The 55,740-nt window shown below is 67.2% G+C and carries 57 protein-coding genes and 1 pseudogene (2 of these 58 only partly in view); 35 read left to right on the forward strand and 23 right to left on the reverse strand.

Going from position 1 to position 55,740, the window contains the following annotated elements:
• The 3 genes from secA to AC5Y42_RS15855 form a co-directional block, all read left to right on the forward strand.
• Nucleotides 1-216, forward strand: partial view of a preprotein translocase subunit SecA gene (gene secA / locus AC5Y42_RS15845; RefSeq protein ID WP_499899452.1) — the end only. It extends 2,613 nt beyond the left edge of the window; only the last 216 of its 2,829 coding nucleotides appear in the window; the start codon falls outside the window, past its left edge; its stop codon occupies nt 214-216.
• A gap of 103 nt (nt 217-319) precedes the next feature.
• Nucleotides 320-802 (forward strand): cation:proton antiporter regulatory subunit, encoded by a 483-nt coding sequence (locus AC5Y42_RS15850; protein ID WP_499899453.1) that lies wholly within the window; start codon nt 320-322, stop codon nt 800-802.
• Between the two features lie 4 nt (nt 803-806).
• Complete coding sequence (locus AC5Y42_RS15855) at nt 807-1,964, forward strand: cation:proton antiporter (protein WP_499899455.1); 1,158 nt, start codon at nt 807-809, stop codon at nt 1,962-1,964.
• On the opposite strand, the gene AC5Y42_RS15860 is transcribed toward AC5Y42_RS15855, so the two are convergent.
• Entirely contained in the window at nt 1,961-2,473 is a 513-nt protein-coding gene (locus tag AC5Y42_RS15860; protein WP_499899457.1) for an Rv3235 family protein, read from the reverse strand. The genes AC5Y42_RS15855 and AC5Y42_RS15860 overlap by 4 nt on opposite strands.
• 197 nt (nt 2,474-2,670) lie before the next feature.
• Between AC5Y42_RS15860 and AC5Y42_RS15865 the strand changes: the two genes are divergently transcribed.
• From AC5Y42_RS15865 to AC5Y42_RS15880, 4 genes are all read left to right on the forward strand, one after another.
• On the forward strand, nt 2,671-4,077 hold the full coding sequence (locus AC5Y42_RS15865) for a WS/DGAT/MGAT family O-acyltransferase (RefSeq protein ID WP_499899458.1): 1,407 nt from the start codon (nt 2,671-2,673) through the stop codon (nt 4,075-4,077).
• Nucleotides 4,078-4,099: 22 nt separating this feature from the next.
• The gene (locus AC5Y42_RS15870; RefSeq protein WP_499899642.1) at nt 4,100-4,597 is read left to right on the forward strand and encodes a DUF6912 family protein; all 498 of its coding nucleotides are present in this window, start codon (nt 4,100-4,102) and stop codon (nt 4,595-4,597) included.
• 101 nt (nt 4,598-4,698) lie between these two features.
• Entirely contained in the window at nt 4,699-5,835 is a 1,137-nt protein-coding gene (locus AC5Y42_RS15875) for a ferredoxin reductase (RefSeq protein ID WP_499899460.1), read from the forward strand.
• An 81-nt stretch (nt 5,836-5,916) separates the two neighbouring features.
• Nucleotides 5,917-7,182 carry a fatty acid desaturase family protein gene (locus AC5Y42_RS15880; protein ID WP_499899462.1) on the forward strand — a complete coding sequence of 422 codons (1,266 nt, stop codon included), beginning with the start codon at nt 5,917-5,919 and terminating at the stop codon, nt 7,180-7,182.
• Here the strand turns inward: AC5Y42_RS15880 and rsgA are convergent.
• Together rsgA and aroA are read right to left on the reverse strand one after the other, a co-directional pair.
• Entirely contained in the window at nt 7,179-8,159 is a 981-nt protein-coding gene (gene rsgA, locus AC5Y42_RS15885; RefSeq protein WP_499899463.1) for a ribosome small subunit-dependent GTPase A, read from the reverse strand. The genes AC5Y42_RS15880 and rsgA overlap by 4 nt on opposite strands.
• Complete coding sequence (gene aroA, locus AC5Y42_RS15890; protein ID WP_499899465.1) at nt 8,156-9,439, reverse strand: 3-phosphoshikimate 1-carboxyvinyltransferase; 1,284 nt, start codon at nt 9,437-9,439, stop codon at nt 8,156-8,158. Before aroA ends, rsgA begins: the two co-directional genes overlap by 4 nt.
• 45 nt (nt 9,440-9,484) lie before the next feature.
• On the opposite strand from aroA, the gene AC5Y42_RS15895 reads away from it, so the two are divergent.
• From AC5Y42_RS15895 to AC5Y42_RS15920, 6 genes are all read left to right on the forward strand, one after another.
• Nucleotides 9,485-10,243, forward strand: a complete 759-nt coding sequence (locus tag AC5Y42_RS15895) for an SOS response-associated peptidase (protein WP_499899467.1) — start codon at nt 9,485-9,487, stop codon at nt 10,241-10,243.
• 71 nt (nt 10,244-10,314) lie between these two features.
• Complete coding sequence (locus AC5Y42_RS15900) at nt 10,315-11,859, forward strand: aldehyde dehydrogenase family protein (protein ID WP_499899469.1); 1,545 nt, start codon at nt 10,315-10,317, stop codon at nt 11,857-11,859.
• The gene (locus AC5Y42_RS15905) at nt 11,856-13,019 is read left to right on the forward strand and encodes an NDMA-dependent alcohol dehydrogenase (protein ID WP_499899471.1); all 1,164 of its coding nucleotides are present in this window, start codon (nt 11,856-11,858) and stop codon (nt 13,017-13,019) included. Before AC5Y42_RS15900 ends, AC5Y42_RS15905 begins: the two co-directional genes overlap by 4 nt.
• A 68-nt stretch (nt 13,020-13,087) precedes the next feature.
• On the forward strand, nt 13,088-13,681 hold the full coding sequence (locus AC5Y42_RS15910) for a TetR/AcrR family transcriptional regulator (RefSeq protein WP_499899473.1): 594 nt from the start codon (nt 13,088-13,090) through the stop codon (nt 13,679-13,681).
• A gap of 20 nt (nt 13,682-13,701) precedes the next feature.
• Nucleotides 13,702-14,511 (forward strand): enoyl-CoA hydratase/isomerase family protein, encoded by an 810-nt coding sequence (locus AC5Y42_RS15915; RefSeq protein WP_499899644.1) that lies wholly within the window; start codon nt 13,702-13,704, stop codon nt 14,509-14,511.
• An 80-nt stretch (nt 14,512-14,591) separates the two neighbouring features.
• Nucleotides 14,592-15,263 (forward strand): class I SAM-dependent methyltransferase, encoded by a 672-nt coding sequence (locus AC5Y42_RS15920; protein ID WP_499899475.1) that lies wholly within the window; start codon nt 14,592-14,594, stop codon nt 15,261-15,263.
• Here the strand turns inward: AC5Y42_RS15920 and AC5Y42_RS15925 are convergent.
• Both AC5Y42_RS15925 and AC5Y42_RS15930 read right to left on the reverse strand, forming a co-directional pair.
• Nucleotides 15,254-15,742: a YbaK/EbsC family protein gene (locus AC5Y42_RS15925; RefSeq protein WP_499899477.1), complete on the reverse strand. Its 489-nt coding sequence runs from the start codon at nt 15,740-15,742 to the stop codon at nt 15,254-15,256. The genes AC5Y42_RS15920 and AC5Y42_RS15925 overlap by 10 nt on opposite strands.
• 3 nt (nt 15,743-15,745) lie before the next feature.
• Complete coding sequence (locus AC5Y42_RS15930; RefSeq protein ID WP_499899479.1) at nt 15,746-16,594, reverse strand: SDR family oxidoreductase; 849 nt, start codon at nt 16,592-16,594, stop codon at nt 15,746-15,748.
• A 274-nt stretch (nt 16,595-16,868) separates the two neighbouring features.
• Between AC5Y42_RS15930 and AC5Y42_RS15935 the strand changes: the two genes are divergently transcribed.
• On the forward strand, nt 16,869-17,519 hold the full coding sequence (locus tag AC5Y42_RS15935; RefSeq protein ID WP_499886240.1) for a sigma-70 family RNA polymerase sigma factor: 651 nt from the start codon (nt 16,869-16,871) through the stop codon (nt 17,517-17,519).
• The gene (gene rsrA / locus AC5Y42_RS15940) at nt 17,516-17,824 is read left to right on the forward strand and encodes a mycothiol system anti-sigma-R factor (protein ID WP_499899481.1); all 309 of its coding nucleotides are present in this window, start codon (nt 17,516-17,518) and stop codon (nt 17,822-17,824) included. The genes AC5Y42_RS15935 and rsrA overlap by 4 nt, the downstream gene beginning before the upstream one ends.
• A gap of 37 nt (nt 17,825-17,861) precedes the next feature.
• Here rsrA and AC5Y42_RS15945 read toward each other — a convergent pair whose 3' ends face one another.
• Both AC5Y42_RS15945 and AC5Y42_RS15950 read right to left on the reverse strand, forming a co-directional pair.
• Nucleotides 17,862-17,936 carry a 50S ribosomal protein bL37 gene (locus AC5Y42_RS15945; RefSeq protein WP_003416889.1) on the reverse strand — a complete coding sequence of 25 codons (75 nt, stop codon included), beginning with the start codon at nt 17,934-17,936 and terminating at the stop codon, nt 17,862-17,864.
• Nucleotides 17,937-18,005: 69 nt separating this feature from the next.
• Nucleotides 18,006-18,812: a hypothetical protein gene (locus AC5Y42_RS15950; RefSeq protein ID WP_499899483.1), complete on the reverse strand. Its 807-nt coding sequence runs from the start codon at nt 18,810-18,812 to the stop codon at nt 18,006-18,008.
• Nucleotides 18,813-19,032: 220 nt separating this feature from the next.
• On the opposite strand from AC5Y42_RS15950, the gene AC5Y42_RS15955 reads away from it, so the two are divergent.
• Together AC5Y42_RS15955 and AC5Y42_RS15960 are read left to right on the forward strand one after the other, a co-directional pair.
• On the forward strand, nt 19,033-19,248 hold the full coding sequence (locus AC5Y42_RS15955; RefSeq protein ID WP_065016657.1) for a biotin/lipoyl-binding carrier protein: 216 nt from the start codon (nt 19,033-19,035) through the stop codon (nt 19,246-19,248).
• Nucleotides 19,249-19,285: 37 nt separating this feature from the next.
• Nucleotides 19,286-20,812 carry a sensor histidine kinase gene (locus tag AC5Y42_RS15960; protein WP_499899485.1) on the forward strand — a complete coding sequence of 509 codons (1,527 nt, stop codon included), beginning with the start codon at nt 19,286-19,288 and terminating at the stop codon, nt 20,810-20,812.
• Nucleotides 20,813-21,001: 189 nt separating this feature from the next.
• Here the strand turns inward: AC5Y42_RS15960 and whiB1 are convergent, their stop codons facing one another.
• Nucleotides 21,002-21,256, reverse strand: coding sequence for a transcriptional regulator WhiB1 (gene whiB1, locus AC5Y42_RS15965; protein WP_023371700.1), 255 nt, complete (start codon nt 21,254-21,256; stop codon nt 21,002-21,004).
• 256 nt (nt 21,257-21,512) lie between these two features.
• A complete protein-coding gene (locus tag AC5Y42_RS15970; protein WP_499899487.1) occupies nt 21,513-22,478 on the reverse strand; it encodes a diacylglycerol/lipid kinase family protein in 966 nt (321 codons plus the stop codon).
• A gap of 85 nt (nt 22,479-22,563) precedes the next feature.
• Here AC5Y42_RS15970 and AC5Y42_RS15975 point away from each other — a divergent pair.
• Nucleotides 22,564-22,993: pseudogene (locus AC5Y42_RS15975) on the forward strand (hypothetical protein).
• Here the strand turns inward: AC5Y42_RS15975 and AC5Y42_RS15980 are convergent.
• From AC5Y42_RS15980 to AC5Y42_RS15990, 3 genes are read right to left on the reverse strand one after another with little or no spacing between them, the layout of a single operon-like run.
• Nucleotides 22,945-23,427 carry a GNAT family N-acetyltransferase gene (locus AC5Y42_RS15980; protein ID WP_499899489.1) on the reverse strand — a complete coding sequence of 161 codons (483 nt, stop codon included), beginning with the start codon at nt 23,425-23,427 and terminating at the stop codon, nt 22,945-22,947. The pseudogene AC5Y42_RS15975 and the gene AC5Y42_RS15980 overlap by 49 nt on opposite strands.
• Nucleotides 23,424-24,521: an isochorismate synthase gene (locus AC5Y42_RS15985; RefSeq protein ID WP_499899491.1), complete on the reverse strand. Its 1,098-nt coding sequence runs from the start codon at nt 24,519-24,521 to the stop codon at nt 23,424-23,426. Before AC5Y42_RS15985 ends, AC5Y42_RS15980 begins: the two co-directional genes overlap by 4 nt.
• The gene (locus tag AC5Y42_RS15990) at nt 24,518-25,117 is read right to left on the reverse strand and encodes an acid phosphatase (protein WP_499899492.1); all 600 of its coding nucleotides are present in this window, start codon (nt 25,115-25,117) and stop codon (nt 24,518-24,520) included. Before AC5Y42_RS15990 ends, AC5Y42_RS15985 begins: the two co-directional genes overlap by 4 nt.
• Nucleotides 25,118-25,242: 125 nt before the next feature.
• On the opposite strand from AC5Y42_RS15990, the gene AC5Y42_RS15995 reads away from it, so the two are divergent.
• A complete protein-coding gene (locus AC5Y42_RS15995; RefSeq protein ID WP_499899494.1) occupies nt 25,243-26,037 on the forward strand; it encodes a ParA family protein in 795 nt (264 codons plus the stop codon).
• A gap of 2 nt (nt 26,038-26,039) precedes the next feature.
• Here the strand turns inward: AC5Y42_RS15995 and AC5Y42_RS16000 are convergent, their stop codons facing one another.
• Both AC5Y42_RS16000 and AC5Y42_RS16005 read right to left on the reverse strand, forming a co-directional pair.
• Complete coding sequence (locus AC5Y42_RS16000; protein ID WP_499899496.1) at nt 26,040-27,257, reverse strand: Rv3212 family protein; 1,218 nt, start codon at nt 27,255-27,257, stop codon at nt 26,040-26,042.
• Nucleotides 27,258-27,277: 20 nt separating this feature from the next.
• Nucleotides 27,278-28,771 carry a DEAD/DEAH box helicase gene (locus AC5Y42_RS16005; RefSeq protein ID WP_499899646.1) on the reverse strand — a complete coding sequence of 498 codons (1,494 nt, stop codon included), beginning with the start codon at nt 28,769-28,771 and terminating at the stop codon, nt 27,278-27,280.
• A 316-nt stretch (nt 28,772-29,087) separates the two neighbouring features.
• On the opposite strand from AC5Y42_RS16005, the gene AC5Y42_RS16010 reads away from it, so the two are divergent.
• Nucleotides 29,088-29,783, forward strand: a complete 696-nt coding sequence (locus tag AC5Y42_RS16010; RefSeq protein WP_499899498.1) for a ferritin-like fold-containing protein — start codon at nt 29,088-29,090, stop codon at nt 29,781-29,783.
• Between the two features lie 27 nt (nt 29,784-29,810).
• On the opposite strand, the gene AC5Y42_RS16015 is transcribed toward AC5Y42_RS16010, so the two are convergent.
• Nucleotides 29,811-30,461 carry an MmpS family transport accessory protein gene (locus tag AC5Y42_RS16015; RefSeq protein ID WP_499899500.1) on the reverse strand — a complete coding sequence of 217 codons (651 nt, stop codon included), beginning with the start codon at nt 30,459-30,461 and terminating at the stop codon, nt 29,811-29,813.
• 191 nt (nt 30,462-30,652) lie between these two features.
• Between AC5Y42_RS16015 and AC5Y42_RS16020 the strand changes: the two genes are divergently transcribed.
• On the forward strand, nt 30,653-30,901 hold the full coding sequence (locus AC5Y42_RS16020) for a DUF3107 domain-containing protein (RefSeq protein WP_499899502.1): 249 nt from the start codon (nt 30,653-30,655) through the stop codon (nt 30,899-30,901).
• Here AC5Y42_RS16020 and fasR read toward each other — a convergent pair.
• Nucleotides 30,888-31,544 (reverse strand): HTH-type transcriptional activator FasR, encoded by a 657-nt coding sequence (gene fasR, locus AC5Y42_RS16025; RefSeq protein ID WP_499899504.1) that lies wholly within the window; start codon nt 31,542-31,544, stop codon nt 30,888-30,890. The two genes, AC5Y42_RS16020 and fasR, sit on opposite strands and share 14 nt — an antisense overlap.
• A 180-nt stretch (nt 31,545-31,724) precedes the next feature.
• Between fasR and AC5Y42_RS16030 the strand changes: the two genes are divergently transcribed.
• From AC5Y42_RS16030 to AC5Y42_RS16040, 3 genes are all read left to right on the forward strand, one after another.
• Nucleotides 31,725-32,777 (forward strand): DUF3152 domain-containing protein, encoded by a 1,053-nt coding sequence (locus AC5Y42_RS16030; RefSeq protein ID WP_499884740.1) that lies wholly within the window; start codon nt 31,725-31,727, stop codon nt 32,775-32,777.
• Between the two features lie 101 nt (nt 32,778-32,878).
• A complete protein-coding gene (moeZ, locus tag AC5Y42_RS16035) occupies nt 32,879-34,057 on the forward strand; it encodes an adenylyltransferase/sulfurtransferase MoeZ (protein WP_499899506.1) in 1,179 nt (392 codons plus the stop codon).
• Between the two features lie 36 nt (nt 34,058-34,093).
• On the forward strand, nt 34,094-34,948 hold the full coding sequence (locus tag AC5Y42_RS16040) for a TIGR02569 family protein (protein ID WP_499899508.1): 855 nt from the start codon (nt 34,094-34,096) through the stop codon (nt 34,946-34,948).
• A 45-nt stretch (nt 34,949-34,993) separates the two neighbouring features.
• Here AC5Y42_RS16040 and AC5Y42_RS16045 read toward each other — a convergent pair whose 3' ends face one another.
• Entirely contained in the window at nt 34,994-35,305 is a 312-nt protein-coding gene (locus tag AC5Y42_RS16045; RefSeq protein WP_499899509.1) for an MGMT family protein, read from the reverse strand.
• Nucleotides 35,306-35,307: 2 nt separating this feature from the next.
• Nucleotides 35,308-36,081, reverse strand: a complete 774-nt coding sequence (locus tag AC5Y42_RS16050; RefSeq protein WP_499899510.1) for an alpha/beta fold hydrolase — start codon at nt 36,079-36,081, stop codon at nt 35,308-35,310.
• A 128-nt stretch (nt 36,082-36,209) separates the two neighbouring features.
• On the opposite strand from AC5Y42_RS16050, the gene AC5Y42_RS16055 reads away from it, so the two are divergent.
• The 4 genes from AC5Y42_RS16055 (at nt 36,210) to AC5Y42_RS16070 (ending at nt 44,508) form a co-directional block, all read left to right on the forward strand.
• A complete protein-coding gene (locus AC5Y42_RS16055; protein WP_499899512.1) occupies nt 36,210-37,316 on the forward strand; it encodes a hypothetical protein in 1,107 nt (368 codons plus the stop codon).
• Nucleotides 37,317-37,357: 41 nt separating this feature from the next.
• Nucleotides 37,358-38,050, forward strand: a complete 693-nt coding sequence (locus tag AC5Y42_RS16060; protein WP_499899514.1) for a hypothetical protein — start codon at nt 37,358-37,360, stop codon at nt 38,048-38,050.
• Between the two features lie 87 nt (nt 38,051-38,137).
• Entirely contained in the window at nt 38,138-41,275 is a 3,138-nt protein-coding gene (locus tag AC5Y42_RS16065) for an ATP-dependent helicase (RefSeq protein WP_499899517.1), read from the forward strand.
• Nucleotides 41,272-44,508, forward strand: a complete 3,237-nt coding sequence (locus AC5Y42_RS16070; RefSeq protein ID WP_499899519.1) for an ATP-dependent helicase — start codon at nt 41,272-41,274, stop codon at nt 44,506-44,508. Before AC5Y42_RS16065 ends, AC5Y42_RS16070 begins: the two co-directional genes overlap by 4 nt.
• Here AC5Y42_RS16070 and AC5Y42_RS16075 read toward each other — a convergent pair.
• The gene (locus AC5Y42_RS16075) at nt 44,505-44,888 is read right to left on the reverse strand and encodes a DoxX family protein (protein WP_499899521.1); all 384 of its coding nucleotides are present in this window, start codon (nt 44,886-44,888) and stop codon (nt 44,505-44,507) included. The two genes, AC5Y42_RS16070 and AC5Y42_RS16075, sit on opposite strands and share 4 nt — an antisense overlap.
• 39 nt (nt 44,889-44,927) lie before the next feature.
• Here AC5Y42_RS16075 and AC5Y42_RS16080 point away from each other — a divergent pair, with 39 nt between their 5' ends.
• On the forward strand, nt 44,928-45,998 hold the full coding sequence (locus AC5Y42_RS16080; RefSeq protein ID WP_499899523.1) for a potassium channel family protein: 1,071 nt from the start codon (nt 44,928-44,930) through the stop codon (nt 45,996-45,998).
• Nucleotides 45,976-46,932: an NAD(+) diphosphatase gene (nudC, locus tag AC5Y42_RS16085; protein WP_499899524.1), complete on the forward strand. Its 957-nt coding sequence runs from the start codon at nt 45,976-45,978 to the stop codon at nt 46,930-46,932. The genes AC5Y42_RS16080 and nudC overlap by 23 nt, the downstream gene beginning before the upstream one ends.
• 60 nt (nt 46,933-46,992) lie before the next feature.
• Here nudC and mrx1 read toward each other — a convergent pair whose 3' ends face one another.
• Nucleotides 46,993-47,247, reverse strand: coding sequence for a mycoredoxin Mrx1 (gene mrx1, locus AC5Y42_RS16090; protein ID WP_499899526.1), 255 nt, complete (start codon nt 47,245-47,247; stop codon nt 46,993-46,995).
• Between the two features lie 88 nt (nt 47,248-47,335).
• On the opposite strand from mrx1, the gene AC5Y42_RS16095 reads away from it, so the two are divergent.
• From AC5Y42_RS16095 to AC5Y42_RS16105, 3 genes are all read left to right on the forward strand, one after another.
• On the forward strand, nt 47,336-49,465 hold the full coding sequence (locus AC5Y42_RS16095) for an ATP-dependent DNA helicase UvrD2 (protein ID WP_499899529.1): 2,130 nt from the start codon (nt 47,336-47,338) through the stop codon (nt 49,463-49,465).
• A 154-nt stretch (nt 49,466-49,619) separates the two neighbouring features.
• On the forward strand, nt 49,620-49,745 hold the full coding sequence (locus tag AC5Y42_RS16100) for a hypothetical protein (RefSeq protein ID WP_499899530.1): 126 nt from the start codon (nt 49,620-49,622) through the stop codon (nt 49,743-49,745).
• A 127-nt stretch (nt 49,746-49,872) separates the two neighbouring features.
• The gene (locus tag AC5Y42_RS16105; RefSeq protein ID WP_499899532.1) at nt 49,873-50,145 is read left to right on the forward strand and encodes a WhiB family transcriptional regulator; all 273 of its coding nucleotides are present in this window, start codon (nt 49,873-49,875) and stop codon (nt 50,143-50,145) included.
• A gap of 73 nt (nt 50,146-50,218) precedes the next feature.
• On the opposite strand, the gene AC5Y42_RS16110 is transcribed toward AC5Y42_RS16105, so the two are convergent.
• The 3 genes from AC5Y42_RS16110 to AC5Y42_RS16120 are packed head-to-tail and all read right to left on the reverse strand — an operon-like array spanning nt 50,219 to nt 53,874.
• Nucleotides 50,219-51,562, reverse strand: coding sequence for a macrolide-binding ATPase MABP-1 (locus tag AC5Y42_RS16110; RefSeq protein ID WP_499899534.1), 1,344 nt, complete (start codon nt 51,560-51,562; stop codon nt 50,219-50,221).
• Nucleotides 51,563-51,605: 43 nt separating this feature from the next.
• Nucleotides 51,606-52,460, reverse strand: a complete 855-nt coding sequence (locus AC5Y42_RS16115; protein ID WP_499899536.1) for a cyclodehydratase — start codon at nt 52,458-52,460, stop codon at nt 51,606-51,608.
• Nucleotides 52,461-52,497: 37 nt separating this feature from the next.
• Entirely contained in the window at nt 52,498-53,874 is a 1,377-nt protein-coding gene (locus tag AC5Y42_RS16120) for a zinc-dependent metalloprotease (RefSeq protein ID WP_499899538.1), read from the reverse strand.
• Between the two features lie 113 nt (nt 53,875-53,987).
• Here AC5Y42_RS16120 and AC5Y42_RS16125 point away from each other — a divergent pair, with 113 nt between their 5' ends.
• Nucleotides 53,988-55,010, forward strand: a complete 1,023-nt coding sequence (locus tag AC5Y42_RS16125; protein ID WP_499899540.1) for a YlbL family protein — start codon at nt 53,988-53,990, stop codon at nt 55,008-55,010.
• A gap of 90 nt (nt 55,011-55,100) precedes the next feature.
• Nucleotides 55,101-55,740: the start of a UPF0182 family protein gene (locus tag AC5Y42_RS16130; RefSeq protein WP_499899542.1), read on the forward strand. It continues 2,348 nt past the right edge of the window; only the first 640 of its 2,988 coding nucleotides appear in the window; its start codon is at nt 55,101-55,103; the stop codon falls past the right edge of the window.

A 55,740-nucleotide genomic window follows, 5' to 3' on the forward strand; every position in this document is an offset into this window, starting at 1 on the left:
TCCGCAGCACCGAGTGCGTTGCGCGCCAAGGGAATTGAGAACGAGTCACCGGCATTGACCTATTCCGGCCCGGCCGAGGACGGCTCGGCGCAGGTACAGGGCAACGGCGGTGGAGCGCAGAAGAGTGTCGCCGGCGGCACGCGGCGGGAGCGGCGAGAAGCCGCGCGCCGCCAGGCGCGCGGCGCCAAATCGTCGAAATCGAGTAAGCGGCGATAGCGCCTGCGATACCGATGATTTGAGGCATTCGCCTCATGCGCCGTGGCTACCCATCCGCGGAAATGCTCGCTATCGCCATGACTTTCCGTTAAGTATTGACGGTATGGACGTCAAGGAGGTGCTGCTCCCCGGCATCGGTCTGCGATACGAGTTCACCAGCCACGGCGGCGACCGGATCGGCGTCATCGCGCGCCGAGGCGGCGACTTCGAGATCGTGTTGTATGCCGGTGACGACCCCGACCAGGCGACGCCGGTCCTCCGCCTCAACGACGACGAGGCCGACGCGGTGGCGCAGATCCTGGGCGCACCACGCATCGCCGAACGGTTCACCGAGCTGACCCGCGAAGTACCCGGAATCGATACCAGTCAGGTTCAAATCCGGCCGGGCAGTCCGTTTGTGGACCACCCACTCGGCGAGACGCGCGCCCGCACCCGCACCGGCGCCTCGATCGTGGCGATCGTGCGCAACGAAGAGGTACTCGCCTCGCCGGGCCCGGCCGAAATGCTGCACGCACAAGACGTTCTCATCGTCATCGGAACCGAAGACGGCATCGCCGGCGTCGAACAGATCGTCGATAAGGGCTGAGTCGGTGCAAGTCTCGGTGGCGCTGCTGTTCGAAGTCGGCGCCATCCTGACCGTGCTCGCGCTGTTCGGTGCCGTTGCGCGCCGGTTCGCGTTGTCACCGATTCCGGTGTATCTGCTTGCCGGTCTGGCGCTGGGTAATGGTGGCATCAATCCGGTCCCCGCAGCCGGTGAGTTCATCACCACCGGCGCGCCGATCGGTGTCGTGCTGCTGCTGCTCACCCTGGGCGTGGAATTCTCCGCCACCGAGTTCGCCAGCAGCTTGCGCCACCATCTGCCGTCGGCAGCGGTCGACATCCTGCTGAACGCTACGCCCGGTGCGCTGGTCGGGTGGCTGCTCGGGCTGGACGGCGTGGGCATCCTGGCGTTGGCCGGCGTCACCTATATCTCGTCGTCGGGCGTCATCGCTCGCCTGCTCGAGGACCTTCACCGCGTCGCCAACCGGGAGACGCCGGCCGTGCTGGCGGTACTGGTGCTCGAAGACTTCGCGATGGCCGCCTACCTGCCGCTGTTCGCGGTGCTGGCATCGCGCGGCAGTTGGCTGCATGCGATCGGCGGGATGGCCGCCGCAGTGGCCGCGCTGTGCATAGCGCTGGCCGCGTCGTATCGATGGGGCCACCACGTCGCCCGTCTGGTGGGGCACTCCGATTCAGAACAGCTGATGCTGCGGGTGCTCGGCATCACCTTGATCGTGGCCGCACTGGCCGAATTCGTGCACGCGTCGGCGGCGGTCGGTGCGTTTCTGGTGGGCCTGACGCTGACCGGTGAGACCGCCGACCGGGCCCGCAAGGTGCTCGGTCCGCTGCGCGACTTGTTCGCCGCGATCTTTTTTCTGGCCATCGGTTTGTCGGTCGATCCCGAACGTCTGCTTCCGATGCTGCCGGTGGCGCTGGCACTGGCCGGCGTCACCGCCGTGACAAAGGTGGGCACCGGGGTATTCGCCGCCCGGCGCGAGGGCGTGGCATGGCGTGGTCAGTTGCGTGCCGGCACCGCGCTCATTGCCAGGGGCGAGTTTTCGCTGATCATCATCGGGCTGGCCGGCTCGTCGATCAGCGGCATGGCTGCGTTGGCGACGTCGTACGTGTTCGTGATGGCGATCATCGGTCCGGTAGTGACGCGATTCGCCGGCGGCCCGGCGCCGGCCGCCGCGCGTACCGCGGTCTAGCCAATATGCAGGGCGACCACCTGCCAGCCGACATCCGTCACCGGCTCGACGCGGCAGGCGATGGCGTGCACACGGCAGCCGCGGCTGTAGGTCGCAAACACCTCGGCGGCGGTCAGCCGGTCGTGCGGTCCGACGGCCTGTAGTCGCAATCGGCGCAACACCGCGGCGTCCTGGCGGCTGGCCGTGACCTGATTGGCCGCGAGCACCGAGTCGGCGAGACCGCCGGCCAGCAGACCGTGCAGTTGCGCCACCGGACGGCGGCGATCGATTACTTCCAGCACTCGGCGCAGTGCCGCGTCGGCGAAGACCGCTGCCTGCCGCATTCGCGGCGACATGCTCGTCGCCGGCTGCCGACCGGAAAACCGTTGGGGCGCGTGCGTATTAGCGCGGCGCAACGCGGTGGCCGAGGGCGGTCGGCATTGCCGGGTGTCGCGGGGTGGTGGTTCATAGTCCGCGACGGGCCGGACAGCCGACACGGCGCGCTCGGGGACAGGGCTGACGATCGACATGGCACTCTCCAGTGTTTCTCGCGGCGGTCTCGAATGGATGGGCCTGCTGGAGAGTGGCAGATGGGTGTGATCATCATCGCACAACCGCTGCCTCCGCGTACCCACGCTGCGCCACCCCTCTCGCGACGGTTACCGTGAGCGGCAGTAGCGGTAGACGTGGTTGGCGAATTGCCAACGGCGGAAAAGGGAGAAGCGACGTGACGCGGTTGTCCACAACGGACGCGTCCTTCTATCGGATGGTGACCAGCGCCACGCCGATGTCCATCGGCTCGCTGTCGATCCTGCGCCGGCCACGAGCCGGGCTGAGCTACGAGACGCTACTGGCCACCATCGAACAGCGGCTACCGCAAGTCCCGCGATATCGGCAGAAGGTCCGGGAAGTCAGCATGAGCCTGGCCCGGCCGGTGTGGATCGACGACCGCGATTTTGACATCACCTACCACGTCCGGCGCTCGGCGCTGCCGTCGCCGGGCAGCGACGAACAGCTGCACGAGCTGATCGCCAGACTGGCGGCCCGATCGCTGGACAAGTCCCGGCCGTTGTGGGAGATGTACCTCGTCGAGGGGCTGGCCAATAACCGCATCGCGCTCTACACCAAGTCGCATCAAGCACTGATCAACGGGATCAGTGAGCTGGAGATCGGCCACGTCATCGCCGACCGGGCGCGGCGGTCGCCGAAGTTTCCCGAAGACATCTGGGTGCCGGCCCGCGAACCCGGCACTACCCGGCTGCTGTTGGGCGCAATCGGTGACTGGGCCACCCGCCCCGGGGCGCAGATGCAGGCTGTGAGCTCCGGAATCACCAGGCTGGCAACGAATTCTGGGCAGCTGGTCGACGCCGGGCGGCGGTTGTTCGATGTGGCCCGCACGTTGGCGCGGGGGAATGCCCCCAGCAGCCCACTCAACAGCACGGTGTCCCGCAACCGCCGGTTCACTGTCGCACGGGGGCGCTTGGAGGACTACCGCATCGTGCGCGCGCGCTACAACTGCGACGTCAACGATGTGGTGCTGGCGGTGGTTGCCGGCGCACTGCGCAACTGGCTGCTGTCGCGGGGCGAGGCGGTGGCCTCGACGACGACGGTGCGGGCAATGGCGCCGCTGCCGGTCTATGTCGACGAAGCATTCGACTCGGCCAGTCGTGGTGAGGCGATCAGACAGGTGGCACCGTTCTTGGTCGACCTGCCGGTGGGCGAGGGCAATGCCGTGGTACGGCTGTCCCAGATCGCGCACGCCACCGAGTCGAACCCTACCGCCGCCAGCCTGGTTGACGCCCGCACCATCGTGACGATGTCGGGGTTCGCGCCGCCCACCCTGCACGGGATGGGCATCCGGGTCGCCAACAGCTTGTCGCCGCGTCTGTTCAACTTGTTGATCACCAATGCGCCTGGGGCGCAGTCGCAGATGTACATCGCCGGCGCGAAGTTGTTGGAGACCTACGCAGTGCCCCCGTTGTTGAGGAAGCAGGTGCTGGCCATTTCGGTGACGTCGTACAACGGCATGCTGTATTTCGGGATCAACGCCGACCGCGACGCGATGAGCGATGTCGAGGTGTTGCCGGGGCTGCTCAGCGAAGCGCTCGACGAGCTTCTGGAAGCCGCGCAATAGTCCGCATCATGATTACAGTCGCCTGATGCGGGTCTATATCCCGGCGACTCTGGCCATGCTGCAGCAACTGGTTGCCGATGAATCGCTGGCGCCGGTCAACGGCACTGCGTTCGCGGTGACGCCCACTCTGCGCGAGGCCTACGCCGAGGGCGACGAGGACGAACTCGGTGAGGTCGCGCTGCGTGATGCCGCACTGGCCTCGCTACGGCTGCTGTCCACGGCGAATGCGGACTTGCCGCCGCGGCGCGCCGTGCTGATCGCCGACGTCGACGATGTCACGTTGCGGCCTGACCTCGACGATGCCGTCGTCCGGCTGGGCACCGCGGTGACGATCGACCGTGTCGTGGCGGCCTATGTCGACAACGCCGCGGCAGAAGCGGACGTGACCGCGGCGATCGCGGCCGTCGACTGGGCCGACCTGGGCGATGAGGATGCCGAGTTGGTTGTCGGTGACGCGCAGGACCATGACCTTGCCTGGTACGCCACCCAGGAGCTGCCGTTTTTGCTCGAACTGCTCTGAGGTGCGCGCGATCTCGAGTGGATACGAATTCGGAGGTTACGGTACCGTAGGTTGTATCGGGCGGGTTGCATCCGCTGACCGTCTGGTAAGCAGGAGTCCCCATGGCTAAGAAGGTTTCGAGGCCCACCGCTGACGTCGTCGAGACCCCGCGTCCGACCGTCGCCCGCACCTACCGGCACCCGGCTCGGCATGCGCTGCGCAAGCTGGCGGCCCGGATCACCACACCGCTGCTGCCCGACGACTACCTGCAGCTGGCCAATCCACTGTGGTCGGCCCGTGAACTGCGGGGCCGCATCCTGGAGGTTCGCCGCGAAACCGAGGACTCCGCGACGCTGGTCATCAAGCCCGGCTGGGGTTTCAGCTTTGACTACCAGCCCGGCCAGTACATCGGGATCGGGCTGTTGGTCGACGGACGCTGGCGGTGGCGGTCGTATTCGCTGACATCGAGCCCGGTCGCCGCCGCGCGCACGGTGACGATCACCGTGAAGGCGATGCCGGAAGGCTTTTTATCGAGTCACCTGGTGGCCGGGGTGGCGCCCGGGACGATCGTGCGACTCGCTACGCCGCAAGGCAACTTCGTGCTGCCTGATCCGGCGCCCCCGGCCATCCTGTTTATCACCGCGGGATCGGGCATCACCCCGGTGATGTCGATGCTGCGCACGCTGGTGCGCCACAACCAGATCACCGACGTGATCCACTTGCATTCCGCGCCGACAGAGGCCGACGTGATGTTCGGCGCGGAGTTGGACCAGCTGTCGCGTGACCACAGCGGATACCAGCTGCGAGTGCGCACCACGCGCCGTCAGGGCCGACTGGACCTGAGTCGGCTCGACACCGAGGTGCCCGATTGGCGGGAGCGGCAGACCTGGGCATGCGGGCCCGAAGCGCTGCTGAATGACGCCGAACGCGCCTGGACGGCCGCCGGTGCGGCCGAGCAATTGCACCTGGAACGGTTCGCGGTGTCGCGCGCTGCGCCCGCCGGGGCCGGCGGGACGGTCACGTTCGCGCGCAGCGGCAAACGCGCCGTAGCCGACGCCGCGACGTCGTTGATGGACGCCGGTGAGCAGGCCGGAGTGCAAATGCCGTTCGGCTGCCGGATGGGCATTTGCCAATCGTGTGTGGTTCCGCTGGCTGGCGGCCACGTCCGTGACCTGCGGACCGGCGTGGAACACGAGCCCGGAACCCGGATTCAGACGTGCATTTCGGCTGCATCCGGCGACTGCGTGCTGGATATTTAGTGGGCTACTGGCTGGTAACCTACGCAAACGTAGCTTACGATGGCGTAGGTAAGCGACTAAGGACTGCAGGAAGGCAACACGGTGGCCGTCACTGACGTCGACGTATTCGCACACCTCACAGACACTGACATCGAAAACCTGGCGGTGGAGTTGGATGCCATCCGCCAGGACATCGAAGACTCCCGCGGCGAGCGGGACGCCCGCTACATCCGCCGCAGCATCGCCGCCCAGCGCGCGCTGGAAGTCGCCGGCAGGGTGCTGCTGGCGGCAAGCTCACGGCGCTCGGCCTGGTGGGCCGGCACCCTGACCCTGGGCGTGGCCAAGATCGTCGAGAACATGGAGCTGGGCCACAACATCATGCACGGCCAGTGGGACTGGATGAACGACCCCGAGATCCACTCTTCGACCTGGGAGTGGGACATGAGCGGCGCGTCCAAGCACTGGCGCTACACCCACAACTTCGTGCATCACAAGTACACGAACATCCTCGGGATGGACGACGACGTCGGGTACGGCTTGCTCCGGGTCACCCGAGACGACCGCTGGAAGCGCTTCAACATCTTCAACCTGCTCTACAACGCCATGCTTGCGCTCCTCTTTGAATGGGGCGTCGGCTTGCAGCACGTGGAGATCGGCAGGATCGTCAAGAAGCGGATGGATCACGACGAGGCCCGACAGAAGACCGACGAGTTTTTGGCCAAGGCCGGCCGCCAGGTGTTCAAGGACTACGTCGCGTTCCCGGCGCTGACAGCGCTGTCGCCGGCCGCGACGTTCATGTCCACGCTGAAGGCAAACGTCGTGGCCAACGTGATCCGCAATGTGTGGGCCAACGCGGTGATCTTCTGCGGTCACTTCCCTGACGGCGCCGAGAAATTCACCAAAACCGACATGATCGGCGAGACGAAGGGCCAATGGTATCTGCGGCAGATGCTGGGCAGCGCCAACTTCAACGCCGGGCCGGCAATGCGGTTCATGAGCGGCAACCTGTGCCACCAGATCGAACACCACCTCTACCCCGATCTGCCCAGCAACCGGCTCGCGGAAATCTCCGTGCGGGTGCGCGAAGTGTGCGACAAGTACGACCTGCCGTACACCACGGGTCCCTTCCTGGTGCAGTACGGCAAGACCTGGCGGACCATCGCCAAGTTGTCGCTGCCGGACCGCTACCTGACCGACACTGCCGACGATGCCCCGGAGACCCGCAGCGAGCGGATGTTCGCGGGACTGGAGTTGGGTGCCGACCCGGCGACAGGCCGGCGACGCGGCCTGAAGACCGCAATCGCGGCGGCACGGCAACGGCGACGGGACAAGCGAGCCCAAGCCCGCGACGACGACCTGGCGGCCTAACTTTCGCGCAGCACGACCAGTAGCCGTCGGGCGGCGGCGACGCGGCGCGCCGCGGGGTCGGTCAAGTTGTCCAGCGCGCATTCGGGGTCTGCGGGTGGACCCAGATGCCCGCACCCGCGCGGGCAGTCCTCGATCGCCTCGGCCAGATCAGAGAACGCCATCATCACGTCGTCGGGCTCGATGTGGGCCAGCCCGAAGGAGCGGATCCCCGGTGTATCGATCACCCAGCCGCTGCTATTGAGCGGCAGCGCCACCGACTGCGTCGACGTATGCCGGCCCCGCCCGATTTCGGTGACCGCGCCGACAGCTCGACCAGCTTCTGGCACAAGCCGATTCACCAGAGTCGACTTGCCCACCCCGGAGTGACCCAACAGCACGGTGACCGTGCCGACCAGCATCGGAGCGACAACGTCCAGCGGGTCGTCGCGGCCTGCGGTGATCACCGCGAGGTCGAGGTCGACGAACTGCTCGGCGAACGGAGCCGCGGGCGCGAGATCCGTCTTGGTCAGACACAGCACCGGGGTCAGGCCGCCGGCAAAGGCAGCGATCAAGGCCCGGTCCACCAGCCCGCTGCGCGGCGGCGGGTCGGCCAGTGCCACCACGATCAACAGCTGATCAGCGTTGGCGACAACCACCCGTTCGGTGGCGTCGGTGTCATCGGCGGTGCGCCGCAACACCGTTCGCCGCGCCCCCCGCCGCACGATGCGGGCCAGGGTGTCCGGTCGGCCTGACAGGTCGCCGACCACATCGACGTCGTCGCCGACGACGATCGGAGTGCGGCCCAGTTCTCGGGCCCGCATGGCGGTGACACGACGGGCAGGGTCGCCGCCGAGCACACAGCCCCAGCGGCCGCGGTCAACGCTGACCACCATCGCTGCCCGGGCGTCAGCATGCTCAGGGCGGGTCTTGGTCCGGGGACGCGAACCCCGGCCGGAGCGGACTTTGACGTCGGATTCGTCGTAGTCGCCGGGCCTCAACCGCGCGGCCCCTGCAGCATTCGCATCCACAGCTGTGGAAATTCCGGCAGCGTTTTGGCGGTGGTGGCGATGTCGTCCACCTCCACACCGGCCACCCGTAGACCCACAATCGCACCGGCCATCGCCATGCGGTGGTCGGCATAGGAACGCCAGGTTCCCGGTCCCAGTGGCGTCGCGGTGATCCGCAGGCCATCGGCAGTTTCCCGGCAGTCACCGCCCAGCCGGTTGATCTCGGTGCTCAGCGCGGCGAGCCGATCGGTTTCGTGGCCGCGCAGATGCGCGACCCCGCTCAACTGCGACACCGATCCCGGGGCGGCCAGCGCCGCCACCACCGCCACCGCGGGTGTGAGCTCACCGACGTCGCGCAAATCGACGTCCAACCCGCCGTATGTCGCCGGACCCCGCACTTCGAGGTGCGAATCAGAAAGGCCGACAACGGCGTTCACACGTCGCAGGATATCCAGAATGGTGCTGGCAGGCTGGATGCTGGTGGACGGCCAGTCGGTGATGCGAACGGTACCGCCGCTGACAACCGCGGCCGCCAGGAACGGGACGGCGTTGGACAGGTCCGGTTCGATGTCCCAGTGCCGGGCGGCCACCGGGCCGGGGCGCACCAGCCAGCGGTTGGGTGACGAATCGTCGACGTCGACGCCGGCCTGGCGCAGCATCGCCACGGTCATCGCGATGTGCGGGGCCGACGGTAGCGCCGCGCCGGTGTGCTGCACGGTCAATCCCTCGGTGAACGACGCCGCGGACAGCAACAACCCGGACACGAACTGCGACGACGCCGAGGCGTCGATGCCCACGGTGCCGCCGGTGATCGACCCGGTGCCCCGTACCCGAAACGGCAGTGCGGCACCGTCGATGTCGACGCCCAGGCCGCGCAGGGCGTCCAGCAGCGGTGCGATCGGCCGGTCACGGGCCTGTTCGTCACCGTCGAAGATGACCGTCGCGACCCCCAACGCGGCCAGCGGCGGAACGAAACGCAGCACGGTGCCGGCCAGCCCGCACTCCACCCGGGCGTCCGGGCTGGGGGCGATCTGACCGCTGACCTTCAACTCGGACTCGGCGCCCTCGACCTGCAGGCCCAGCGCCCGCAGTGCGCCGACCATCAGGTCGGTATCGCGGCTGCGCAGCGCGCCGCGGATCGTGGAGACGCCGCCGCTCGCGGCTGCCAGGGCCGAGAGCACCAGGGCCCGGTTGGTTTGTGATTTCGAGCCGGGGACGGTCACCGTCGCCGTGACAGGCGACGGCATGGTGGGTGCTGACCAGGTGCTCACGCGTCCATCATTGCGTGTCTGCGCCTACCCGGCACCATGGAAGGTATGTGCGGACGATTCGCGGTCACCACCGACCCGGCAGTGCTGGCCGAGAAGATCCAGGCGATCGATGAAAGTAGGGCGGCCCGGTCCTCAGACGCGCCGAACTACAACGTCGCGCCCACCACCACCATTGCGACGGTGGTCCGTCGACACGACGAGCCCGACGACGAGCCCACTCGGCGCGTGCGGCTGATGCGCTGGGGATTGGTGCCCCCGTGGGTCAAGGCGGGCGCCGACGGCGCACCGGAGTCGAAAGGCCCACAGCTGATCAACGCCCGCGCCGACAAGGCCACCACCTCGCCGGCGTTCCGCTCGAGCGCCAAGTCCAAGCGCTGCTTGATTCCGATGGACGGCTACTACGAATGGCGCGCCAACCCCGGCGCCGGCAAGAAGGCCCACAAGACGCCGTTCTACATGTACCGGGAGGATGGCGAGCCGCTTTTCATGGCCGGCCTGTGGTCGGTATGGAAGAAGCCCGACAAGGACGCCACCCCGCTGCTCAGTTGCACGATCATCACTACCGACGCGGTCGGCGAGCTCGCCGAGATCCACGATCGAATGCCGCTGGTGGTGGGTGAACGTGATTGGGATCGTTGGCTGGATCCCGACGCTCCGCCGGATCTCGAGCTGCTGGCGGGTCCGCCCGATGTGCGTGGCATCCGGATGCGAGAGATTTCGACGCTGGTCAACAACGTGCGCAACAACGGCCCCGAGCTGCTGGAGCCGGCCGAGCAGCAGCCAGAACAGGTGACCCTGCTCTAACGTTGATCCGGCGTAACTGGGGTAGCCGGCTACTCTAGGTAGCTCGCTTGAGCTGGCGAGATGATCGCGCCATGACCGCGATTCAGCCCAAAACCGACACCGCCACCATCGACGTACGCAACCCCGCTGACGGTCGCGTTGTCGGCACGGTACCGATCGAGACATCTGACGCCGTCGCCGCGAAAGCGCGTGAGCTGCGGCTTTTCCAACCGGAATGGGCGGCGCTAGGGCCGCGCGGCCGCAAGCGGTGGCTGCTCAAGTACCAGGACTGGGTGCTCGACAACGCTGAGCACATCATCGACGTGGTGCAGTCCGAAACCGGCAAGACCCGGGCGGACGCCAGCGGCGAGCCCACCAACACCGCATCCCTGCTGGACTATTGGGCCGGTCACGCGGAGCAATTCCTCACCGACGAGCATCCGCGGTCTTTCAACCCGCTGGCGATGACCAAGAAGCTCACGACCACGTACCGGCCCTATCCGGTGGTGGGCGTCATCACGCCGTGGAACTTTCCGTTCCTGATGCCCGGGTTGGACCTGGTGCCCGCATTGGCCGCCGGCGCGGCGGTGCTGCTCAAGCCGTCTGAAGTGACGCCGCTGTCTGCGGTGGAATTCGTCCGCGGCTGGAGCGAGATCGGTGCGCCGCCGGTGCTCGCGCTGGCAACCGGCTATGGCGCCACCGGCGTCGCGGTCATCGCCAACGCCGATTTCGTGCAATTCACCGGATCCACCGCCACCGGCAGGAAGGTGGCCGTGGCCTGCGGGGAGCGGCTGGTGCCCTACAGCCTCGAACTCGGCGGCAAGGACCCGGCGCTGGTACTGGCCGATGCCGACCTGGACCGGGCCGCCAATGGAATCGCCTGGGGCGGCATGTTCAACTCTGGCCAAGTGTGCGTGTCGGTGGAGCGGGTGTACGTCGAGGCACCGGTCTACGACGTGTTCGTGGCCAAGCTCACCGACAACGTCCGACGCCTGCGCCAGGGCCAGGACGACCGCACGTTCGCCTTCGACGTCGGAGCGCTGGCAACCAGCGCCCAGCGCGACATCGTGCAACGCCACGTCGACGGTGCGGTCGCCGCCGGTGCCCGAGTGATAACGGGCGGTAAGCCGACCGGAACGGGAACCTTCTTTGAGCCAACAGTTCTCGTTGATGTCGACCACTCCATGGCGTGCATGACCGAGGAGACATTCGGACCCACCCTGCCGGTGGTCAAAGTCGCAGACGAAGCCGAGGCGATCCGGCTGGCTAACGACTCGGTATACGGGCTGTCGGCCACGGTGTGGACCGGCGACAAGGAACGCGGCGACCGGGTCGCCCGTCAGCTCGACGTCGGCGCGGTCAACATCAACGACGTTCTCTCCAACGCATTCGCCTGTGACGTCCCGATGGGCGGCTGGAAACAGTCCGGGATCGGCGCCCGTTGGGGAGGGGCGGCCGGAGTGCTCAAATACTGTCGGCCCCAAGCCATCACGTCGCCACGGATTCCCACCCAATCCAAGGAACTGCTCTGGTATCCGACCTCGCCACGTCGGGTCAAATTTGCACTGAAGCTGTTGCGCGCGTCCGCCGCTCGAGGGGTGCGGCGGATCGGTATCGCGCCGAGGGCCGCCCGGTGAAGTGCCGGGCGGCGGTGCTGCGCGGCATCGGCAAGGACTGGGAGATCTGTGACATCACGCTGGATCCGCCGCGCGCCGGCGAGGTGCTGGTGAAGATGTCGGCGGCCGGGCTGTGTCATTCCGACGACCACTTCGCCACCGGCGACCTGGTTCCGGGACCGGAGATCGCGGAGATGATGCGCGCCAACGGGATCGAAGTTCCAGAGACTTTCCCGCTGCTGGGTGGTCACGAGGGGGCCGGAGTGGTGGCTGAGGTCGGTCCGGAGGTGCACTCGGTGCGCGCCGGTGACCGGGTGGCGATGTCATTCATTCCCGCCTGCGGCAGCTGCCGGTTCTGTGTGTCGGGCATGACGTACCTGTGTGATCTCGGTGCCGGCGCATACGCCAGGGAAATGACGACCGACGGCACGGTGCGCCGCCACGTCGACGATGAGGACCTGTTGGCACTGATGCAACTCGGCACCTTCGCTGAGTATGTGGTGGCCTCGGAGCATTCGGTGATCCGAATCGGCGAAGCGATCCCGATGCACGCCGCTGCCCTGGTGTCGTGTGGTGTCACTACCGGATGGGGGTCGGCCACGGTAACGGCCGGCACGGAGCCGGGCGACACCGTGGTCGTGATCGGGGTCGGCGGCGTCGGAATGAATGCCCTGCAAGGTGCCCGCGCGGCTGGCGCGAAATACGTGCTCGGTGTGGATCCTGTTGCATTCAAACGCGATTCTGCGTCATCATTCGGCGCCACGCATACCGCGGAATCCGTTGAGGCAGCGTTGCCGATGGTGCGGGACCTCACGCAAGGCGTGATGGCCGACCGGGTGATCATCACCGCGGGCGTGGTCCACACCGATCTGCTTGCTCCGGCGATGATGTTGACCCGCAAGGGTGGAACGTGCGTGCTGACCGGGATAACGCCATACAGCGAAATGCTGGTGCCACTCATGCTCACCGACATGATCGTGTCGCATAAGCGACTGCAGGGAGCGTTGTTCGGCGGGATGAACCCGCGGGCGAGCATCCCCATGCTGCTGTCGATGTATCAGAACGGCAAGCTCAAACTCGACGAACTGGTGACGCGGCGCTACCGGCTCGAGGACATCAACGACGCCGTCGCCGACATGCGGGAGGGCCGAAACATTCGCGGCGTCGTCGAATTCGGCTAGCACCGACGCCCCACTCCTCCGGCGGGCCTGGCTACCGAGATTTACTCGGTTCCTATAGAGTTTATCTCGTGACTCCGAGCGGACGGCCCGATGCGCGGACGCGGCTGCTCGAAGTAGCCCGGCGGCGGTTCGCGGTCGACGGGGCGTTGGCAGCGACGCTGGACGAGGTCCGCCGTGAGGCCAAAGTGAGCGTCGGGGCGCTGTATCACCACTTTCCGGACAAGTCGGCGCTGGCAGCGGCCGTTTACGCCCAAGTGATGGGGGAGTACCAGGCCGGGTTCGTGACGATGTTGAGGGAGCAGGCCACCGCCGAGGGCGGGATCCGCGGTGGCGTCGAGCATCACCTGCGGTGGGTGGCCGCCAACAGCACCGAGGCGGCGCTGCTGCTCGGTGATCGGCTCGACAGTCCGACGTTGCGTGAGTCCAACTACGAGTTTTTCACCGCCATCCGGGACTGGTGGCGGCCGCACCACAGCTACGGCGTGCTGCAGCCGATTCGCCCGGGAATCACCGCTGCGCTGTGGTTCGGCCCGGCACAAGAGTTCAGCCGGCACTGGATCGCCGACGGCGAAACGAGAATGCCACGGGCAGCCGTCCGGGCATTTGCCGATGCCGCGTGGACGGCATTGCGCGCCAACGATAGTGAGGAGGACGACCGTTGAACGAATCCTTGTACAAGCGCATGGTCGCCGATGGCGACGACCGGCAGGCGCCGCAGCGGGTTCGCGTCGAGCATCGCGGCGATCGCGCGGTGGTGACTCTCGATGAACCCGACCGACTCAACGTGCTTTCCGCGCCGCTGGTACGACAACTGCGGCGGGCACTGGAGGGTCTCGCCGCCGACACCGATATCCGTGCGGTCGTCGTGACTGGCGAGGACCCCGGCTTCAGCGCCGGCGGCGACCTGAAGATGATGCGCGCGGCCACCGAGCAGCTGAGCCAGCCCGAAGGAGTCGCCGATGTCTGGCGGTGGATCCGTCGTGAATTCGGCGGCATCGCAAGGCTAATCGCCGGATCGGACACCATCTTTGTGGCCGCGCTCAACGGCCCCGCCGCCGGAGTAGGGCTGGCCTGGGCCCTGACCTGTGACCTCACCATCGCCAGCGAACGCGCGGTGATCGTCCCCGCGTTCGGCCATCTCGGCCTGATTCCCGAGGTCGGCACCAGCTGGGCGCTGACCCGGCGTCTTGGCTACCAGGGCGCGCTGGCGTATTACCTGCGGGGCGAGCACATCGACGCCCACGCCGCCCAACGACTCGGCCTGGTGCACGAGGTCGTCGACCATGACCAGCTTCTCGCCGTGGCAGACGACTGGTGCTCGCGCGTCGCCTCGATGCCCGCCCACGCCATCGCCATGACGAAGCCGCTGCTGCGCAGCGCCGCCGATGCCAACTGGAACGACGCGCTCACGCTGGAGGAATTCGCCGAACCCATCTGCTTCACCACCGCCGCATTCGCCGACAGCGTTCACGCCATGCTGGGCAGACATTGACTCGATACGACCGGGCCGGACGGACGTATTCGGTTACCAGACAACCGGACCCACGGATCGCCGGGGTTGTAGAACATGCTTTGCAGGGCATCGCGACGATTGCGAACATCGGCGCCGGAACCGGCTCCTATGAACCGTCGACCACCGTCGTCGCGGTCGAACCCAGTCGCGTCATGATCGCGCAACGCCCGGTCGATGCCGCGCCGGTGATCCAGGCGGTTGCAGAACGCTTGCCTCTTCGCACCGATGCCGTCGATGCCGCGCTTGCGGTCCTGACCGTCCACCACTGGGCCGATCTGGAGGCCGGGATCGCCGAGATGGCGCGCATCGCGCGCCGCCGTGTTGTCATTCTCACCTGGGACGACGCCGTCTTTCGTGAGTTCTGGCTCTTGCGCGAATACCTGCCCGCTGCAGCGGAGACGGATGCGCGTCTGGCCGTGCCGATCACCAAAGTGGTGTCATTGCTTGGCAATGCGTCGGTCCAGCCGGTCCCGATTCCGTATGACTGCGTTGACGGATTCGGCGGGGCCTATTGGCGTCGCCCACACGCCTACCTGGAGGCAGAAGCCCGAGCCGGGATATCGATGTTCGCCCTGACACCAGAACCTCTGCTCCGAGAAGGACTCTCACGGCTGCGCACCGATCTTGCCACTGGCGCGTGGACACTTCGCCATGCCGATCTTTTGGACAAGCCACAGCTGGATCTCGGATATCGGCTCGTTGTTGCGGATCTGCCGCGCAGTCAGGATTGAATCTCGGCCGTCACTGCGCCGGTGAGCCGGATCAGATCCGCGGGGGCCACCGCGACGTCCCAGCCGCGCCGACCGGCACTGCAATACACCCGATCCCAGCCCAGCGCATCGACGTCCACGACAGTGGGCAGCGGTTTGCGCTGCCCAAACGGCGACACCGCGCCCACCACATAACCGGTCGCCCGCTGGACAGTAGTACGGTCAGCTATCGCCGCGCGGGAAAGCCCTAATGCCGCAGCCGCGGCCTTCAGCGACAGTCGGGACGGCACGGGCAGTACGGCAACGGCCAGTCCGTCGGGTCCGGCGATGACCAGCGTTTTGTAGATCTGTCCGGGTGCGATGCCGTGCGCGTCGGTCAGGCGGCGGACAGCTTCGTCGCCGAACGAGCCTTCCCCCGGATCGTGGGCGAACTTCACCACCTCGTGCGCCACACCCGCAGCCGATAGCGCCGCAAGCGCCGGAGTCGCCGCACCCGGCATCGACTAGGGCGCGCGGTATCCGGGCGGGTTCGGGCTTTCCACCCACAGGTCAACCCCGAGCTCACCGCCAGGTGTGCAGTCGTACACCGACAAATCGCTGACCCCGGATTCGACCAATACGTCCTCGCACAGCACCGAGTTACCGGTGTACTCACCGGCGGGCTTGTTGAGGATGACGTAGGCGGCGTCGGCGTACACCTCGGGCTTGCGCGCCCGTGCCATCGCCTGCTCGCCGCCCAGCAGGTTCTGTACGGCGGCGGTGGCCACCAGAGTGCGCGGCCACAGGGTATTGGACGCGATGCCGTCAGCACGCAACTCCTCGGCAATACCCAAGGCGCACAACGTCATTCCGAATTTAGCCATCATGTACGCGGTCGGCTTGAGCCACTTGGACTCGAGCAGTATCGGGGGCGAGAGCGTCAGGATGTGGGGGTTGTCCCGGCCTTTCATGTGCGGGATACAGGCCGCCGACACGGCATAGGTGCCGCGCACCTGGATGCCGTTCATCAGGTCGAAACGCTTCAGTGGCACCTCGGTGATGGACCCCAGGTTGATCGCCGACGCGTTATTCACGCACATGTCGATGCCACCGAACTGCTCCACGGTCTGGGCGACTGCCGCCTCAACCGAGTCGCCGTCACGAATGTCACCGACGATCGGCAGCGCCTGCCCGCCGGCGTCCTCGAGCTCCTTTGCCGCGGTGTATACCGTGCCCGGTAATTTGGGATGCGGTTCGGCGGTCTTGGCGATGAGCGCAATGTTGGCCCCGTCGCGCGCAGCGCGCATGGCGATCGCCAGGCCGATACCGCGGCTGGCCCCGGAAATGAACATGGTTTTGCCGTTCAGAGACATGGCGTCACAGTAACGCCGCGAGCGCCGGGCCGGGATCAGCGGTCCAAATCAGGCACCGACGGTCGGCCTGGCCAGGAAATAGCCAGGTCGCCGAAGCTGTTGACCATCACAGTTGGTGGCCGCCGTGACGGCCATGCAAGACACTGTCGGGTGCAGCCTTTAGATTGGGGAGAAGGGGAGTCTGGTGTCGACGGCGATGAGCCTGCTGGAGCGTCCGGTATTGGTGCCTGGGCTGTCCGGTGATACTGCGACCGAAGGGATTGTGACGACCAAGATGGCCGACAGTGATGGCTCGACCGGGCCCGAAGTGGCCGCGCCCGATCCCAGGGAGGAGACGGACGAGCAGCTCACGGCACGCTTCGAACGCGACGCGATCCCGCTGCTAGATCAGCTTTACGGTGGCGCTCTGCGCATGACGCGCAATCCGGCCGACGCCGAAGACCTGCTGCAGGAGACGATGGTGAAGGCCTATGCGGGCTTCCGCTCGTTCACGCCGGGCACCAATCTCAAGGCATGGCTGTACCGCATTCTGACCAACACCTACATCAACAGCTACCGCAAAAAGCAGCGCCAGCCGGCCCAGTATCCGACCGACGAAATCACCGACTGGCAGCTGGCCGCCAGCGCTGAGCACTCCTCGACAGGCTTGCGCTCCGCCGAGGTGGAGGCGCTCGAGGCGCTGCCGGATACCGAGATCAAAGAAGCGCTTCAGGCGCTGCCCGAGGACTTCCGGATGGCGGTGTATTACGCGGATGTAGAAGGTTTCCCGTACAAGGAGATCGCCGAGATCATGGATACGCCGATCGGCACGGTGATGTCGCGCCTCCACCGCGGCAGACGCCAGCTGCGTGGGTTGTTGGCCGACGTGGCCAAGGAACGGGGCTTCCTCCGGGGCGGCCAGGCACCCGAGGAGGTGTCGTCGTGACTGAGTTCTCCTGCGGATCGGGTAGCTCTGAGGACGCCCGCGCGAAGGCCGACTGCGCTGAAGTCATCGCCGAGGTATGGAGCCTGCTCGACGGTGAGTGCACCGCGGAAACCCGCCAGAAGCTGCGTCAGCACCTCGAGGAATGCCCCGGTTGCTTGCGGCACTACGGGCTCGAGGAGCGGATCAAGTCGTTGATCGCCATGAAATGCCGAGGTGAGAAGGCCCCGGAGGGCCTTCGCGAACGGTTACGTCTGGAGATCAGCCGGACCACCATCATCCGCCGTCAGGGCACCTGGCCCCTCTGAGACGGGATCGCCCACCCGGCCCGCAGCGACGCCGGGGTTAGGAATTCGGGCGCTTGCCGTGGTTGGCCTTGCTGTACTTGCGGTCGCGCTTCTTCCGGCCTCGTTTGGCCATGACTGATCCTCCTTGCAGGTAACCGGCTGGTCAGTCTTTCATGCGGCCGAAGTTCGGCGGTGCTAGGGGCTACACAACCGGGACGTTCTGCCCCGGAACCGGAAGGTTGGTCGACCCAGGCGTTTGAGCGGGCGAGCCCGGTATCCCGGAGGTCTGGCCAGGGGCCAGAGCGCTGGGTTGGCCCGGCACGGTGGGGGTTTGGCCGGGCGACAGCGTGCCTGGTGTTGCCGGTGTCTGGCCCGGCGTCAACGTGCCCGGTGTTGCCGGTGTCTGGCCCGGCGTCAGCGTGCCCGGTGTCGCCGGCAGCTGGCCGGGGGCCAGGGTGCTGGGTTGGCCGGGCAATGTGGAGGTTTGGCCGGGGGTCAGCGTGCCCGGTGTTGTCGGTAGCTGGCCCGGCGTCAGCGTGCCGGGAAGCTGGCCGGGCAGCGTGCTGGGAAGCTGGCCGGGCAGGGTGCTGGGAAGCTGGCCGGGAACCTGGCCGGGGAGCGTGCTGGGAAGCTGGCCGGGCAGCGTGCTGGGGTACCCGGGAGTCACCGGGCTTGCACCGGAGCTGGCGGGCATGAACACCTGGCCGCTGCCCGGGAAAACAGCGTTCAGCAGCGCACCCAACTCGTTGAAGATCGCATTGCTGATGCCCACACCGCTGGTGGGGTCGGCAGCGGGAACGGGCACTGGGTCATCGACCAGGACAGGTTGCTGGGGAGTCGCCCCGGCAACGCCGCTGCCAAGGCCGATCGCAGCCATCGCGGCAAGCGCAAACCCCGCGCCGACGGTCGCGCGAACCACCGGCCGGCATGACTTCGAAATCTCAAACATGTTCGTGAACAACGGAATTGCACCTCCACTCAATTCGAACACCCAATGCTCATCGGTCACTCAAATCACTCTGGAAACAATGCTGCTCAATTGTCACAGAAGAAACACGACACGGTCACGGAACGAACTCTATAGATTTGCTTACCAATCTTGGAGTTTGCTTACTCTCTGCGAGGCGGTCCCCCGGGGACCCTCTCGACGCACCGACGATGGCCGATTGTGGTTCGATGTGAGCGACGGGAATGGCGCAAACAGTGGCTGGGTGACGAACGGGGTAATGATGGCCGAGGACGTCCGCGCGGAGATCGTGGCCAGCGTGCTCGAAGTCGTGGTCAAAGAGGGCGACCAGATCGGCGAAGGCGACACTGTCGTGCTGTTGGAGTCGATGAAGATGGAGATTCCGGTCCTGGCCGAAGTCGCCGGCACAGTCAGCAAAGTGAGCGTATCGGTGGGAGATGTCATCCAGGCCGGCGACCTTATCGCGGTCATCAGTTAGCCATTGGCTTTGCCGAATTCAGCACCGGGTGTGACTGATGTCGACTCTGGGTGATCTGCTCGCCGAACACACCATTCTGCCGGGTAATGCCGTCGACCACCTGCACGCGGTGGTCGGGGAATGGCAATTGCTGGCTGATCTGTCGTTCGCCGATTACCTGATGTGGGTACGCCGCGACGACGGCGCACTGGTATGTGTGGCGCAGTGCCGGCCCAATACCGCGCCGACGGTTCTACTGCGGGATGCTGTCGGCACTGTGTTTCCCGCCGACAAGGTGCCGCTGGTCGCAGCGGCGTTCGAATCCGGTGTCATAGGGCGAGGAAATGTTGCGGCTCAAGAGGATTCGCGGTTACAGACCGGTCTGAACGTCGAAGCGGTGCCTGTCAGGTACGGCGACCGGGTGGTCGCGGTGCTGACCCATCAAACCGCAGAGGCGGCCGCGGTCCGCAAATCCAGTCCGCTGGAGACCGCCTACGTCGACTGCGCAGCGGATCTCGTGCACATGCTGTCGGAAGGCACCTTTCCCAATGTGGGCGACGTGGCAATGTCGCGCTCCAGCCCGCGGGCCGGTGACGGCTTCATCCGCCTCGACGTCAACGGTGTGGTGTCCTACGCCAGCCCGAACGCGCTGTCGGCCTATCACCGGATGGCCCTGACCTCGGAATTGGAGGGCCACAACCTCGTCGAGGTGACCCGCCCGCTGATCTCCGATCCCTTCGAAGCACAGGAACTTGCCGACCATGTACAGGACTCGTTGGCCGGCGGGTCGAGCATGCGCATGGAAGTAGACGCCGGCGGCGCGGCGGTGCTGTTGCGCACGCTGCCGCTGGTGGTGCACGGCGCGGCGGCCGGGGCGGCGGTGCTGATCCGCGACGTGACCGAGGTCAAGCGCCGCGATCGTGCACTGATGTCCAAAGACGCCACGATTCGAGAAATCCACCACCGGGTGAAGAACAACCTGCAGACCGTGGCAGCGCTGCTGCGCCTGCAGGCACGGCGGACGACAAACCCAGAAGGCCGGGAGGCGCTGATCGAATCGGTGCGCCGGGTGTCGTCGATCGCGCTGGTCCATGATGCGTTGTCGATGTCGGTCAACGAGGAAGTCAACCTCGACGAGGTGATCGACCGGATCCTGCCGATCATGAACGACGTGGCGACGGTGGATACGCCGATCCGGATCAACCGGACCGGCATGCTCGGCGTGCTGGACTCCGACCGGGCCACGGCGCTGATCATGGTGATCACCGAACTGGTGCAAAACGCCATCGAGCACGCTTTCGACCCGAACGGCGGCGGTTCCGCCGGTCGTGTCGGCGGGAGCGGCTCGGTGACCATTCGCTCTGAGAGGTCCGCCCGCTGGCTCGACGTGGTGGTTCATGACAATGGTCGCGGGCTGCCCGACGGGTTCAGCGTGGAAAAGTCCGACCGCCTCGGCCTGCAGATCGTGCGGACCCTGGTATCCGCAGAACTTGACGGGTCGCTGCGGATGCATGATTCCGCCGAGGGCGGCACCGATGTGGTGTTACGTGTTCCGATCGGGCGTCGCGCCAGGCTCGTGCAATAGTCTGCGGGGCGATCGGCTTGGCCAATTGTGGCGACCCGCTTCGCCCGGCTCCGCCGTGCTCGCGATCGGCTTGGCCAATTGTGGCGACCCGCTTCGCCCGGCTCCGCCGCGCTCGCGATCGCCACGGGACCCTTCACACAATGTCGCGGCCCCGGCAGTTGCCGAGGCCGCGACGTCAAAGGGTTTGTGTCAGACTCCGCTGCGAGCCTTGGTCCGAGCGTTGCGGCGCTTGAGCGCGCGTCGTTCGTCTTCACTCATTCCGCCCCACACGCCGGAGTCCTGGCCGGTATTCAGCGCCCAGGACAGGCATTCGGTGGTCACCGGGCAGCGGTTACAGACCAGTTTCGCGTCAGCGATCTGGGCGAGCGCCGGCCCACTGTTCCCCACCGGGAAGAACAGCTCCGGGTCTTCGTCGCGACAGACCGCCTTGTGGCGCCAATCCATATGTCGTTACTCCTCACTATGTGCGCAGCAGGGCGCACGGGCATTTGTCTTCGGCTGTTAACGCGGGCATAAGAAAGTCTCGGTACCGTTGCACGCGATCATTCGATCGTTTCACAGGCTCAACGGATGTCAATAGCGCGCGCTGACAGGTGGGCAATCTCACTTTGAGGGTCTGGTTCCAAAACCCTTAATCGTTTGTACTACGATCCCGGCGCAGTTGCGCCCTCGATTAGCCTGAATTGGCGACTAATGCAGGTCAGGCATGGTTTTTTGCCGGCGGAGCGACAACGGACAGGGCGTCGGGAACGGCTCGGAAGGTCATCTGCTCGCGCTCGCCGAGATAGTCACCGTCAAATTGGCTGGCAATCGGCGGTCCGTCGCAGGTGACCCGCACGCAGGCTGCGTCGTCGTCCCGGACCAGCTGCTTGGCCTGCATTTTCGGCTGCTTGGCAAACATCTGCCGGACAACCTTCAACGTCGGGATCACCTTCAGGCTGGTGACCCCGAAAACTCCCAGGCCGGATTCGAAGCTGCTGTCAGGGTTTGTCCATATCGGCCGGTTGTCGGCGAAGGTCCACGGGCTGGAGTTGGACACGAAGACGAAGTGCACCCCGGAAACCGGGTCGCGACCGGGCAGGTGCACCGTCAACCGCGGTGCCCGACGCGTGCTGGCCAGCACCGCCGGCACCGCCGTGCGGATATAGCGCGACGGCGTCACTTTGCGGCCTTTTTCGCGTTGCGCCTCGACAGCGGCCACCACTTCGGCGTCGACGCCCATCCCGGCGTTGAGCACTGCCCAGCGCTCACCACAGTCGATCACCCCGATCCGGCGCCAGTTCGGCTGGTGCCCGTATTGGTCGAGCAGATCGATCAGCTGGTTGGTGGCGTCGATCGGGTCGGGATAGATGCCCAACGAGCGGGCCAGCACATTTGCCGAGCCACCGGGCACGATCGCCACCGCCGGGACGTGGCCGGTCGGCAACTGACCCGGTGCTCCGAGCAGGCCGTTGACAATGTTGCTGACGGTGCCGTCACCGCCGTGCACGACGAGCAAATCGACACCGTCGTCGGCGGCCGCCTGCGCGATTTCACCGCCGTGTCCGCGGTGAGTGGTGTGTTCGACGGTCAGTTGAAGGCGGCTCTGCAGCGCGTGCGTCAACAGGTCGCGCCCCGCGGCAGTGGTGGACGTCGCGGTCGGGTTGACGATCAGCACGGCGCGCATGACGCCAAAGCCTACGGGACCGGCGGCGATGCGAGCCGTGCAGCGGAGCCGTCCATTGGGTTCAGTCGGTGGCTACGCTGACGCCATGACGGTCCCGGCTCCGACCAGCCTGCGTGCCGCGGGCCTGATCGTTGCTGTGCAAGGTACCGCCGGATTGGTGGTCGCTGCAGTGCTGCTGTTGCGGGGACTCGGTGGCGTCGATCAGCACGCAGTCAACGGTTTTGGGACCGCAGTGTGGTTCGTCCTCATCGGCGGCGGGCTGCTGGCGGCTGGATGCGCCTTGCTGGCCGGGAAGCGATGGGGACGCGGGCCCGCGGTGTTCGCCCAACTGCTGTTCCTGCCGGTCGCGTGGTATCTCGCGGCGGGGTCTCATCGGCTGCCGGCCGGGATTCTGCTGGGCATTATGGCGGTGACCGTGCTGGCGTTGCTGTTCAGTTCCCCTGTGCTGCGCTGGCTCTCCGACTGGTCAGTGTGATTCGGCCAGCCCGGCCAGCTCTGAGCCGGATAGCCGATAGGTTGTCCACTCCCGCTGCGGCTGACCGCCGACGGTGTCATAGAGCGTGATCGCATCTGCATTCCAGTTCAGCACCGCCCACGACAGTCGCGTGTAGCCGTTGTCGCGGCATTCGCGTGCCAGGGTCGACAGCAGCGCGCGGGCCAGCCCGCGGCGGCGAAATTGCGGGCGCACGTAGAGATCCTCCAGATGGATACCCGCAACACCGTCCCACGTGGAGAAGTTGAGGAACCACAGCGCCGTCGCGGCGATCTCACCGTGCACGTCGGCGACGTGTCCCTGCAGCGTCACCGGGTCGTCGAAGAGCGCAGTGCTGATTTGCGCTTCGGTGACGGTGCAGTCGTCGGACGCATGCTCGAAGTCGGCCAGCTCATGGATCATCGCGGTGATCATTGCGACGTCCGCCGGTGTCGCTCGTCGGATATGCGCTGTCACGGCTGTACTCCCAGCGCGCTCAGAATGGTGACGAATTTCGTTGTGGTTTCCTCGACTTCGTCGTCCGGATCGCTTTCGGCGACGATGCCGCCGCCGGAGTGAGCGAGCGCGGTGCGGCGGTCGGCCGACAGCTGCGCACAGCGGATGGACACTACCCACCGGCCGTCGCCGCGCGCGTCGCACCAGCCAACCGCGCCGGCGTAGAACCCGCGGTCGCCCTCCAGCTGTCCGATGAGGTGCGCCGCGGTGCTTGCGGGAAAGCCACCGACCGCCGGCGTGGGATGCAGTGCCAGCGCCAGATCCATTGCGGTAACCGAAGGTCGGCGTAGCCGCCCGCTGATCGGGGTGCTCAGATGCCAGAGCGCTGCGGTGTGGCTCAGCTGCGGTGTGGCCGCAATCGTCAACTCACTGCACCACGGCTCGAGTGCCTCAATCATCGCGTCGATGACCAGTTGGTGCTCGTGGCGGTTCTTGGCCGACTCGGCCAGCGCGGCACCGGTGGCGGCGTCGACGTCGGGGTCGACGGCGCGCGGTGCCGAACCGGCGAAGGGCTGACACGTCACTCGGTCGCCGTCGCGGGCAACCAGCAGTTCTGGGCTGGCGCCGACCAGCGCCATCCCCTCATACTGGTCGCCCGCCGCCGTGAGGTCGACGAGATAGCCGTAAGCGCCAGGGTCTTTGGCGGTCAGTCGGCGCAGAATCACTCGGGCATCCAGCGGCGTCTCGGCAACCAACCGCAATGCGCGCGCCAGCACGACTTTCTGCAGAGCGCTGCCCTGCGCGGCCAGCTGATCGCATGCCTGTTGTACCCGGGCACGGTGTTCCCCGGGCGGGGGGACCATCTCGGCGATATGTACCGCCGACAGGGGGCCAGACGGCCACTCGGGCAAGGTCTGCTCGTGCCGCACCGCGTGCGGCGACATCAGCGCAGCCGGCTTGTTCACCTCAAACGGCAAGGCGCCCAAGATGATTGACGCCGCATCTGAACGCAGCGCGGCTTGCGCACTGGCCGCGTCGCAATAGCGGTCTCGAACGCCGTCGCCGAGCAAGACCCCGCCCGGACCGCTCAAAACGAACGGCGGCTCGGATATCATCGGTTAGTCGTGCCTGGTTGCACGAGCACGCCGAGCTGACGGATTCGATGTTCGAAGCCGCAGACCGCGATCGAACCGGCGACCATGCCGAAGCGGCTCCCGTCGAACAGCGGCAGTTCGAGCCACCGAGCGATCACCGCACGGGAGAAGTGGCCGTGGCCCACAAACAGCACATCGCGAGTCGCCAGGTGCTCGAGCGCGAGCTCGACAGCCCGATCTGCGCGGTCGCTGACCAGGTCGACGGTCTCGCCGTCCGGGCAACCGTGCGTCCAAACCAGCCAGTCTGGTTGGGATTGCTGAATTTGCGCGGTCGTCAGGCCCTCGTAGGACCCGTAATCCCATTCGGCGATCAGCGGCGACTTCTGGTGGATGGCCAAGCCGGCCAGCTCGGCGGTAGCCACGGCGCGTCGCCGTGGGCTGGCGATCACCATCGGATCCTCCAAGTGCAGCTCACCGAGCGCTTGCCCGGCGGCGACGGCTTGGCTCCGGCCATCATCGGTGAGGTCGAGATCGGTGCGACTGGTGTGCTGGCCCGACTTGGACCATTCGGTCTCACCGTGGCGGAGTAGCACCAGCCGATGGTTCTCGACGCCCATGGCGACCGATTGTGCCTGACACGCATCGCGATCGCCGCGCGGGCAGTAGGGGATAGATGCCAGGATGGGATTGACGGCCCATCGGGCGACGACGCAGGGTACGCGATCAGGAGGAGCGGCGCTTAATGACCCGGGTATTGGCAATAGCCAACCAGAAGGGCGGGGTGGCCAAGACGACCACGGTGGCCTCGCTGGGAGCCGCGATGGCGGACAGTGGACAACGAGTGCTGCTGGTCGATCTCGACCCGCAGGGCTGTCTGACTTTTTCGCTCGGCCAAGATCCGGACAAGCTGCCGGTTTCCGTGCATGAGGTGCTGCTCGGTGAGGTGGAACCCAGCGCTGCGCTGGTCGCCACCGCCGAAGGCATGACGCTGCTGCCGGCCAATATCGATTTGGCCGGTGCGGAGGCGATGCTGCTGATGCGGGCCGGTCGCGAGTACGCGCTCAAACGCGCGCTGGACAAGCTCAGCGACCAGTTCGACGTCGTGGTCATCGACTGCCCGCCCTCATTGGGGGTTCTCACCCTCAACGGGCTGACGGCCGCCGACGAGGTCATGGTTCCGCTGCAGTGCGAGACGTTGGCTCATCGCGGCGTCGGCCAGTTCCTGCGCACGGTCGCCGACGTGCAGCAGATCACCAACCCCCGGCTGCGGTTATTGGGCGCGCTGCCGACGCTGTATGACCCGCGCACTACCCATACCCGCGATGTGCTGCTCGACGTCGCCGACCGCTACGACCTGCCGCTGCTTGCGCCGCCCATCCCGCGCACGGTTCGTTTCGCCGAGGCCAGCGCGTCGGGGTCGTCGGTGATGGCTGCACGTAAGAACAAGGGCGCCGCCGCCTATCGCGACCTGGCGCAGGCGCTGCTCAAGCACTGGAAGTCGGGCAAGCCGCTGCCAAGCTTCAGCCTGGAGATGTAGCGCTAGCCACCCAGCGCCACGACCGTACCGCCGCGCTGCTCGACGATCTGCGAGCCCAGCACAGCGGGGACCACCGGCGACGGGATCGGCGCCCGGTTCACCGGCAGGACGTGATCGTCGGCGCCGGTGGCCGGGTCGTAGACACCGATCCCACCGGTAACCGGGACCAGCAGCCGGCCAGCCATAATCGTCGCCGGCCCGAGCGGCACGGCCGGCCCCGCCGCCGCGATCGTGTAGCGGTAGCTCAACGTGGTCGCGTCGAACACCAGCACTGCATCGCCGGCCCACCAGGTGACCAGGTTGCCGGGCTTGGAGACCGCACTCGCCGGCCACGGCTGCTTGGGCAGCAGCGTGCTGGAAACGGTGATGCCGGTTTCGTCGACCACGTCGACTCTGGGCTGCGGGGAGGGCAGATACAGCAGGGTGCTGGTCTCCGACACCGCCAGGACCCGCGCACCGGAACCGGCGCCGATGCCCGGTTGGGGGACATACCGTTGCTCGGGTTCGTCTTCTTCCTTGCTTGGGCGCAGCAACGTCAGCCGCAGATCGGCCTGGTTCGGGCATGCCTCCAGCACCGACACCGCCGACGAACTGGCCGCCGCCGAGGTCAACGTGCAGCCGGTGTGCAGCGCTTGCGACGACGGTTTGATGCGAGCATCGATCTCGCCGTAGGACAGCATCCGGACCATGTCCGAGCGCCAAAGCTCAAGGCGGGTATCGCCTACCAATAACACCGTCGTCCCGTCCGAGGACACCGCGACCTGCTTGTCGGCGTAGCTGCTGCGGGCGGGGCCACGCTGGCCGGTCGATCCGTCGATGGTGCTGACCTGGCCGCAGCCCCGGCCATCGCGGTAAACCGCGACCGCGTAGCGGTAGACCCAGGACACCGCGCACAAATCGGCGCCGCGAGCATAGCTCCAGCGCACCTCACCGCTGCTCGGATCGTGTCCGGCGACCGAGCGGGCGTCGCCGGTGACAACCATTCCGCCGACCACGACCGGCGCGGTGGTTGCCGCGCTGTCGGCGGTCCAGAGCTGCCTCAACGTTGCGGGCACCTCAGTGGCCGAACGGGGAGTGGGCGCCGGCACCGCCGCGGGTTTGCTGTTGGTAGCCCGGGCGTCGCTGGTCCACCAGATCAGTGCCGCGACGACGGCGATCACCGCCACGATCACCGCTGCGGCCACCATGTCGGCCCTGGTACGGCGTTCGGGTTTGACCATGGCGCGGCAGTGGCGCGGACTCAGTGGGTGTTCGCGGCGACCTCCGCCGCTTTGCGGGGCCGCCTGCGACGACGGCGGCGTCCGTTGTGCGCGCTTTCGCCGGGCGAGGTGTCGGACGGGGCCTCGGCCGGGGCGTCACCGTTGCCGGCGGCACCGGCGCCCGGATGCCCGGTCACCGACTTGCCGCCGCGAGTGCGTCGGCGTGAGCGGGTGCTCTTGCGCGGTCGTTGGCCGTCGCCGTCGCTCGACGGGGCGCGTTTGACCTGCGACTTACGCGGCCTACCGATCGCGCCGTTGGCGTCGGTCGGGATGCCCAGTTCGGTGTACAGGTGCGGTGAGCTGGAGTAGGTCTCCGCCGGATCCGGGCAGCTAAGACCGAGCGCCTTATCGATCATCGTCCAGCGGGCCAACTCGTCCCAGTCCACCAAGGTGACTGCCACGCCCGTGCGGCCGGCCCGGCCGGTCCGGCCGATGCGGTGCACGTAGGTCTTTTCGTCGTCAGGGCACTGGTAATTGATGACGTGGGTGACATCGTCGATGTCGATGCCTCGGGCGGCCACGTCGGTCGCGACCAGGACGTCGATATCCCCGGCCCGAAATGACTTGAGCGCCTTTTCGCGGGCCACTTGGCCCAGATCGCCATGCACCGCGCCGACCGCGAAACCACGTTCGGCCAGCTCGTCGGCCACCTTCTGGGCGGTGCGCTTGGTGCGCGTGAAGATCATCGTGGCGCCGCGGTCGCGGGCCTGCAGTATCCGGCTGACCAGCTCGACCTTGTCCAGCGCGTGCGCGCGGTAGACGAACTGCTCGGTGGCGTCATGCACCGCTGATGAGTGTGGCGCCTCCGCCCGGATGTGGGTGGGCTGGTTCATGAACGTGCGGGCCAACGTGATGATGGGATCGGGCATGGTCGCCGAGAACAGCATGGCTTGCCGCTCGTCGGGGATCTGCCGCAGGATGCGTTCGATGTCCGGCAGAAAGCCCAGGTCCAACATCTCGTCGGCTTCGTCGAGCACCAGCACGGCCAGGCCGCCCAGTTGCAGGTGGCCCTGCTGGGCCAGATCCAGCAACCGGCCGGGGGTGCCCACCACGACGTCGGCTCCGGCGCGCAGCGCCTCGATCTGCGGCTCGTAGGGCCGGCCGCCGTAGATCGAAACCACCGACAACGGCCGGCCATTGTCGGCTCGTAAGTGCTTGGCCGCGGTGGCCAGGTCGCCAAACACTTGCAGGCACAGTTCCCTGGTGGGCACCACGACGAGTGCTCGGGGGATGCCGTTCAGCGGCGGCTCGCTGGTCGTGATCCGCTGCAGCAGCGGCACGCCGAATGCGAAGGTCTTGCCCATGCCGGTGCGGGCCTGGCCGATCAGGTCATCTCCGGCAAGCGCCAGGGGAAGCGTGAGCTCCTGAATGGCGAACGGACGCTCGATGCCTTGTTCAGTCAGCGCGCGCACAATTTCGTCGCGGACGCCGAGTTCGGCAAATGTGGATGGGGGAGGGGTGCGGGTTGGTGTGATAAGTGGAGTCATGCGTGCGCGCATATGCCTTTCGGAGTTGCATTTCGGTCAGTTCGTCGCGGTCCACGCGCGCACGGTCCAACTGCCGAATACGTTGCCGATTCGCGGAGCCCTGCGCTCAAACTAGGCGGGCTAACGGCGTGCACGCACATTTCGCCGGCAATAGCGGTAAGGGTCTACAGCCACCACCTTCCCTGATGATACCTGGTCGGCGGTTATGTCATAGAAATCTCGGTCCAGCCGGGCGACGAAGCCGGATATCGCGGGTCAGTACCGGTGCATTCGTGGCGATCGCCACCGCGCATAGAGTGTTGCCATGACTTCGCCTTCGCGCGCCGATGAGTTGGACGATCCGCCCACCCCGCGGCTGCCGGCGGACCACCCCGGCGTCAACGAGTTGTTCGCGCTGTTGGCCTACGGCGAGGTTGCGGCGTTCTATCGACTCACCGATGAGGCGCGGATGGCGCCCGATCTGCGCGGCCGCATTTCGATGGCGCGCATGGCCGCCGCCGAGATGGGGCACTACGAGCTACTGCGCGACGCGCTGGAACACCGTGGTGTCGACATAGTGCCGGCGATGTCGAAATATGCTGCGGCACTTGACGATTACCACCGGCTGACGACTCCAAGTACGTGGTTGGAAGCGCTGGTGAAAACCTACGTCGGCGATGCCCTGGCCGCCGACTTGTATCTGGAGATCGCGGGCGGCCTGCCCGGCGAGGTGGCCGACGTCGTGCGCGCGACGCTGTCAGAGACCGGCCACTCCCAGTTCGTCGTCGCCGAGGTGCGCGCCGCGGTGACGACCAGCACCAAACAACGCAGCCGGCTGGCGCTGTGGTCGCGCCGGCTGCTCGGTGAAGCCATCACTCAGGCCCAGTACGTGCTGGCCGACCACGACGAGCTGGTCGATTTGGTGGTTTCCGGAACCGACGGCCTCACCCAGCTGACGGGATTCTTCGACCGGCTGCAGCACACCCACGACCAACGGATGCGCGAACTGGGCCTGGCCTAGGGGCTCGCGGCCTCGCCGCCCGTCGTCCTAGCGGGTGCAGGTCGCGATGATCGTGCTGGTGGTCGACACCACGACGGTCTGACCCTCGGCGTTGGTGATCGCACAGCTGAGCCGGCCGGTGAGGCTGGTCGCCACGACGGACTTGGTCTGCACGCCCGGGGCCAGTACGACAGCCTTCGACCAGGGCAGCGACACGTTCACGTCGGTCTGGGGCGCCCCTTGGCCGTCGGTGTAAACGACGGTCACCAGGTCCAGGAAGCCCTTGGTCCCGTTCACCTGGTACACGACGGTGTTCGGATCCAGCTGCGTCGGCGGTGGCGGGCCGAGTTCCGGTGGTGGCGGTGCTGCCGTCGGCGCCTCGGTGGGGCTGGATTGGCGCGGCGGTGGCGTCACCGTCGTCACGGTCTCGGGTGGTAGCGACGCGGTAGGCGGCGCCGTGGGTCGCGGGGTGGCGATCACGGTGCGGGTCGGTGGCACGACCGTAGCCGTCGTCGAGGCGCTGTCGCCGCCGTTGAGAATGACGACGGTGGCGATCACGGCCAGCACGAACACGACGCCCGCGACTGCCGCGATCGGCCGCCAGCGTTCGTCTACCGGCCCGACCCAATCGTCGTCCGGGTAGGTCGCGTAGACCTCGTCATCTGGGTAATCCTGAATATCGCTATCCAGGGGTGTCATGGTGCTGATGTTGCAGATGTTATCGATGTGACCCGACGTGGATTGCTCCGCGGGTGGGCGTGTTGGTCACGATTTGGCGACGACGACCCGTCGCTACCGGACCCGCGAATGCTTGGCGCCGACCGGCTTTCACGGCCGTCTCGGCGCGTCTACTAGCCTGCTGGAGAACGCCTACAACGGAAGGGGCCAGCGTGGAGGTCAAGATCGGTGTCACGGACAGCCCGCGCGAGCTGGTCTTCACCAGCGCGCAGGCGCCCGGTGAAGTCGAAGAGCTGGTCACCGCCGCGCTGGGGCAGAACTCTCAGGTGCTGAGCCTGACGGACGACAAGGGCCGTCGCTTCCTGGTCCAGGCGGCCAAGATCGCCTACGTCGAAATCGGGGTCGCCGACGCGCGCCGCGTGGGCTTCGGAATCGGCTCGGCGCCGGCTACGAGCGGGTAAGCGGCACGTGCGATAACCCGCCCCAGGCGAACTGCACGGTGCCATCCACCGCATCCTCCTTGGAGATCGGACGATCGGTGTCCAGCCAGTATCTGGCGCAGTCGACGCTGATACCGACCAGGCCCACGGCGATCATCCGGGCCCGGTGCGGGTCCAACCCGGAATCGGCGCTGATGAGGTCGAACACCGCATCGATGCACGATTCGGTGGCCACCCGTACCTGCGAGGCCACCTGCGGCTCGGCGACGTTGTCGTTCTCGAAGATCAGCCGGTAGCCCTGGCCGTCGTGCTCGATGAAGTCGAAGAACGCCTGCACCGCCGAACGTAACCGTTGCCGGTTGTCGGTGGTGGTGCGCAGCGCTTGCCGCACGCCCGACACCAAATTCTCGACATGCCGATTCAGCACCGCCAAATACAGTTCCAGCTTGCTGGTGAAGTGTTGGTACAGAACAGGTTTGCTGACTCCGGCCCGGTCGGCGATCTCGTCCATGCCGGCGGCGTGATAACCGCGGTACACGAAAACGTTACTGGCAGCGATGAGCAGTTGACCGCGCCGCTCATCGCGGGGCAGCCGGTTGCCGCGCCGCGCGGGGGCGACGGTGTCCGTCGACCGCCTTCCGGCCGCGTTGGCGAGATCGCTCATCGAGTCCTCATCTGATCGTCAGGACATGCGCCGTCGGCGTCGCCGCGCGCTGCTGATCGCAAAGACACTACTACCCGCGCGGCCGCGCGCTTGTTATTGACTATTCCAATCCCCGCTGGAGCCGACGTATCTAGCCGTCGGGCGCGCCAAGAGCCCAGCTAGCGGCCTCCTTAGCAGCGAATGTGCGATCCTGGGGCGGTGAGTTTCGACCCAGAGCCACGCGGAACCGGCCAGGTGCCGGTGCTCCGCGACGACTGGCGAGAACCGCTGCGTGCTCAGCGGGATCCGCTCGCCTGGGGCTCGGGCCGTACCCGGTCCAATCGCGACCGGCCGCGCCGCTGGCGCAAACAAACCTGGCTGGGCCGTTTCGTGTCCACCTACGGTTGGCGTGCCTATGCGCTACCGGTGCTGGCGGCGCTCACTGCGGTGGTGCTGTATCAGACGGCGACCGGGACCAGCGCGCCGGCGCCCGCTTCGGAGGAGCCGGTCCAGGGACCGCCGACGATCGGATCGGTGGGCACCGCCATCATCGGTGCGCCGCCACGCGGGCTGACCGAATTCGACGCCAGCCTGCCCACCGGCGTACTGCCGGACGGCGGTCCGTTCACCCCGGCCGGTGACAAGACCTGGCGGGTCGTCCCAGGTGTTATGCCTCAGGTCGGGCAGGGCACCGCGAAGGTGTTCCGCTACACCGTGGAGGTCGAAAACGGGATCGATCCGACCACGTTCGGCGGCGACGATGCGTTCGCGCGGATGGTCGACCAGACGTTGGCCAATCCCAAAAGCTGGACCCACAATCCGCAGATCGCATTCATCCGGATCGACGGATCCGACGGCACAAACCCTGACTTCCGGATCTCGCTGAGCTCTCCGATGACCGTACGCGAGGGCTGCGGCTACGAGATTCCGCTGGAGGCCTCGTGCTACAACCCGTCGTTCAGTCCCGGCGGGCAGCAGCGGGTGTTCATCAACGAGGCGCGGTGGGTGCGCGGAGCGATGCCCTTCCAAGGTGATGTCGGCTCCTACCGCCAGTATGTGATCAACCACGAGGTAGGTCACGCCATCGGGTATTTGCGTCACGAGCCGTGCGACAAGCAGGGCGGGCTGGCGCCGGTGATGATGCAACAAACCTTTTCGACAGCCAACGACGACGATGCCAAGTTCGACCCGGACTGGGTCAAGGCTGACGGCAAGACATGCCAGTTCAATCCGTGGCCGTACCCGATCGCCTAGTGGCGATCGTCTGAGTGGCGCGGGAAGCTTCCTCGCTTGTTTGCCGTTGATCCGGGCAACTGCTGTGATGGGGAGAGCTGACAAAGTTGAGGAGATATTCGGTGTCGACGTCGTTGCCACCGCTGGTTGAGCCGGCCGCCGGGCTGACGCGCGATGAAGTCGCGCGCTACAGCCGCCATCTGATCATTCCCGACGTCGGCGTCGACGGGCAGAAGCGGCTCAAAAACGCGCGGGTTCTGGTGATCGGCGCGGGCGGACTCGGCGCGCCCGCGTTGCTGTATCTGGCCGCCGCCGGCGTGGGAACCATCGGCATCGTCGACTTCGACGTCGTCGACGAGTCCAACCTGCAGCGCCAAATTATCCATGGCGTGTCCGACATCGGTCGCTCGAAGGCGCAGTCGGCGCGCGACTCGATCGCCGAAATCAACCCGCTGGTCGACGTGCGCTTGCACGAAGAGAGATTGGAACCGGACAACGCGGTCGGCCTGTTCGAGCAATACGACCTGATTCTCGACGGCACCGACAACTTCGCCACCCGTTATCTGGTCAACGACGCCGCCGTGCTGGCGCACAAGCCGTATGTGTGGGGCTCGATCTACCGCTTCGAGGGCCAGGTCTCGGTGTTTTGGGAGGGCGCGCCCGACGGACGCGGCCTCAACTACCGCGATTTGTATCCCGAGCCGCCACCTCCCGGCATGGTGCCGTCGTGCGCCGAGGGCGGTGTGCTGGGCATTCTGTGCGCGTCGATTGCCTCGGTGATGGGCACCGAGGCGATCAAGCTGATCACGGGCATCGGCGAATCGTTGCTGGGCCGGTTGATGGTCTATGACGCCCTGGAGATGAGCTATCGCACGATCTCGATCCGCAAAGATCCCAACACGCCGAAGATCACCGAGCTGATCGACTACGACGTGTTCTGTGGCGTGGTCTCGGATGAGGCGGCCGATGCAGCGGCAGACGCCACGATCACCCCGCGTGAGTTGCGCGAGTTGCTGGACTCGGGCAAAAAGGTTGCTTTGATCGATGTGCGCGAGCCGGTGGAGTGGGACATCAACCACATCGACGGCGCGCAGTTGATTCCGCAGTCATCGATCAACTCGGGTGAGGGGCTGGCGAAGGTACCCCAGGACCGGGTACCGGTGCTGTATTGCAAGACCGGTGTGCGCTCAGCCGAGGCTCTGGCCGCGGTGAAGAAGGCCGGATTCGCCGATGCGGTCCATCTGCAGGGCGGCATCGTTGCCTGGGCGCAGCAAATGCAGCCCGACATGGTCATGTACTAACGCGTCTGCCCAGCTGACCCCCATTAGGCTGAGCGTGTGAGTGTCGACCCGCCGCCCGAGCACGTATTGGCGGCGTTTGGTCTGACCGGGGTGCGGCCTGCGCCGTTGGGTGGCAGCTGGGAAGGCGGCTGGCGGTGCGGCGAAGTGGTGCTGTCGCTGGTCGCCGATCACGCTCGCGCTGCGTGGTCGGCCAAGGTGCGGGAGACGCTGTTCGTCGACGGCGTGCGGCTGGCCCGACCGGTCCGCTCGACCGATGGACGCTATGTGGTCTCCGGCTGGCGGGCAGATACTTTCGTCGCCGGCAAACCCGAGCCCCGCCATGACGAAGTCGTCTCGGCGGCGGTGCGGCTGCACGAGGCCACCGGGAAACTGGAACGCCCTCGGTTCCTCACTCAAGGCCCCACCGCGCCGTGGGCGGATGTCGACGTTTTCATCGCGGCCGACCGGGCCGCGTGGGAAGAACAACCGCTGGCCTCGGTGCCGCAGGCCGCACGGGTTGCCCCCGCGACCGCCGACCGGCCGCGTTCGGTCGAGCTGATCCAACAGCTCGCCGGGCTGCGACGGCGAACCAAAAGCCCAAGTCAGCTTGTGCACGGAGATCTCTACGGGACAGTGCTTTTCGCGGGTGCAGCCGCTCCCGGCATCACCGACATCACGCCGTACTGGCGGCCAGCGCCGTGGGCTGCTGGCGTGGTCGTCGTCGACGCGTTGTCATGGGGCGAGGCCGACGACGGACTCGTCGAGCGCTGGAACGCCCTGCCGGAGTGGCCGCAGATGTTGTTGCGAGCATTGATGTTTCGCCTCGCGGTTCACGCATTGCATCCCCGCTCCACGTCGGCGGCCTTCCCGGGGCTGGCCCGCACCGCGGCCTTGGTCCGGTTGGTGCTCTGAGCGCGAAAGTGCAAGTAGCAACGTGTTTCCCGAGAAGGGCCGTCGCTAGTTGCACTCTCGCGGAAACGCGTAACGCACTTCGCCCAGCGCGACCTTCCCGTCGTCGGCCAGCACCCCTTCGGCGCGAAGGAGCTCCAACTGGCGGGTGGCCAGATGCGGTGCGGGGCGGCCGGACGCGGTGATCACGCGGTGCCACGGCAAATCCGAGGAGTCGGTTCGCATGATCCAGCCGACGATCCGCGGGCTGGAAAGCCCTGCGGCGGCTGCGATATCACCATAGGTCGACACCCGGCCGGCGGGGATGGCGGCCACCAGCGCGCGCACCCGCTCGACCTGCTCGTCGGTCACCGTCGCCATCGTCAGCGCATCCGGTCACGGATCACCGCGGCGACCTCGGCAGGCTTGGCTTGGGCCACCATGTGGTCGCATTCGAGTTCCAGCAACTGAAAATCGAATCCCAGCCGCTCACGCAGGCCGGCGATCAGTCCGTCGTCGACATATTGCGGCGACGTCCACAGCGCCCGAACCAACGTCGTGGCAACTCCTTTCGGCGGCAACACCACATCGCGGGCCAGCTCGCTCCAGTACGACATCATCGCGGGCAGGCTGATCCGCCAGCTGTATCGCCCGCCGGGCAGCGCTACCAGGTGTTCGTCGAGCTCGGCATCGAGCATGGTCGGGTCGACGTCGGCCCATGCGCCGGTGGCCTTTTCGGCGCGCGCTTCTGCGGCGTCCGGGTAATCGGGCGAGGCCAGCATCGCGTCGGCGATCTCGCGCATCCATGCGCCGTCCAACCCGATCGCCGGATCCAGCAACACGAGCGCGGCCACCAGATCGGGATGAGCGGCGGCCAGATGCAGCGCGACCGCGCCCCCGAACGAATGCCCGACCACCACCGCCGGGGCCTGATCGTCGAGCAGCGCGGCCAGCGCCGCGACATTGGCGTCGATCGTCCACGGGGCGGACCACGACGACCTGCCATGGCCGAGTAGATCGGGGGCGGCCACGCTGACCCCGGGCAGGTAGTCGGTTGCCAGCTGTTGCCAGCGCTGCCCATGGCCGGTCAAACCGTGGATGGCCAACAGCCGCGCCGGCCCCCGGGGGCCGTAGCGGTGCACATGAAGCTTCCTCACGCGTCGTATGGTGCCAGCCGCCCGGAGCGCCACCGGTGGCGCTGCTGCCGAAAATGTGTCAATAGGCGGGCTAGCTGCGCAGTAAGGTTTGACGGTAGATCCGGACACGCTGGGGAAGGGGTCGTGTCATGGGGATGGAGCCCGACAGCAGCCCGTATGGGTCGCAGACGTTGCTGGGCCCGGGCTGGCCGAACATCGACGAGGACGTGCTGGCGGCCGCCGCCGCGGAGTTCGAACAGCTGGCGACGCATCTGACCGGGGTGGTGGTGCCTCAGCAGCAGGGGCAGATGATGCAGATCCAGGGCATCTGGCAGGGCACCGCGGCCACGGCGGCGCTCGGAGAGGCCAGCACGATCATCAACGGGCATGAAATCAACGCCGCCGAGGCTTCGGCCATCGCGCTCAAGCTGCGCGCCATGGAGGCGTCGATCGTCAAAGCCAAGGGGCTGGCCAACGCCACCGCGCAACTCACCCAGCACACCTGCGAAATGATCGAGGCCTTGCCGCTCCCGGGGGAAGACAAGGAAGCGCTGCTGCAAAGCCAGATCAGGCTGGGCCAGTCGCAGAACATGGCCGACGTGATGACGGGCACGACCGAGCTCGCGGGCAATCTGGGTGTGCCTGCGGTCAACCCCGCCGCGATACCGATCCCGCCCGGCGGGACGGCGGGCGCGGGGCAGGCGAGCAAAGAGTCGCAGGACGGGGTGCAAATGATGACCCAGATGATGTCCCAGGTTGGGCAGCTTCCCCAACAGCTTGGCAAGATGGGCGGGGGCCAAGGGCTGCAACAGCTGACCCAACCTTTGCAGCAGATTTCGTCGATGTTCGGCCAACTGGGCAAAGGCGGTTCCGGCGGGGCGGATGCGTCACCGTTTGCGGCGTTTTCCAATCATCCGGCCGCCGGTGGCTCGGGCGCGACCTCGGGTGCCGGGCTGATGCGAGGCGGTGGAGTGCCCGGCTCCGGCGGCAGTCCGCCGCGCACACCGCTGATGGCCAAACTGGTGGACAAGCACACCACCACGGTGGCTCCCACGGCAGTGGAGGAGGGCGCCGCCGCAGGCAGCACCGTTGTCAGCGGTGCGGCACCGGTGGGCGCCGGCGGCGGCATGGGCGGCATGGGCGGAATGGGCATGATGGGACACCGGGGGGACAGCGGCGGTTCCCGGGCGGGGATGGCGGTTCCGACGCCCCTCGACCACGACCTCACCGAAGGCGAGGACGACGATGAGTGGTGATCCACGGCGCCGCGACAACCGGCAACAGGAGATAACAGCTGATGAGTGAGGGCTTGGAACACCACGGCACCCCCACCTGGCAGCCAGGTCAGGTGCAAATGCCTCAGATGCCGATGGTGTCGCCTGGCGAAGACCCGATGAGCGCGACGATCGCCGCGGTCTTGCCGACGCTGTCCGTTCCACTGCAAGCGAATGTCGCGGCGCTGCAAGGCAAGGAGGCCATGTTCGACGGCAAACTCGGTGCCTCGAGCGCGGCATATCAGGGCGCCGACGAGTCCGGTCAGCAGGGCGTGATGCAGATAGTCCAAACGCTGGGCCAGATGGGCAGCCAGGCCGGCGAGATGGCCGGTGCGCCCGGTCAGATGGCCGGCCAGTTCGGCGGCAGCTTCACGTCGCTGATGCAACCGATGATGCAGGCGTTCCAAGGCGCCGGCCACGGCGGACAGGGACACGGCGGACAGGGACAGCCTGCGAGCGGACCGGCGTCCCAGGGCGCCGCCGGCGGCGCGGGTCAGGGCCCCACTGGTATGGGCACCTCGCAGCAGCAGCAGCGGGAGGACCAACCTGCCCCGCAGGGCCAGCCCGAAACCCAGCAGAGCACCGAGCGCGACGACGCGGGAGCTGCGGCCGGACCGCAGGCCGGCGGCGACATCCGACACGACGCGGGCCGACCGCCGGTGCTGCCCGAATATCCCCGCCACAGCGGCGGTGAGGATCTCGGCCGCCGGATGTGATGCCGGTGCGCGCCATGCACTAGTGCTGTCCGGGCGGCGGTAACCGGCTCGGACCGACTTGTCGTACCCGCGTGGTGTCATGCCGCTATGGCACATCGATGGGATCCCGAGGCGCAGGCAGTGCTGGATCCCGGCCTGCGCGGTCAACTGCGGATCGTCGGCGGCCCGGGCACCGGTAAGAGCAGCCTGCTGGTCGACGCGGCGGCCGCCCGCATCGCTGCGGGTGCCGACCCGGAATCGGTTCTGTTGCTGACGGGTTCAGGGCGGATTGCGGCGCAGGCGCGCAGCGCGTTGACGACGCGGTTGTTGCGTGCGCGGGCCGACGGCGCGGGCAGCGCGGTAATCCGTGAGCCGCTGGTACGTACCGTGCACGGCTACGCCTTCGCGGTGCTGCGGCTGGCCGCGCAGCGTGCGGGCGGTCCGCCGCCGCGACTGGTCACCAGCGCCGAACAGGACGGCATCATCGCCGAACTGCTGGCCGGTGACCTCCAAGACGGTCCGACCGCAGTGGTGGGCTGGCCCGCGCAGCTGCAACCGGCGTTGGCTACCGTCGGATTTGCCGCGGAGTTGCGGGATCTGTTGGCGCGCTGCGCCGAACGCGGCGTGGATGCCCGGGAGCTGGAGCGGCTCGGCCGGCTGCACGCCCATCCGGAGTGGGTCGCAGCAGGCCAGTTCGCGCGTCAGTACGAACAGGTGATGCTGCTGCGTGGGGCCGTCGGGACGGCAGCGCCACAGGCGACGACGCCGGCGGTCGGAGCCGCCGAATTGGTCGGGGCGGCCTTGGAGGCCTTCGCCGCCGATCCCGAGTTGTTGGCCGCAGAGCGGGCCAGGATTCGGATTCTGCTGGTCGACGACGCCCAGCAACTCGACCCGCAGGCGGCTCGTATGGTGCGGGTGCTGGCGGCCGGGGCTGAGGTGGCGCTGATCGCCGGTGATCCCAGCCAGGCGGTATTCGGTTTCCGCGGCGCCGAGCCGACCCTGCTTTTGAGCGGCGATCCCGCACCAGAGCATGCCGCTGCTGCGCCGACGGTGACACTCACGGTGTCGCACCGCTGCCCGCCGACGGTGGCGCGCGCAGTTTCGGGTGTCTCGCGCCGGCTTATCAACTGCAACGAAATCACCGGGGCTGGAAACGATTCCGGGTCGGTGACGGCGTGCCTGGCCGTCTCGCCGCACGCGGAGGCAGAGGTGATCGCCGATGCGTTACGGCGCGCACATCTCATCGACGGGCTGCCCTGGTCGCAGATGGCGGTCATCGTCAGGTCAGTGCCGCGTGCCGGCGCCGGGTTGTCGCAGGCCCTGACGCGGGCCGGCGTCCCGGTGGCCGTGCCGAGCACCGGCGGATCGCTGTGGCAGCAGCCTGCGGCACGAGCGCTGCTGACCGTGTTGGCCGCGACGGCCGACGGCCTGGACGGCGAGCAGGCGCTGGCCTTGCTGACCGGCCCGATCGGCAGGGTCGACCCGGTGACTCTTCGCCAACTGCGCCGGACGTTGCGCCGTAACGCAGGTGACCGGGAGTTCGCCGACTTGTTGGTGGCAGCGTTGAGCGGCGAGGCGATTCGTCTCCCCGCCGCGCAGGCCCGCCCGGTGCGACGAGTACGGGCGGTGCTGGACGCAGCTGCGCGCTGTCAACGGGACGTTAAGGACCCGCGCTACACGCTGTGGGCGGCGTGGCACCGATCAGGTCTGCAGCGTCGCTGGCTTTCGGCATGTGAACGCGGCGGCCCCGGCGGTGCCCAGGCATGCCGCGACTTGGACGCCACCACAGCGCTTTTCGATATCACCGAGCAGTACGTGTCGCGTACCGCAGGCGCCTCGCTGCGCGGCCTGCTCGACAACGTCGGTGCGCTGCACCTGGCCCCGGTTAGCCCCGAGCCGGCGTCGACCGAGGCCGTCAGCGTGCTCAGCGCACATGCCGCGTTAGGGCACCAGTGGGACTTCGTGGTCATCGCCGGCCTACAGGAAGGACTGTGGCCCAACACCATTCCCCGCGGCGGGGTGCTGAGCACCCAGCGGCTGCTCGACGTCCTCGACGGGGTCAGCGCAACCACGTCGATGCGGGCACCGCTGCTGGCCGACGAGCGGCGGCTGCTGATCGCGGCCATGGGCCGGGCCAGCCGACAACTCTTGGTAACCGCCGTCGACGCCGAGGCCGACGACGGCGGCGAGTCCGCGCTGCCGTCACCGTTCTTCTTCGAAGTCGCGCAATGGGCGGTCGACGGACCCGACCCCGACACCCCGCTGCCACCAGTGTCCGCCCCGCGGATGCTGTCGGCCACAGCGATGGTGGGCCGGCTGCGGGCTGTGGTCTGCGCTCCGCACGACGCGGTGAGCGACGAGATACGCGCCGGCGCGGCAACGCAATTGGCCCGGCTGGCCAAGGCCGATGTTCCCGGTGCGGATCCGGCCGGCTGGTACGGGATGGCGCCGGTCAGTACCACCGAGCCGCTGTGGAGCGGTGAGGGTCATGTCATCACGCTGACCCCGTCGAGCCTGCAGACGCTGACCGACTGTCCGCTGCGCTGGCTGGCTGAACGCCATGGCGGCACCGACCCGCGCGATCTGCGCTCCACCATCGGGTCGGTGGTGCATGCGCTGATCGCCGACACGGAGAGCAACGAGACACAGCTGTTGGCCGCGCTGAACCGGGCCTGGGAGCAGCTGCCGTTCGAGTCACCGTGGTACGGCGCCAACGAGCTGGCTCGCCACCGCGCGATGCTGGAAACCTTTTTCCAGTGGCGGGCTCAGACACGGCACGAGCTGACCGAGGTCGGCCGTGAGATCGAGGTCGACGGGATTCTTGAGGGGACCGGCGTTCGACTGCGGGGACGCGTCGACCGGGTCGAGCGCGACGGCGCCGGCCGCCTGGTGGTCGTCGACGTCAAAACCGGCAAGACGCCGGTCAGCAAGGACGACGCGCAGCGGCACGCCCAGCTGGCCATGTACCAGCTGGCGGTAGCCGAGGGCTTGTTGCCGGACGGCGACGAGCCCGGTGGCGCCCGGCTGGTGTATCCGGGCAGGGCCGGGGCGGGCGGCGCCGCCGAACGCGAGCAGGACCCGCTGACACCTGCCGCTCGCGACGACTGGCGCAACCTGGTCCAGCAGGCGGCCGCGGCGACCGCCGGACCGCAGTTCGTCGCCCGCATCAACGACGGCTGCACCCATTGCCCGATCCGCCCGAGTTGCCCGGCCCATACCGGCACTGCGAGGGAGGGCCGAACATGACACCGCGCCACAGTCCTGCTGAATTAGCCAGCGCCTTAGGGCTTTTCGAACCGACGGCGGAGCAGGCCGCGGTGATCGCCGCGCCGCCCGGACCGCTGGTGGTCATCGCGGGCGCCGGCGCGGGAAAAACCGAGACGATGGCCGCCCGGGTGGTGTGGCTGGTCGCCAACGGCTACGCCGATCCCAGCCAGGTGCTGGGGTTGACGTTCACCCGCAAGGCCGCCGGACAGCTGCTGCGTCGGGTGCGTTCCCGATTGGCCCGGCTGGCCGGCACCGGCCTGATCGCTCACACCGCCGAACCGATCGGCACCGCGGCTGTCAGCACCTACCATGCGTTCGCCGGCCAGTTGCTGCGCGATCACGGTCTGTTGCTGGGCATCGAGCCGCAGACCCGGCTGCTCGGCGAGACCGAACTATGGCAGCTGGCCTTCGACGTGGTCAACGGCTACCGCGGCGAATTGCACACCGATAAGAGTCCGACCGCGCTGACCTCGATGGTGCTGCGGCTGTCGGGTGAACTTGCCGAACACCTTGTCGACACCGCGCAACTCCGCGACACGCACGTCGAACTGGTACGGCTGGTGCACACGTTGCCGGCCGGCCCGTACCAGCGTGACCGCGGCCCCAGCCAATGGCTGTTGCGGATGCTGGCCACCCAGACCGAGCGCGCCGAGTTGGTGCCGCTGATCGAGGCGCTGCATCAGCGGATGCGGGCCGAGAAGGTGATGGACTTCGCGATGCAGATGGCGTTGGCCGCGCGGTTGGTGTCGACGTTCGGCGAAGTAGGCGAGCAACTGCGGAACCGCTATCGGGTGGTGCTGCTCGACGAATACCAGGACACCGGGCATGCCCAACGGGTCGTGCTGTCCTCGTTGTTCGGTGGCGGAGTCGACGGCGAATTGGCGTTGACCGCTGTCGGCGATCCGATCCAGTCGATTTACGGCTGGCGCGGCGCCTCGGCGACCAATTTGCCCCGATTTACTACTGACTTCCCGTGTCCCGACGGCACTGCGGCGCCGGTGCTGGAGCTGCGAACCAGCTGGCGCAACCCGCCACGGGCGCTGCGGGTGGCGAACGCGGTATCGGCAGAAGCCCGGCGACGGTCGGTGGCGGTGCATGCACTGCGGCCGCGGCCGAACGCCGAACCGGGCGCCGTTTGCTGCGCGCTACTGGCCGATGTGTGCGCCGAGCGCGAGTGGGTCGCCGATCACCTGCAGCAGCACTTCCAACGCGCCCGTGCCGCCGGCGTCGCACCGCCCACCGCGACGGTGCTCGTGCGCCGCAACGCCGACGCCGCACCGATGGCTGAGGTGCTGCGGGCCCGCGGGGTACCGGTGGAGGTGGTCGGGCTGGCCGGGTTGCTGTCCATCCCCGAGGTCGCCGACGTGGTGGCGATGCTGCGGCTGGCCGCCGATCCGACTGCGGGAACAGCCGCGATGCGAGTGCTGACCGGTCCGCGCTGGCGGCTCGGTGCCCGTGACGTCGCGGCGTTGTGGCGACGCGCAGTGGTTCTCGAAGGCGCTGCACAGCAACTGGTTTCAGCCCAGCAGATCGCCGCTGCAGCCGGACCCGATACCGACAGCGCCGGTCTGGCCGACTCCATCGACGACCCGGGGCCCGCGGGCGAGTACTCGGCGGCCGGCTATCGGCGAATCGTCGCGCTGGCCGGGGAGTTGTCGGCGCTGCGGGCACATCTGGACCATCCGTTGCCCGACCTGGTGGCCGAGGTGCGCCGGGTGCTCGGGCTCGATTGTGAGGTCCGGGCCGCTGCGCCGGCAGGCTGGACGGGCACCGAGCACCTCGACGCCTTCGCTGACGAGGTCGCCGCCTACGCCGAGCGGGCCGGCGCCGCCGCCACGGCATCGGTCCTGGGCCTGCTGGCCTATCTGGATGCGGCCGCCGTTGTCGAAAACGGGCTACCGCCGGCGCAAATCGCGGTCGCTCACAACCGGGTTCAGATATTGACGGTACATGCGGCAAAGGGCCTGGAATGGCAGGTCGTGGCCGTGCCGCACTTGTCGGCAGGCGTGTTTCCGTCCACCGGATCGGCCCGCACCTGGCTCACCGACGCTGCCGATCTACCCCCGCTGTTGCGCGGCGACAGTGCCTCGACGTGCCAGCACGGGGTACCGGTGCTGGACACCTCCGATATCACCAATCGCAAACAGCTCTCCGACAAGATTTCTGCGCATCGCCGCCAGCTCGAACAGCGGCGGATCGACGAGGATCGCCGGCTGCTGTACGTGGCCGTCACCCGCGCCGAGGACACCCTGCTTTTGTCGGGCCACCATTGGGGCGCCACCGGGATCAAGCCGCGCGGCCCGTCGGATTTCCTCTGCGAGATCAAAGATGTCATCGACCGGTCGACTGACGACGGCGAGCCGTGCGGTGTCGTCGAACACTGGGCACCATCGCCCGCTGACGGTGAACGAAACCCCCTGCGCGACACCGTAGTCGAAGAGGTATGGCCGGTCGATCCGCTCGGCACCCGCCGCGCCGACGTCGAGCGTGGCGCGGCGTTGGTGGCGGCGGCAATGTCGGCAGCGGCCCCGTCCGTCAACGCCGGGGACGAGTGGGCCACCGACGTGGATGCGCTGTTAGCCGAGCGGGAGCGCACCGCAGCACCACCGACCGTCAGATTGCCCAGCCAACTGTCGGTCAGCGCCTTGGTGGACCTGGCTCGTGACCCAGTCGGCGCAGCGCAGCGGCTGACGCGCCGGCTGCCTACGCGGCCTGAACCACATGCGTTGCTGGGCAACGCGTTTCATGATTGGGTTCAGCGGTTCTACGGCGCCGAGCGGTTGTTCGAGCTTGGCGACTTGCCCGGCGCGGCTGATTCCGACACCGCCCAGGGCGACGCCGACGAACTGGCCGCGTTACAGGAGGCATTTCTCGCCTCCCCGTGGGCGGCCCGCACCCCGGTTGCCGTTGAGGTGCCGTTCGAGATGGCCGTCGGTGACACCGTGGTACGCGGCCGCATCGATGCGGTGTTCGCCGATCCGGACGGCGGAACCACGGTGGTGGACTGGAAGACCGGCGAGGCGCCGCACAGCCCGGAAGCCGCCGGGCAGGCCGCGGTTCAACTCGGCGTCTACCGGCTGGCCTGGGCGGCATTATCCGGTTGCCCGGAATCATTGGTGCGCACAGCCTTTCATTATGTACGCACCGGGGCCACCGTGACTCCCGATGTGCTGCCAGACCCCGACGAACTGGCTGCGCTGGTGGCTGGTTAAGCCGTGCGCCTGATTTTGAGCGCCATGGTGACCATCGGGATCTGCAGCGGCAGCCGGGCCAGGGCCACGAGCCGCATCGGCCAGGGCTTGTCCCACCACAGCCGCACCATGTTGACATTGCCCGGAAAGACCCCGAGGAAAAGCGCGACTGCGGCCAGCGCACCGAGTCGGCGGGTGCTTCGGGCCAGCAGCAGAGCGCCGGTGACCACTTCGGCAACGCCGGATGCGTAGGTGTAGAAGCGCTGACTTCCCGGCAGTTCCACGGGAACAATGTCGTCGAACGGCTTCGGAACGACAAAGTGGGTGATGCCCATGCCGATCAGCAGCGTTCCCATTCGGTATGCGGGTGCCTGGCTGGCTATTGGTGTGGTGGGGGTCATGGTTACATTGTGTCGTGCGCCAGCCGATGACAGCTAGCCGTGGCCAGAGGTAGCTGGCGGCGGCACGGCGGTCTCGACGAGACGCTGACCGCCCGGCGAGGCTATGACCTGGTCCGCGTGCTGCGCATCCCCGAGGGGCGCTCCAACCCCGCGCGGACCGTGTACCGCCGGACGCTTATCGCGCTGGCGGCGTTGTTCGCCGGGGCGTTTTTCGTCTACATCGACCGCGGCGGCTACCAGGACGTGCGGGGTGAGCCGCTGACGTTCCTGGACTGCCTGTATTACTCCGCGGTGACGTTGTCGACCACCGGGTACGGCGACATCACCCCGGTCTCCGAATACGCGCGCCTGATCAATGTTTTGGTGATAACCCCGCTGCGGATCGCGTTCCTGATCCTGTTGGTCGGGACGACGATCGAGGCGTTCACCGAAACGTCCCGGCAGGTGCTGAAAATCCAGCGGTGGAGGAAACGAGTGCGCAACCACACCATCGTCACCGGCTACGGCACCAAGGGCAAAACGGCGGTGGCCGCGATGCGCGGCGACGGGATCGCCGCGGCGGACATCGTGGTCGTCGACCCCGACCAAGCCGCGCTCGACCGCGCGGCGGGCGAGGGCCTGGTGACCGTGCGCGGCGATGCCACCAAGTCCGACGTGCTGCGGCTCGCCGGTGCCCAGCACGCTGCCTCGATCATCGTGGCCGTCAGCCGCGACGACACCGCGGTGCTGGTCACGCTGACCGCCCGGGAAATCGCCCCCACTGCCAAGATCGTGGCGTCGATCCGGGAGGCCGAAAACCAGCACCTGCTGCGGCAGTCCGGTGCCAACTCGGTGGTGGTGTCCTCGGAGACCGCCGGTCGTCTGCTCGGCATCGCCACCACCACCCCCAGCGTGGTGGAGATGATCGAGGACCTGCTGACCCCCGAGGCCGGGTTCGCGATCGCCGAACGCGAGGTGGAGCAAACCGAGGTGGGCGGGTCGCCCCGGCATTTGAGTGACATCGTGCTCGGCGTGGTCCGCGACGGCCACCTGTTGCGGGTGGATGCACCCGAAGTCGACGCGGTCGAGGCCAGCGACCGGCTGCTGTATGTCCGCAGCGTGGGGAAATAAGCGCCCAGTGGCCGACTTCGAACTGCAAAGCGTTCCGCTGCTGTCGCGCATCGGCGCCGACCGGGCCGACCAGTTGCGCACCGACGTCGAGGCGGCCGCCGCGGGATGGCCGGACGCGGCGCTGCTGCGGGTGGATTCCCGCAATCAGGTGATGGTCGCCGACGGCCGGGTGGTGCTCGGAACGGCGGGCACGCTGGCCGACAAGCCGCCACCGGATGCGGTATTCCTGGGTCGTATCGACGGCGGACGCCACGTGTGGGCGGTGCGCGGGCCACTGGAAGCCCCCGAGGATCCCGAGATGAAGGCCGAGGTGGCGGATTTACGTCGCGCGGGCCAGCTGTTCGACGACATCAGCGCGCAGTTGGTGTCCTCGGCCCTGGCTCTGCTGAATTGGCATGAGGGTGCCCGGTATTCCGCCGTGGACGGCTCACCGACCCGGTCGGCAAGGGCTGGCTGGGCACGGGTCAACCCGCTCACCGGCCACGAGGAATTCCCGCGGATCGACCCGGCAGTGATCTGCCTGGTCCACGACGCCGCCGACCGCGCCGTGCTGGCCCGCCAAACAGTGTGGCCTGAGCGGTTGTTTTCGCTGCTGGCCGGCTTCGTCGAGGCCGGCGAGTCGTTCGAGGTCTGCGTGGCCCGCGAGATCCGTGAAGAAATCGGCCTGACCGTGCACGATGTACGTTATCTGGGCAGCCAGCCCTGGCCATTCCCACGCTCACTGATGGTCGGCTTCCACGCGCTCGCCGATCCGGATCAGCCGTTCTCGTTCAACGACGGAGAGATCGCCGAGGCGGCCTGGTTCACCCGCGACGAGGTGCGCACAGCGCTGGCCGTCGGCGACTGGAGCAGCCAATCGGACTCCAAACTTCTTCTGCCCGGCTCAGTTTCCATTGCCCGGGTGATCATCGAATCCTGGGCGGCAGCAGGCTGAATCGATTGCCCGCCTCCTCCTCATCGCGCTACGCGCTCTGCATCGTCGGCGGGCTGGGGCTTACCCGGCCAGCTCGGCGAGCTTCGCCTTGACCGCGTTTGCGCCGGGGTTGGTCAGTGTCGACCCGTCGGCGAAGCGCACGGTGGGGACGGTCCGGTTGCCGCCGTTGACGGAGCCGACGAACTCCGCAGCAGCGGGGTCCTGCTCGATGTCGATCTCGTCGTAGCCGATCCCGGCGGCTTTCAACACCGTCTTGAGCCGATGGCAGTAACCACACCAGGGCGTCGTGTACATGGTTAGCGAAGCGTTGGTCATAAGTCCTTAAACATAATCGGGGCCCGCTGTATTGCCTCGGCGTGGCGATCCGCAGGGTTTGTCGGCCAGCGCTGCCAAGATGGACGCCATGCCGGTGATCGCAGACGTCTTGCTTGCCGATCTCGACGACGAGCAGCGTGAGGCTGTGCTGGCGCCGCGCGGACCGGTCTGCGTGCTGGCCGGCGCCGGAACCGGCAAAACGCGCACCATCACGCACCGCATCGCCCAGCTCGTCGCCGCCGAACACGTCTCTGCCGGGCAGATCCTGGCGGTCACTTTCACCCAACGCGCGGCCGGTGAGATGCGGTCGCGGTTACGGGCGTTGGGCATCGGCAATGTCCAGGCGCTGACTTTCCACGCTGCCGCACATCGCCAACTGCGCTATTTCTGGCCGCGGGTGGTCGGCGATACCGGCTGGCAGCTGCTGGACAGCAAATTCGCCGTTGTCGCCCGCGCGGCGACGGGCGACGGGCTGCAGGTGAGCACCGACGACGTGCGGGATCTGGCCGGCGAAATCGAGTGGGCCAAGGCGTCGCTGATCTCCCCGGAGCAGTATCCGGAGGTGGTGGGCGCGGAAGGCCGCGACATTCCATTGGATGCTGCGCGGGTCGCCGCGGTGTACACCGGCTACGAGTCGCTCAAGGCCCGCGGTGACGGTGTGGCGTTGCTCGATTTCGACGACCTGTTGCTGCACACCGCGGCGGCAATCGAAAACGACGCCGCGGTCGCCGAGGAGTTCCGCGAACGGTACCGCTGCTTTGTCGTCGACGAATACCAGGACGTCACGCCGTTGCAGCAGCGGGTGCTCTCGGCGTGGCTGGGCGAGCGCGATGACCTGACGGTCGTCGGCGACGCCAACCAGACCATCTACTCGTTCACCGGAGCCTCACCGCGTTACCTGCTGGACTTCTCCCGGCGGTTCCCCGACGCCACGGTGGTGCGCCTGGAACGCGACTACCGGTCCACCCCGCAGGTGGTGTCGTTGGCCAACCGGGTGATCGCCGCGGCTCGCGGCCGGGTCGCCGGCAGCAAGCTGCACCTGGTCGGCCAGCGCGACCCGGGCCCGGAGCCGTCGTTTGCCGAACATCCCGACGAAGTCGCCGAGGCCGCCGCGGTGGCCAAGTCGATCACCCGTCTCATCGCCGCCGGCACGGCGCCCGCCGAGATCGCGGTGCTCTACCGGATCAACGCCCAGTCCGAGGTCTACGAGGAGGCGCTGACCGAGGCGAATATTCCCTACCAGGTGCGCGGCGGCGAGGGATTTTTCAGCCGCCAGGAGATCCGGCAAGCCCTGCTGGTGATCCAGCGAGCGGCGGCCCGCACTGCCGACGGGCCACAACCCGATCTACCGCTGCCCGACGTGGTGCGCGGGCTGCTGGAGCCACTCGGGCTGACCACGCAACCGCCGACAGGCACCAGGGCCCGGGAGCGGTGGGAAGCACTGACGGCGTTGGCCGAATTGGTCGATGAGGAGATGGCGCACCGCCCGCAGCTGGATCTGCCCGGTCTGCTGGCCGAGCTGCGGCTGCGCGCCGACGCCCGTCACCCGCCGGTGGTCCAAGGCGTCACCTTGGCGTCGCTGCACGCCGCCAAGGGCCTGGAGTGGGACGCGGTGTTTCTGGTCGGGCTGGCCGATGGCACGCTGCCGATCTCGCACGCGTTGGCGCATGGCGCCGACAGCGAACCCGTCGAGGAGGAACGCCGGCTGCTCTACGTCGGCGTCACCCGAGCCCGGATTCATTTGGCGCTCAGCTGGGCGTTGTCCCGGACGCCGGGCGGGCGGGGCGGCCGCAAGCCGTCGCGGTTCCTCAACGGCATCGCCCCGCAGACCCGATCTGACCTGGCGCCGCGGGGGCACCGCCCGCTTGCGGGGGACAAGCCGCGGCGCCACCGTGGGAGCGCGTCGCGCTGCCGGGTCTGCAACAACCTGCTCACCACCCCGGCGGCCATCATGCTGCGCCGCTGCGAAACCTGCGCCGCCGATATCGACGACGCGCTGTTGCTGCAGCTCAAGGACTGGCGGCTGCGCACGGCCAAAGAGCTCAACGTGCCCGCCTACGTCGTGTTCACCGACAACACGCTGATCGCCATTGCCGAGATGCTGCCAAGCGACGACGCGGCGCTGGTTGCGATACCGGGTATCGGCGCCCGCAAGCTGGAACAGTTCGGGCCGGACGTGCTGGAACTGGTGCGCAGTCGGGGGGCGGGTCGCCACTAAAACCGCGTGGCGATTGCAAGCGCGGCGAAGCCGGGCGCGGCAGGTCGCCACTAAAACCCGAGGTCAGAAAATCGGTTGCCCCGCTCAGCTGCTACGATTTAACCTCTTAGCCGCACTTTCTGACGCTCACGCAGCACGAAAGGAGGGAGTCACGATGATCACCATGAACGCGTTCGGCGTAGGCCTGACCGGCGCTGGCTCCCGCCGTGCCGCCGTATTGGCTGTGCTGCGTCATCGCGCCGCCGCCGCCGACGCGTCCGTGGATCGAGGCTCTACCTAAACTTCTAGGAACCCCGACGGCCACGGACTCGAACCAGATCCGTGGCCATTTTTGTGGGTCGCCCGCCCGCTCCCTGGTCCGGATCTCGCAAAGACCGCTATCAGACCAGGAAGCAGGTGACCAGGACATGTCGACCCAGACAGTCTGCGACGAGAAGCTGCCGGAGTTGCCGTGTCATGTCGGTGATCCCGACTTGTGGTTCGCCGACAGCCCGGCCGATCTGGAGCGCGCCAAGGCGCTCTGCGTCGATTGCCCCATCCGCAACGAGTGCCTGGCCGCGGCGTTGGAGCGGGCCGAACCGTGGGGTGTGTGGGGCGGCGAGATCCTCGACCGCGGCTGTGTCGTCAACCGCAAGCGTCCCCGTGGACGCCCGCGCAAGGAGGTCATCGCCGCCGCCTAGGTCCGCGAGAGTGCAGCTACCGACGTGTCGGTCGAGAGGCAGTGTCGGTGGTTGCACTCTCGCGGATAAGGCCCTACACCATCGCGGCGTCGGGCTCGGTGAAGCCCGGAACCAACTCCTCGGTCAGCGCCTTCATCGGCACATGTGCGTCCAACTGGCACAGGATTGCGCCGACTGAGGCGATCACCCGCATCGGGATCGCCAACTTGGCCGGCAAGTCGAGTTGGCGCGCGGTCCTGATCTGCGCCACCGACCGGTCGATCTGGCCGACCGTCATCCGTTGCAGCCACTTGCGTCTGTAGTGGAAGACCTCGACCTCGACCGGCTCGACGTATTGACGCAGCATGTCGTCGATGTCGCGCACCGACACCTGCTGGCCCTTCTGGATGAAGCCGGCCTTTTCCATCGTCGGTAACAACAGGTCGTAGTTTTTCTCGCGGGCCAGCCGAATCGTCATCCCCAACTCAATGGGAAAGCCGCCGGGAAGCGGCGCCACCGCGCCGAAATCGATGACGCCCATCCGGTTGTCGGCCAGCAGCATGAAGTTGCCGGGGTGGGCATCGCCGTGAATCATCTCCAGCCGGCGGGGCGCCTCGAAGGTGAACGCGGCCAGCCGAGTACCCATCAGATCGCGCTGTTCGACGGTGCCGTTGCGGATGATCTCTCCCATCGGGATCCCGTCGATCCACTCCTGGATCACCACCTTGGGAGCACTGGCCACCACGTGCGGCACCACAAAATGCGGGTCGTCCTGGTACGCCTTAGCGAACAGCCGTTGATTGTCGGCTTCGAGCCGATAGTCGAGTTCCATCTCGGTGCGTTCGATCAACTCGTCGACGATGCCCTGCACATCAACGCCGGGTGCGAGCTGTTTGACCACCCCGACCATGCGTTGCATGGTCTTCAGATCAGCGCGCAGTGCCTCGTCGGCGCCGGGGTACTGAATTTTGACGGCCACCTCGCGACCGTCGGCCCATACCGCCTTGTGCACCTGGCCGATGCTGGCCGACGCCATCGGCTTGTCGTCAAAAGAGCTGAACCGAGAGCGCCATTTGGTGCCGAGCTGGGCATCGAGCACCCGGTGCACCTTGTCGGCAGGTAGCGGCGGCGCGTCCTTCTGCAGCTTGACCAGGGCTTCGCGGTAGGGCTCGCCGAACTCCTCGGGGATGGCGGCTTCCATCACCGACAGCGCCTGGCCGACCTTCATCGCACCGCCCTTGAGCTCACCGAGCACGGTGAACAGCTGGTGGGCGGCCTTTTCCATCAGCTCGGCGTTGACTTCGTCTCTCGACTTGCCGGTGAGGCGCTTGCCGAACCCGAGCGCGGTCCGGCCGGCGATATTGACCGACAAGCCGGCCAGCTTGGCGTTACGCGCCGCGCGGCCGCGTTTGATGTCTGTCACACACCCATCATCCATGACAGTCCGGTGTCCGCCCGCATCGATCTGGCAACAAGCGATGTCAGCATGAACACAGTGGATGCCGGGGCCAGTGCCGCGCCACGATCGAACCGCGATGAACGTCGAACTCCAGCGTGGCGTTGAACGCCGGCGGCGGCCCCGGATCCGCGCCCCGCACCGCCCCGATCACCCGGTTGACCTGGCTGAGCGCCAGTGCCGCCGTCGCGAGCAGCGTCGCGCGGTCCGCCGTGCCGACGGTGTCGCGTAGCTGCACGGCCACGGCGGGCCACGCTGCATCCCGATCTCTGCGGTGCAGGTCCGCGCAGGCCAAACAGCTCGTAACGCCGGGAATGACCAGCGGACCGACGAGCCCGGCGCCGTCGCGCACTCGCACGGCGAGGTGCGGGACACGCTGGCTGTGCAGCTCGCGCACCATCCGCGGGTCGGCAATCAGGTAATCGGACAGCACCACCAGGTCGGCGCCGGCCGACGTCACCACCGCGTGCGGCTGGCTGCTGTGCTTAATCCGGGCGCCCGAGCAGCGCAGTGACTCGAGCAGCAGATCCGACAGCGGCCCGCGTCCATGCACCCGGATCGACGCGGACCGCCCGGGCACCTGCCGGCGGCTGCGGCTGACCACACCGGCCTCGACCAGTTGCGCGAGGAGGTCGGCAAGGTGTCCGGCGGCCACCGCGGGTGCCTGATTGCGCAGCTCGGTGATCGGCGTCGGTGCGTGCATGGAGCGCAGCAGCGTGGCCAGCTGGGCAGCGGTCAGGCCGGCGGGCGGCTGGACCAGCACGGCGCGACGCGGATCCCAGCCCACCTGCACGGCGCCGTCTGGGCGCACCGCCACCGGCATCGCCGGGTCCAACGTGTACAACGGCAGCGCGGCCGGCGCAGGTCGGCCCTCGGGCATGTTTCGCAGGGTGCCACGCGGAGGGCGCCGCGTTGGCTCAGTTATCCACAGGTCCGTCGGGGCCGGGATCGGCGCCACGCTCGAATTCGCTGATCGCCCGATTGATCGCAGTGTCGATACCGCTGGTGTCGCCGCCGATGATTCGGTCGATGAAACCGGCCGGCTCGTCGAGGTCTTCCGAGGCGGGCAGCAGATCGGGGTGCTGCCAAACCCCATCGCGGGCATCCACACCCGCGGCCTGAGTCAGACGTTCCCACAGCACGGCGGCTTCCCGGAGCTTGCGGGGACGCAGTTCCAAACCGACCAGCGTGGCGAACGTCTGCTCGGCAGGCCCGCCGGTGGCCCGGCGTCGGCGCAGCGTCTCGGCGAGCGCGTCAGCACCGGGCAGGCGGTCGCCCAGCGCGGCAATCACCACGGTCTGTACCCAACCTTCGATCAACGCCAGCAGTGTCTCCAGCCGTTCGAGTGCCTGGGTCTGCTCCGGTGTTGCCTTCGGTTCGAATACGCCTTGCGTCAGCAGCTCTTCCACAGCAGTCGGGTCAGTCAACGAGGCGGGGTTGAAATCCTTTGCCAGATCTTCGATTCCGGCCATATCGATCTTCATGCCCTTGGCGTAAGCCTCCACGGCGCCAAGCAGCTGACTGGGCAGCCATGGGACGTGACTGAACAGCCGATGATGGGCGGCCTCGCGGGCCGCCAGAAATGTCATGATCTCACTACGCGGCTGCTCGAGCCCGTCGGCAAAGGATTCCACAGCATTCGGCAGCACGGCCGCTATTCCCTTGGGGCCCAAGGGTAAACCGATATCGGTGGAGGTCAGTACTTCGCGGGACAACCGACCCAGCGCCTGGCCGAGCTGTGAGCCGAACGCCATACCACCCATCTGCGACATCATCGATAGCAGCGGCCCGGCCATGCTTTTCGCCTCTTCGGGCAGCGCCGCCTCCCATACCGTGGCGATCTGCTGGGCCATCGGATCGCACAACCGCTTCCACGTTTCCAGGGTGTTGTCGACCCAGTCGTTGGGACTCCAGGCGACGGCTTTGGCGGTGCCGGCCGGCAATGAGGTCACCCCGTCCAGCCAGGTCTCGGCGAGGTGCACCGCGTCGCTGATCGCCGAGTTGGTCGAGGCCGGGATCGGCGCCACGAAACCGATCGAGTTGGACGCCAGTTGCCGGGCCAGCTCGTAGTTCACCGGGCCGGCCGACTTGCCGGAGGCCATCGCGGTGCCGGCGCCGCTGAACATCTGCCCCAGGCGGGTGAAGATCTGACCCAGGTCGGCCATGTCGAAATCGCCGCCGAAACCGGACGGGTCAGCTGACCCGGCGTCGTCTTTTCCCCGCTTGTCGCGGTCGGGGTCATCTCCGGCGGAAAACCCGAAAGGCAGGTCAGCCATGACCCCAACGGTACCCATCGGTGAATCGCCACGGGCCTTCGGCGGTCACGCTCTCAGTGAACTGGCCCCCGACGCGTGGGCCGGCCCGGCTTGCGCGGGTCGGACAGCCTGGTCAGATTAGGGTAGGCGGCGTGAACAGGCGGATTCTGACGCTGGTCGTCGCGTTGGTGCCGATCGTGGCGTTCGGTGTGCTGCTGGCGGTGGTGACGGTGCCGTATGTGTCTTTGGGGCCGGGGCCTACCTTCGACACGCTCGGCGAGGTCGACGGCAAGCAGGTGGTCGACATCCAGGGGACCCAGACCCACCCGACGTCGGGCCATCTGAACATGACGACGGTGTCGCAGCGCGACGGCCTGAGCTTGGGTGAGGCGCTGACATTGTGGCTTTCCGGTCAAGAACAACTGGTGCCGCGCGACTTGGTGTATCCGCCCGGCAAATCCCGAGACGAGATCGACAAGGACAACAACGCCGATTTCAAGCGATCCGAAGACAGCGCCGAATACGCGGCGCTGGGCTATCTGAAGTATCCGGAAGCGGTCACGGTGGCGACCGTCAGCGATCCGGGACCGTCGATGGGCAAGCTGCAAACCGGCGACGCACTCGACGCGGTCAACGGCACGCCAGTCGCCACGGTCGAGCAGTTCACGTCGCTGCTGAAGAAAACCAAAGCCGGTCAAGAGGTGACCATTGACTTCCGCCGCAAGAACGCGCCGCCCGGGACCACGCGGATCACGCTGGGCAGCAACCCCGATCGAGGTTACGGCTTTTTGGGCGTCTCGGTTCTGGACGCGCCGTGGGCACCGTTCGCCGTGGATTTCAACCTGGCCAACGTCGGTGGGCCCTCGGCGGGGCTGATGTTCAGCCTGGCCGTCGTCGACAAGCTCACGACCGGTAATCTGGCCGGCTCGACGTTCATCGCGGGCACCGGCACCATCACCGCCGAAGGCAAAGTGGGGCCCATCGGTGGGATCGTCCACAAGATGATCGCCGCTCGGGCGGCCGGCGCGACGGTGTTTCTGGTGCCGGCCAAAAACTGCTACGAGGCACGATCGGACCAGCTGCCCGGGATGGAGTTGGTGAAGGTCGACAACCTTGGACAGGCCGTGGATGCGCTGCACGCGGTGACCTCCGGTGGGCGGCCGCCGAGTTGCTAGCCGGGCAACGACGCAGCCGGAACAGCCGCAGGCGAGCCGGTGCGTACAGTTGTGATCGCCACTGTCAACGGTGACCAGGGAGCGTAACTAGTGGGGATGCGGCCCACGGCGAGAATGCCGAAGCTTACTCGGCGCAGCCGGATTCTGATTGCCATAGCACTGGCAGTGATCGTGCTGCTGTTGGTCGGCCCACGATTGATCGACGCCTACGTCGACTGGTTGTGGTTCGGCGAATTGGGATACCGGTCGGTGTTCACGACCGTGCTGGTAACCCGGCTGGTGGTGTTTTTAGTGGTGGGGCTACTGGTCGGCGGCATCGTGTTCGGCGGGCTGGCGGCGGCCTACCGCACCCGGCCGGTGTTCGTGCCCAGCAACGGCAACGACCCGGTGGCGCGGTATCGCACCGTGGTGATGTCGCGGTTGCGGGTCATCGGAATCGGGATCCCGGTGATGATCGGCCTGCTGGCCGGCGTCATCGCGCAGACCTATTGGGTACGCGTCCAACTGTTCTTGCACGGCGGCGACTTCGGAATCGAGGACCCGCAATTCGGCAAGGACCTTGGCTTCTACGCCTTCGACCTGCCGTTCTACCGGCTGCTGGTCGGTTATCTGTTTGTGGCGATGTTCCTGGCGTTTTTGGCGAATCTGGTGGCGCACTACATCTTCGGCGGTATCCGATTGTCCGGGCGCACCGGCGCACTGAGCCGCTCGGCACGAATCCAACTGGTCA

It is taken from the genome of Mycobacterium sp. NGS48, assembly GCF_059812585.1.

What these genes read in the sequence shown, in the direction of transcription:
- AC5Y42_RS16115 (WP_499899536.1), bottom strand. Translation starts at nt 52,460, where the DNA reads ATGCCCGAGGGCCGACCTGCGCCGGCCGCGCTGCCGTTGTACACGTTG.
- AC5Y42_RS16110 (WP_499899534.1), bottom strand. Translation starts at nt 51,562, where the DNA reads ATGGATGATGGGTGTGTGACAGACATCAAACGCGGCCGCGCGGCGCGT.
- AC5Y42_RS16105 (WP_499899532.1), top strand. Translation starts at nt 49,873, where the DNA reads ATGTCGACCCAGACAGTCTGCGACGAGAAGCTGCCGGAGTTGCCGTGT.
- AC5Y42_RS16070 (WP_499899519.1), top strand. Translation starts at nt 41,272, where the DNA reads ATGACACCGCGCCACAGTCCTGCTGAATTAGCCAGCGCCTTAGGGCTT.
- AC5Y42_RS15985 (WP_499899491.1), bottom strand. Translation starts at nt 24,521, where the DNA reads ATGATATCCGAGCCGCCGTTCGTTTTGAGCGGTCCGGGCGGGGTCTTG.
- AC5Y42_RS15900 (WP_499899469.1), top strand. Translation starts at nt 10,315, where the DNA reads ATGACCGCGATTCAGCCCAAAACCGACACCGCCACCATCGACGTACGC.
- mrx1 (WP_499899526.1), bottom strand. Translation starts at nt 47,247, where the DNA reads ATGACCAACGCTTCGCTAACCATGTACACGACGCCCTGGTGTGGTTAC.
- nudC (WP_499899524.1), top strand. Translation starts at nt 45,976, where the DNA reads ATGTCCGCAGCGTGGGGAAATAAGCGCCCAGTGGCCGACTTCGAACTG.
- AC5Y42_RS15955 (WP_065016657.1), top strand. Translation starts at nt 19,033, where the DNA reads ATGGCCGAGGACGTCCGCGCGGAGATCGTGGCCAGCGTGCTCGAAGTC.
- AC5Y42_RS15990 (WP_499899492.1), bottom strand. Translation starts at nt 25,117, where the DNA reads ATGGGCGTCGAGAACCATCGGCTGGTGCTACTCCGCCACGGTGAGACC.
- AC5Y42_RS16095 (WP_499899529.1), top strand. Translation starts at nt 47,336, where the DNA reads ATGCCGGTGATCGCAGACGTCTTGCTTGCCGATCTCGACGACGAGCAG.
- AC5Y42_RS16045 (WP_499899509.1), bottom strand. Translation starts at nt 35,305, where the DNA reads ATGGCGACGGTGACCGACGAGCAGGTCGAGCGGGTGCGCGCGCTGGTG.
- whiB1 (WP_023371700.1), bottom strand. Translation starts at nt 21,256, where the DNA reads ATGGATTGGCGCCACAAGGCGGTCTGTCGCGACGAAGACCCGGAGCTG.
- AC5Y42_RS15860 (WP_499899457.1), bottom strand. Translation starts at nt 2,473, where the DNA reads ATGTCGATCGTCAGCCCTGTCCCCGAGCGCGCCGTGTCGGCTGTCCGG.
- AC5Y42_RS16015 (WP_499899500.1), bottom strand. Translation starts at nt 30,461, where the DNA reads ATGACACCCCTGGATAGCGATATTCAGGATTACCCAGATGACGAGGTC.
- AC5Y42_RS16065 (WP_499899517.1), top strand. Translation starts at nt 38,138, where the DNA reads ATGGCACATCGATGGGATCCCGAGGCGCAGGCAGTGCTGGATCCCGGC.
- AC5Y42_RS16000 (WP_499899496.1), bottom strand. Translation starts at nt 27,257, where the DNA reads ATGGTCAAACCCGAACGCCGTACCAGGGCCGACATGGTGGCCGCAGCG.
- AC5Y42_RS16055 (WP_499899512.1), top strand. Translation starts at nt 36,210, where the DNA reads ATGGGGATGGAGCCCGACAGCAGCCCGTATGGGTCGCAGACGTTGCTG.
- AC5Y42_RS15925 (WP_499899477.1), bottom strand. Translation starts at nt 15,742, where the DNA reads ATGCCGGGTGCGGCGACTCCGGCGCTTGCGGCGCTATCGGCTGCGGGT.
- AC5Y42_RS16120 (WP_499899538.1), bottom strand. Translation starts at nt 53,874, where the DNA reads ATGGGTACCGTTGGGGTCATGGCTGACCTGCCTTTCGGGTTTTCCGCC.
- fasR (WP_499899504.1), bottom strand. Translation starts at nt 31,544, where the DNA reads ATGAGCGATCTCGCCAACGCGGCCGGAAGGCGGTCGACGGACACCGTC.
- AC5Y42_RS16100 (WP_499899530.1), top strand. Translation starts at nt 49,620, where the DNA reads ATGATCACCATGAACGCGTTCGGCGTAGGCCTGACCGGCGCTGGCTCC.
- AC5Y42_RS15970 (WP_499899487.1), bottom strand. Translation starts at nt 22,478, where the DNA reads ATGCGCGCCGTGCTGATCGTCAACCCGACCGCGACGTCCACCACTGCC.
- AC5Y42_RS16075 (WP_499899521.1), bottom strand. Translation starts at nt 44,888, where the DNA reads ATGACCCCCACCACACCAATAGCCAGCCAGGCACCCGCATACCGAATG.
- AC5Y42_RS16030 (WP_499884740.1), top strand. Translation starts at nt 31,725, where the DNA reads ATGTGCGATCCTGGGGCGGTGAGTTTCGACCCAGAGCCACGCGGAACC.
- AC5Y42_RS16060 (WP_499899514.1), top strand. Translation starts at nt 37,358, where the DNA reads ATGAGTGAGGGCTTGGAACACCACGGCACCCCCACCTGGCAGCCAGGT.
- AC5Y42_RS15895 (WP_499899467.1), top strand. Translation starts at nt 9,485, where the DNA reads ATGTGCGGACGATTCGCGGTCACCACCGACCCGGCAGTGCTGGCCGAG.
- AC5Y42_RS15995 (WP_499899494.1), top strand. Translation starts at nt 25,243, where the DNA reads ATGACCCGGGTATTGGCAATAGCCAACCAGAAGGGCGGGGTGGCCAAG.
- AC5Y42_RS16010 (WP_499899498.1), top strand. Translation starts at nt 29,088, where the DNA reads ATGACTTCGCCTTCGCGCGCCGATGAGTTGGACGATCCGCCCACCCCG.
- AC5Y42_RS15915 (WP_499899644.1), top strand. Translation starts at nt 13,702, where the DNA reads ATGGTCGCCGATGGCGACGACCGGCAGGCGCCGCAGCGGGTTCGCGTC.
- AC5Y42_RS15850 (WP_499899453.1), top strand. Translation starts at nt 320, where the DNA reads ATGGACGTCAAGGAGGTGCTGCTCCCCGGCATCGGTCTGCGATACGAG.
- AC5Y42_RS15935 (WP_499886240.1), top strand. Translation starts at nt 16,869, where the DNA reads ATGGCCGACAGTGATGGCTCGACCGGGCCCGAAGTGGCCGCGCCCGAT.
- AC5Y42_RS15875 (WP_499899460.1), top strand. Translation starts at nt 4,699, where the DNA reads ATGGCTAAGAAGGTTTCGAGGCCCACCGCTGACGTCGTCGAGACCCCG.
- AC5Y42_RS15960 (WP_499899485.1), top strand. Translation starts at nt 19,286, where the DNA reads ATGTCGACTCTGGGTGATCTGCTCGCCGAACACACCATTCTGCCGGGT.
- AC5Y42_RS15930 (WP_499899479.1), bottom strand. Translation starts at nt 16,594, where the DNA reads ATGTCTCTGAACGGCAAAACCATGTTCATTTCCGGGGCCAGCCGCGGT.